The following is a 57671-nucleotide window of genomic DNA, read 5'->3' on the forward strand; positions in this document are numbered from 1 at the left end:
GTGACCGCGGACGAGCGCCTGGTGCGCTCGTGCACCGGGCTGCTGGCGGTGTGGGACGGTTCCCCCTCCAACGGCCGGGACGCCACGGCCCATCTGGTGGCCTACGCCCGCAGCCATGGTGTGGACGTGGAGGTGGTGTGGCCGAGCGGCGCCGAACACACGGCGCGGCGGCACGCGCGCGTGGACGGCTGATCTCCGCCGAACGGCCGCACCGCCCGGTGGCACCGGCCGCGCGTGCGTGCACGGCGCGGCTCCGCCGCGGAGGCCGAGGCGGACTCGGGTCCAACGGCCGCGCGCGGACGGCGGTCGCGGTGGCGGCCCGGCCCGGCGGCTCGGGCATCGGCACGCGCGCGTGGCGGACGCGGAGCAGCCGTGCACGCGCGCGAAGCACCGCGGGGACGGTCGGAAACGGTCGGGGACGAGGGCGGCTGTGCCCTTGTGCCTGCGGCTACCCGGGATGCACCCGTCACGGTGCCTCAGGAGCTTGCGTGCGTCGTAGAGCGGGTGACGGAGGCGCCTCGGCCGGGGGCTTGCGCCCGCTCACCGGGTCAGCGTGTCCCGCGCCCGTTGTGCCGCGTTGGCCCAGTCGAAGGCGGCGCTCGCCGAGAGCGTGACCCGGTCCAGGGGGTCGGCGGCGGGCACCCGCGGAGAGGTCGTCGCGGCCTTCCGGACCGGCACGACCGCCGGCGCGCGCACCGGTTCGTCCGGCGGCTCGGGGGCCGGGCCGCCGGTGAGCCCCAGCCGCCGCAGCCAGTCGCCCGCCCGCGCCCGCAGGGCCTGCTCCCGGCCGTGCAGCAGGCCGAGGACGATCGCCGCGCCGACGGCGACCAGGTGTTCCCGGCCGGCGAGATTCGGCTTGGCCACGGCCTCGACGATCATCGAGCCGCCGGTGAGGACGAACACGACCGGGGCCCGCCGGATGACCGAGATGTACGTGAACAGCCCGACGACGGCCGCCGACGGGCCCGTGTCCAGCACCTGCCCGGCCTCAGGGGGCAGCCCGAAGCCCCACCAGCCCGGTCCCACCGCCATCATCAGGCGTGCGGTGAACGTGCCGGCGAGCGTGGTGGCGTAGGCGACGAAGAGGGTGCGACGGCGGCCGATGGCGGTCTCGGCCAGCGCGAAGGCGAGGAAGAGCTGGGTGAGTCCGGCCCAGACGGGGAGGTCCAGCGCGGGAACGTACAAGGACACGGGGGTGCGCAGCAGCGCCAGCCACAGGGGCAGGTCGCCGCGGACCCCGCCGGTGACGCGGACCACGGTGGCGCCGGTGGGATGCTGGGCGATGGCGTGGAAGAAGATCACGCCCGCGCAGGCGACGGCCGCGAGCAGCAGGGCGGACGGGCCACGCCGGAAGAGTTCCCGGACCGGCTCGACGAAGATGCCCCGCCACTCGCCGAGCACCGTACGCCCGGCCGCACGGGCCATCCGGGAGAACACGGCCCATGCCCGGGCGCTCCCGGACGGCCACCGCTTCTCTGGACGCACAGGGCCCCCTACTCGCTCACCGCTGACTGGTCGTGACGATCGATTGTCGGCCCTGCGCGGGCGGTATCGACCACAGGCACTCCGGCAGACGTGAAAGCCATCGGGAGGGTTGCCCCGTGCCCGGGTCCTGTGACCGACGTCGCGGGCGGCAGGGTGCGGCCCGCCTCCCCGGGTGGGGCGGGTGCGCGTGACACAGAGTTCACTGCGCGTAGCGGTGGGTGGGATAACCTCACCGGCGTGGATCACATAGCCGACAGGAACGACAGGATGACCGCCGCGGCCGCGTTAGGACCGGGGGCCGCCGTATGACGGGCCCGACCTGTGCGACCGCCACGTCGACGGCCGGTCCCGCCCCCTCCGTGCTGGCCGACGGCCTGCTCTGCGAGCGCCTCGCCCTCTCCGTCCCGCAGGGCACCCGTGCGGTGGTCGCCCGCTACGACATCCCCCCGGGCGACACCCTGCCCTGGCACTACCACGAGGGGCGCGTCATCGCCGTGGTCACGTCGGGCACCCTCACCCGGACCCTGGCCGACGGCTCGGAGTGCGTGACGCCGGCCGGGGGATGCATCGTGGAGCCCGTGGGCCCCCGGGGCGTGCACAAGGCCGAGAACCGCGGTGACGAGATCCTCACCCTGCACGCCGTCTTCTTCGTGCCCCAGGGCAGCCCCCTCTCCACCGGCGCCCCGCCCCCGGACGGCCTGACGTGACCCTGGGCGGGGACAGGACGCGGGGCCCCGGGGCGCCCGGGGTGTGTGCAGGTGGTACCGGGCGCTCGGCTAGAGTTCGCCGCTCAAGTCGAGAGGAGACGTGCGGTGTGGTGCGGGGCGGGGAACGCGGTCCGGGGTCTGGCCGCGGCGGCATGCGCGGCGGGACTGCTGACGGGCTGTGGGCAAGGCGGGGGTGAGGGCGAGGCGCGGGCGTCCGGGACACCGTCGGCGTCGGCGTCGGCGTCGGGTGAGAAGGCCGCCCGGGCCGTCGGCAGCGTCGGCGGCGCCGGTTCGGCGTGCGAACTTCCGGTCACCTTCGCGCTGGCCGAGCGGTGGCATCCGGACGCCGTCTCCCTCGGGGCGGACGCCGACCCCCCGCTCGACGAGGAAGTGGCCGAGGAGGTGGCCGCACTCGCCCGGCAGGGCTACGTGACCCTGGCCTGCGAACTCGACGCCAAGCCGGCGGGCCACATCGGCTTCCTGCGCGTGTACACCGGCGAGCCGGGGGACGCGGACGCACGGCAGGTCCTGGAGGCGTTCCTGCGCGCGGAGGACGGTGTCGAGGAGGCCGAGTACCGCTCCTTCCGGTCGGGCCCCCTGTCCGGCACGGAAGTGCAGTACCGGCACACGGTGGAAGTCCTGGACGAGACCAGGACCGAGCGCGCCCTCGCCGTCGTCGCGCCCGACGGTCCGGTCGTCCTGCAGCTCGGCGGCCTGGACGACGAGGAACACCGCGACATGCTCCCGGCGTACGAGCTGGCCAAGCAGACCCTGCGGGTGACCGCCCGGCGGTAGCGGCCCCGCGGCGCCCGGCACACGCAGGTCGGCGCTCCCGCGGATGCACAGCGGGTGCCGGGTGGCGCATTCTTGCTGTGTCGCCCACCCGGCGGCGTACGGACGAGGTGGGGCGGATGACTGGGAGCGCCGAGGTGGAACAGCGGCCGCCCGGGCGGCTGGCCGCGCTGCTGACCGGGACCGCCACGGACGCGCTGCGCGCGGCCGGCGGCCTGGGCGCGGGTGTCTACCTACGCTCCCCCGCGCCCGCGGTGTTGCGGCTGGCGGTGCTCACCGGCCTTCCGGGGCCGCTCTTCCGGCACTGGTGGCAGGTGCACGTGGACCGGCCGTTCCCGGTGACCGACGCACACCGCTCGGGCCTGCCGGTGGTGCTGGCCGATGCGACCGAGACGATGCGCCGGTACCCGCAGTTCGCGGCCGGGCTGCCGTTCCAGTTCGGCACCCTGGTGGTGCCGGTCGTGGCTGACGGGCGGGCGTACGGCGTGCTGATCGTGCTACGGCCGGCCACCGACGACGCCGCCGACCTGGTGACCGAACGGGACCGGCTGACCGGGCTGGCCGGGGACCTGGGGGCGGCGCTGGCCCGGCTGGAGGCCGGCGGTCCGCCCGTGGTCTGGGACGACGAGCCGCTGTGCGTGCGTCCGCCGGCCGCCGGACCGGAGCAGGCGCGCGTCGGCCACTTCGTGTGGGACCCGGCGACGGACAGCGTGTCCGCCGACTCTTCGGCCCACACGCTGCTGGGTCTGCCCGCGGGCACCTTCCCGGCGCCGTCGGACGCGCTGACCCGCGCGATGTCCGCCACGGACACCCCGCCGGTCGGCGTCCTCCTGCGGGCGGCCGCCGGCGGCCGCCCACCGCCGCAGCCGGTGCGGGTGCGCACGGCCGACGGGGCGGTGCGGCTGCTGGACCTGTGTGCGCCGCCCGCCCCCGCGGCCACCCCGCCCGCGTCGCCGCTGGTCACCGGGATCCTGCTGGACGCGGCGCCGACCGCCCTCGGGGACGCGGCGGCCGACCTGCTGCCGCAGGGGGTGTTCTGTCTCGACCGGCTCGGCGTCATCGTCTACGCCAACCCGCGCGCCGCCGAGCTGCTGGGCGTACCCCGCTCCCGGCTGCTCGGGCGCCCGCTGTGGGAGGCCGTGCCGTGGTGGCGGGAGACGGCCGGGGAGGACCATCTGCGGGCCGCCCTGCTGGCACCGGAGCCGGTGCACTTCCATGTCCGGCGGTCCGCGCCGGGGCCCTACGAGGGTGACTGGCTGAGCGTGTCCGTGCACCCGGGGCCGGACATCCTCACCTGCACGGCCGTCCCGGCGAACCGCATGGCGCAGGAGTCGGCGCCGGAGGGGACGGCGGTGGTGTCCGACGCGACCGCGCCGGTGCAGCGGCCCATCGGGCTGGCGATCGCGCTGACGGAGGCGGTGACCGCGCGCCAGGTGTCGGCGGTGGTGATGCAGGAGGTGCTGCCCGCCTTCGGCGGTCGCCGGCTGGCGATCTACCTGCTGCAGGAGCGGCACCTGTACCTCGCCTGGGAGGCAGGGTTCCCGGAGGGCTTCCTCGCCCCGTTCGAGGGGGTCGGGCTGGACGCGCGGCTGCCGGGCGTGGAGACGCTGACCACCGGCCGCCCGCTGTTCTTCGACTCGATGCGGCAGCTCGAGGACGCCTACCCGGGCATCGCGCTGGACGCCACGGTGGGCGCGCGCGCCTTCCTGCCGCTGATCGCCTCCGGCCGTCCCGTCGGCTCCTGCATCCTCGGCTTCGACCGCGAGCGCAGTTTCAGCTCCGAGGAGCGCACGGTCCTCACCGCGCTCGCCGGGCTGATCGCGCACGCCATGGAGAAGGCGCACCGTTACGAGACGGAGGCGGCTCTCGCGCGCGGACTGCAGCGGGCGCTGCTGCCGCGGCGGCTGTCCAGCCACCCGGGCGTGGAGACCGCCGGGCGGTACCTGCCGGGCACCGAGGGCATGGACGTGGGCGGCGACTGGTACGACGTGGTGGAGGCCGGGGACGGGCTGGCGCTGGTCATCGGGGACGTCCAGGGACACGGGGTGCAGGCGGCGGCCACGATGGGGCAGCTGCGCAGCGCCGTACGGGCGTTCGCGCTGGGCGACCGGCCTCCGGAGGAGGTCATGGGCGGCACCAACCTGCTGCTGATCGACCTGGACCCGGGGCAGTTCGCGAGCTGCTGCTACGTACGGCTGGACCCGGCCACCGGGCTGGCCCGGGTGGTGCGCGCCGGGCACCCGCCGCCGCTGGTGCGCGACCCCGACGGCCGGACCCGGGTGGTGGAGCTGCCCGGCGGGATGGTGCTGGGCGTGGACCCGCGCGCCCACTATCCGGTGGCGGAACTGCGGCTGGCGCCCGGCGCGATCCTGGCGCTGTACACGGACGGGCTGGTGGAGCGGCCCGGCGCCGACATCGACGACGGGATCACCGCGCTGCGGCGGGCGCTCGCGAAGGTCGGCGACCTGGACGCGCGGCCGCTGGCGGAGGTCGCCGACCGGCTCACCGCGACGGCCCGGCAGGCCGTCGACCGGCCCGACGACATAGCGCTGCTCCTGGCCACCCGGGACGGCTCCGGCGCGGGCGGGGGTGCGCGGTGATCGCCGGCGGGTTCCGTGGCGCCCCTCGCCTCTCCGGGCCGGGCAGTGTAGACATGGGCACATGGCCCGACTTCCGGAGCGATCGGAGATCCGGTCGGCCCGCAGCCCCCGAGAACCGCGCACCCGGCGCCCGCCCGTGCGTGCCCGGCCCGGAACCGAGGACCGGGTGACCTCCCGGCAGCGCCCCTCCGCCGGCACCGCGTCCGAGCCGCGGCGGCCCGCCAAGGGCCGCGCGGCGCTGCGCGGCCGCAGCCTGGCGGGACAGGTGTTCGTGTTCCAGGTGGCCATCGTGGTGCTGCTCGTCGTGGCGGCGGTGGTGGCGCTGGTGCTGCAGGTCCGGCACGACATCACGAGGGAGGCCCGTAACCGCTCCCTGGCGGTGGCCCAGACCTTCGCGAACTCCCCCGGAATCGTCGAGGCGTTGCGCTCCCCCGATCCGACGGCGGTGCTGCAACCGCGGGCGGAGGCCGCCCGGGCCGCCACCGACGTGGACTTCATCGTGGTGACGGACCCCGACGGCACCCGCTACACCCACCCCAAGCCGGACCGCATCGGCAAGCAGTTCGTCGGCAACATCGCCCCGGCGCAGGCCGGGGGGATCGTGGTGGAGGAGATCGACGGCACCATCGGGCGGCTGGTGCAGGCGGTGGTGCCGGTGAAGGACGCCGACGGGCGGGTCGTCGGTCTGGTGTCGTCCGGCATCACCACCGAGCACGTGGGCGGGACCGTCAACCAGCAGTTGCCGCTGCTGCTCTTCGCCGCCGCCGTCGCGCTCGCCCTGGCGACGGCGGGCACCGCGCTGGTCAGCAGACGGCTGCTGCGCCAGACGCATGGGCTGGGCCCGCACGAGATGACCCGGATGTACGAGCATCACGACGCGGTGCTGCACACGGTGCGCGAGGGCGTGATCATCGTGGGCGGCGACGGCCGGCTGATGCTGGCCAACGACGAGGCGCACCGCCTGCTCGACCTGCCCCAGGACGCCGAGCGGCGCCCCGTGCTGGACCTGGGCCTCGATCCGGACACGGCCGACCTGCTCGCGTCGGGCCGGGTGGCCACGGACGAGGTGCACCTGGTCGGGGACCGGCTGCTGGCGATCAACCAGCGGCCCACCGACGTGGCGGGCGGTCCGGCGGGGAGCGTGGCGACCCTGCGCGACTCCACGGAGCTGCGCGCACTGTCGGGTCGCGCGGAGGCGGCCCGTGAGCGGCTGGACCTGCTGTACGCGGCCGGGGTGGGCATCGGCACCAGTCTGGACGTGACGCGGACGGCTCAGGAGCTGACGGAGCTCGCGGTGCCCCGGTTCGCGGACTTCGCCACGGTCGACCTGTACGACGCGGTGCTCGCCGGGGAGGAACCGCGGCCGGAGAGCGCGCTGCGGCGGACGGCGCTCGGCGCGCGCCGCCCCGGGGCGCCGCTGTACGCGGTGGGTGAGCAGATACGGTTCATCGGCTCTTCCCCGCAGGGCCGCAGCCTGGCGGAGAGCCGGGCGGTGCTGGAGGCCAGGCTCGCCGAGGCTCCGGGCTGGCGAGCCCAGGACCTGGAACGTTCGGAGCAGGTCCTGGGGTTCGGCATCCACTCGCTGATCACGGTGCCGGTGCGGGCGGGTGCGCTGGTCCTGGGCGTGGTCAGCTTCTGGCGGTCCGAGCGGCCGGAACCGTTCGACGCGGAGGAGGTGGCCCTGGCGGAGGAGCTGGTGGCGCGGGCGGCGGTGTCCATCGACAACGCGCGCCGCTTCACCCGCGAGCACGGGCTGGCGGTCACCCTGCAGCGCAGCCTGCTGCCGCGCACACTGCCGGAGCAGAACGCCCTGGACATCGCCTACCGCTATCTGCCGGCGCAGGCCGGCGTGGGCGGCGACTGGTTCGACGTGCTCCCGCTGTCGGGCGCCCGGGTGGCGCTGGTGGTCGGCGATGTCGTCGGGCACGGGCTGCACGCGGCGGCCACGATGGGCCGGCTGCGCACCGCGGTGCACAACTTCTCCGCGCTGGACCTGTCGCCGGAGGAACTGCTCGGCCTGCTGGACGAGCTGGTGGCACGCATCGACCAGGACGAGACCGCGGAGGGGGCGGTGGGCCCCGTCTCCGGCGCGACCTGTCTGTACGCGATCTACGACCCGGCGGCCCGGCGCTGCACGGTGGCACGGGCCGGTCATCCTCCGCCCGCGCTGGTCCACCCGGACGGCCGGGTGGAGTACCCGGAGGTGCCGGTGGGTCAGCCCCTGGGGCTGGGCGGGATGCCGTTCGAGTCCGCCGAGCTGGAGCTGGCCGAGGAGAGCCGGCTGGTGCTGTACACGGACGGGCTGATCGAGGACCGGGAGCGGGACATCGACGCGGGCCTGGAGCTGCTGCGCGCCGCCCTGGAGCGGGCCGACGGCTCACCGGAGGGGACGTGCCAGGTGGTGCTGGAGTCGATGCTGCCGCCCCGTCCGAGCGACGACATCGCGCTGCTGGTGGCCCGCACCCGGGCGCTGGGCGCGGACCGGGTCGCCGAGTGGGAGGTGCGCATGGACCCGGCGGCGGTCGGGGAGGTACGGGCGGCGGTCACCCGGCAGCTGGACCGCTGGGGGCTGGTGGAGCTGACCTTCACCACGGAGCTGATCCTGAGCGAGCTGGTCACCAACGCCATCCGCTACGGCAGTGCCCCGGTGCGGGTACGGCTGCTCCGTGACCGCTCGCTGATCTGCGAGGTCTTCGACGGCAGCAGCACCTCGCCGCACCTGCGGTACGCGGCGATGACGGACGAGGGCGGGCGCGGGCTGTTCCTGGTGGCGCAGCTGGCCGAGCGGTGGGGCACGCGGTACACGGCGACCGGGAAGATCATCTGGGCCGAGCAGCCGCTATCATGAGTTCTTGGGGGACTCATAAAAGAGCCTTATGAGCTCATAGGTCGGACCCGCGTACCGACTTAGGCTTGCCTTAGTTTAGGCTTCCTTCGAGTCGATCTTCCACCGCTCGAAGGGACCTGATCATGCCCCGCCCCCTGCGGGTAGCCATCGTCGGAGCCGGCCCGGCCGGGATCTACGCCGCCGACGCGCTGCTGAAGTCCGAAGTGGCCGCCGACCCCGGCGTGTCCATCGACCTCTTCGAGCGCATGCCGGCCCCGTTCGGCCTCATCCGCTACGGCGTGGCCCCGGACCACCCCCGTATCAAGGGCATCGTCACCGCCCTGCACCAGGTGCTCGACAAGCCGCAGGTCCGCCTCTTCGGCAACGTCACCTACGGAGCCGACATCCACCTCGACGACCTGCGCGCGTTCTACGACGCGGTGGTCTTCTCCACCGGCGCCATGGCCGACCGCGAGCTGCGGATCCCCGGCGTCGACCTGGACGGTTCCTACGGCGCCGCCGACTTCGCGTCCTGGTACGACGGCCACCCGGACGTGCCGCGCACCTGGCCTCTGGACGCGGAGAAGGTCGCCGTCCTGGGCGTCGGCAACGTGGCGCTCGACATCTCCCGGATCCTCGCGAAGACCGCGGACGAGCTGCTGCCGACCGAGATCCCGCCGAACGTCCACGAGGGCCTGAAGGCCAACAAGGCCGTGGAGATCCACGTCTTCGGCCGAAGGGGCCCGGCGCAGGCCAAGTTCAGCCCGATGGAGCTGCGCGAGCTGGACCACTCCCCCACCATCGAGGTCATCGTCAACCCCGAGGACATCGACTACGACGAGGGCTCCATCGCCGAGCGGCGGGGCAACAAGCAGGTCGACATGGTCGCCAAGACCCTGGAGAACTGGGCGATCCGCGACGTCGGCGACCGCCCGCACAAGCTGTACCTGCACTTCTTCGAGTCGCCGGTGGAGATCCTGGGCGAGGACGGCAAGGTCGTCGGCCTGCGCACCGAGCGCACGGAACTGGACGGTACAGGCAACGTCAAGGGCACCGGTCAGTTCACCGACTGGGACGTCGACGCGGTGTACCGCGCGGTCGGCTACCTCTCGGACAAGCTGCCCAAGCTGCCCTGGGACATCGAGTCGGGCACGGTCCCCGACCGGGGCGGCCGGGTGCTCCAGGAGTCCGGCGAGCACCTCCGGTCCACGTACGTCACCGGCTGGATCCGGCGTGGCCCGGTCGGCCTGATCGGCCACACCAAGGGCGACGCCAACGAGACGGTGGCCAACCTGCTGGACGACCACGCGAACGGCAGGCTGCACACGCCGGACTCTCCGGCGCCCGAGGCGGTCGAGGCGTTCCTCGCCGAGCGCGAGGTCCGCTACACCACCTGGGAGGGCTGGTACAAGCTGGACGCCGCCGAGAAGGCGCTGGGCGAGCCCCAGGGCCGCGAGCGCGTGAAGATCGTCGAGCGCGAGGACATGCTCCGCGCGAGCGGCGCCTGACCCGGGCGGAGGGGCCCGCGGGTGAGGACCACGACGCTGTCGGACCGGCGTCGTGCGGACCACCCGCGGGCCCCTCCGCATCCCGGGCTCGCCGGCCCCTCCACGTCCCGGGGCCCTCGGGCTCTCCGCGTACCGGGAACCGTGAGGCCCTCCGCGTCCCGGTGATCGGGCAAAACCACGGGCCCGATGATCGACATCCTGTTACGTTCCCCCGGTGTTCTCTCTCCACGAACCTCCGCTGTTCACCCGGCTGCGCGACGCCCGCCGGGTGCTGATCGCCGGCGCGGGCGGCGGCTTCGACGTGTACGCGGGGCTCCCGCTGGCCCTCGCCCTGCGCTCGGCGGGCAAGGACGTCCACCTGGCCAACCTGTCCTTCGTGGACCTGTACGGTCTGCCGGCCGAGGTGTTCGAGGCGCCCGACCTCGCGGCCGTACGGCCGGACACCCCCGGCCACCACGGCTACTTCCCGGAGCGCACGCTGGCTCGCTGGCTGGACGGCCAGGGCCTCCCCGCCACGGTGTACGCCTTCTCCCGCACCGGGGTCGCCCCGCTGACCGACGCCTACCGCGCGCTGCTGGACCGGCTGGGCGGGGTGGACGCGATCGTGCTGGTGGACGGCGGGACCGACATCCTCATGCGGGGCGACGAGCACGGGCTCGGCACGCCGGAGGAGGACATGGCCAGCCTGGCCGCGGTGCATGCGCTGACGGACGTGGCCCAACGGCTCGTCGTCTGCCTGGGCTTCGGCGTCGACGCGTATCACGGCGTCAACCACGCCCTCGTGCTGGAGAACCTGGCGGCGCTGGACCGTGAGGGCGCCTATCTCGGTGCCTTCTCGGTGCCCCGTGACAGCGCCGAGGGCGCCGCGTACCTCGACGCGGTGGCCCACGCGCAGACGTGTACACCGGACCGCCCGAGCATCGTCAACGGCTCGGTCGCCGCGGCCGTCCGCGGGGAATTCGGCGATGTGCGCTTCACCGAGCGCACCAGGGGCGGCGAGTTGTTCGTCAATCCGCTCATGGCCCTGTACTTCTGTGTCGACGCGGACGGTCTGGCCCGGCGCAACCTGTATCTGGACCGGCTCTCGGACACCGTCCTGATGCGTCAGATCAGCTCCCGGATCGAGGAGTTCCGCGACGAGGTGCCCCGGCCGCGCCGCCCGCGCGCGTTCCCGCACTGACCGCTCGCGGTCCCAGCAGACCGCCGGGCCACGAGAACTGCCGCTCCGCGCCGCGGCACAGGGCCGGCCCGGCCGCCCCGGCGCCCTCTCGACCACGGCCCCGGCCACCTGGCGCGGGACGGCGTGCGGTGGGAGGGCACGGGCCATGCCGGCCCGCCCCTGGACCGCACGTGTGCCGTCGATGCGCCGACACGCCGGACGATAACGCGTCGGATGCTGTGAAACGCGCCCTCACCGGGTAGATCTCCCTCAGCGCACCTGCGCGCCGCCCTCTCGACGACAAAAGGACACATGGCCTTGGCTCTCGCGTACCCCGACGCCCCATCAACTCGCCGCCCGGGTCGGTCGTGGACGATCCGGGTGACGGGACACCGCGACCGCAGCGCTTCCGTCAGCTGCTCCTCGGGCTGCCGTATGCCCGCCCGTTCCCGGGACATCGCGGCCCTGCGCCGTTTCGCCGACGCCCACGCGGCCGCCCACGCCCGGGCCGCGACCGTACGGCCGGACGCCTCCTGCGGCTGCCGGCTGCACAAGTGCTCCGCCCATGAGGGCGCGCGCGTGACCTGCGCCGGGGCCGTGGTGCTGGTGCTGCGGCACGACCCGTCGGTGGGCCAGGTGTGGACGCTCACCGAGGTCTGCTCGGCGTGCGCCCCGCTGATGAGCCACACACGAGTGGTCGCCCGGGCCGCCCCGCCCGCCCGCCGGCCCGCCGAGGCACCCGCCGACGGCAGCCCTTCCGAGGCGCCGGCGCACCGGACCCGTGCTCCGGACACGCCGCGCGCCCCCGAGACGCGCGCCGTACCCGGCGGCTTCAGCGCTCCCGCACCGGGGCCCGCACCGGACGGCGCCCGGGTCGGCGGCCAGCGGCGCCGCCGGGGCCGTACCGGGGACGGCCGCCGGGTGTGAGACGCCGGGACGTGCCGCGGATGGCGGGCAGGGCCCGCCCCGACGCGGATGGTGGGCGGTCCCTGCCCGCCCCGTCGATTGTCGGGCTCCGCCCACGGCCAGGACACGGGTGTGCACCGGCCGGCTGGTGCGCGCCGTACGCGCCCCGAGCGCGCGGCGCGCGCCCCGTGGATTCGGTGGTGCGACGCGGCGCGTAGGGGCGCGGTGCCGCGGGCACACCCCCATGTGATCGACTTCGCCGGACGGCGGGCGATACTGGAACACGCACGCCGTCCCCCTCCCCCAGATGGACTCATGCCGACCTCCTCCACCGACCGTCCGCCGACCCCCTCCACGGTGTGGCTGGCCCGGGGCCGCCATACCGGTGCCGCACCGGCCGAGGAGGTGGTGCGGCAGCTGCGGCGACGCAAGAACGCGGGCGACGTCCTGGACTTCCTGGAGCTGTCCGACGCCGAGCGCCCCGCCGGCCGCCGGGTCTTCGAGGCCCGCTGGACCGTCCCCGGGGACGTGACCGTGCGCGCCCGGCTTGAGCTGGCGGACGCCGTTCCCGGCCGCGGGCCGGGCCAGGCGCGGGAGTGGATCCTGGTCGCGGAGGCCGAGGCCCCCTGGAGCCAGACGTGGCCGGCGCCCAGCGGCCGGTTCTGGCCCGAGCCGGAGCGCGCGCGGGAGCCCGGGGACGCGGAGGGCGGCTGGGACCACGCCGCCCTGCCGGGGCTGCGGCTGGGGGCCGCCAACCGGCTGCCCGAGGACGACAAGGATCTCCGGCGGGTGCTGCGGGCCGCGCTGCGGGACGACTGGAGCGTCCATCTGGTGGTGCACGAGGCGATGACGACGGACGAGCGGGGCAGCGCGTCCCTGGTGCGCTTCCTTCCGGCGGGCCTGCGCGACCGGGTCGTCGAACACCGGGCCGCGCCTCACCAGTTGCGTGCCGTCAACTGGGCGCTGCGCGATTCGGGAGCGCAGGTGCCGCGCGGCGGGGCCGTGCTGCTGCCGGGCGGGCCTGGCTCACGGCCCGACGACGGCGACTGGTCCTTCGCCGTGCGGACCGTCTTCCTCGACGGGTCCGAGCCGTCGGAGCTCATCGACGCGGTGACCCGGTACACCGCCGTTCCCGGTCCGCTGCCGTCCGGTGCCGAGGAGGTCCTCACCGCGCTGCGCGAGCAGTGGCACGTGCTGACGCCCGAGGAGGAGCTGGCCCGGCAGAAGCAGCTGGTCGCCATGTACGCGGAGGCGCTGGAGTCGATGACGCGCTCCCGCGACCTGTACCGGGAGGCCGCCGAGCGGGCGCACGAGGCGCTGGCCGTACTGCGGGAGAACGCCGCCGACGCGCCGGCGGCCGGCCTCCCGGAGTCGCAGCCGGCCGCGCGTCCCACGGGCTCCCCGTTCCAGCAGCTGACCCGGACGCTGGAGCGCCTGAAGCTGCCCGGCAAGTCAGCAAGGCCGCCCCACTCCCCCACCGATCCCGGTGCTGCGCCGGGTGTCCTGCCCGGGCAGCGCGGCGAGGAGGAGTCTTCGGGCCCGGGGCGGTGAGGGCCGGCTGAACACGGGAGGCGGGCGGGCGGGGTCGGGCCGAGCACCGTCCGCTCGTGGGCGGTGGGCGGAGCCCGTCCGGTGCCGCCCGGGGGTGTGCACGGCGGTCCCGTCCACCGGCACCGGCCGGCCGAGCGGACCGTCCGCGGTGGCGCGCACCGCGGTCAGGCCTTCACCTGCCGGTGACGGGACGTCCGCCAGACGGGTGATCGGGTCGGCGGCCGTCGGCATGTGCCTGGAGGCAGGTCACGCAGCCGTTCGAAGGGGGGAACACGCTCGTACCCACCCGGCCGAGGCGGCGTCCGCCGGCCGCGCCGATGGACGCCGTCACGGGGCCGTGGCGCCTGGCCGGCCCCCGCCACGGAAGGGCGGGGGCCGGACACGCCCGTGTCAGCCCGTCCCGACGGGTGTCTCGGGCGCGGGCTCGGCCGGTGCGGGGCGGCTCGTGGGCTGCAGCGCCGGCAGCAGGGCCGTCAGTGCGACAACCGCCGTGCACACGGCGACCGCGCCGGCCTGCCAGGGGGGCGCCGCCATCGCCTCCAGCACCCGGGTCAGCCGCTCAGGACCGAAGCGGTCCGCGAACACCGCCCAGTCGGCCAGGGCGGCCGGTACCACCACGGCGGCCACGAGCAGCACGACGGCGGGCCGCAGGAAGAGCACCAGGGCCGGCATGACGCACAGCGCGGAGACGCCGACGAGCGTCCCGAACCCCTGCGCGGAGAGGCCCGTGGTGGTGAGCGGCGCGTGGGCCGCCCCGCAGGCCGGCAGGAGCACGGCGGCGAGCCGGGCGGGCCACGGCGGCGGCCCGGGCACCCGCCCGGGAGCCGCCTCGCGACGGCCACCGGTCACCGCACGGGTCCGGCTGCTGACCGTCACCCAGGGGAGACCGTCCTCCTCCGGTTGCCGACCGCCCTCGGCGGCGGGCTGCGGGTCGTCGGCGCCGGACGGGGGCGGCGTGAGTTCCACCACACCCAGCCGCCCTATCAGGTCGACGAGTTCCTCTATCGGCCGCCGGGTGGCGGCGGTGCGCATGGCCTCCTGTTCGCAGTGGGGTTCGAGCGCGGTGCGGTGCAGCAGCGCCATCAGCTGGCTGACTTCCTCCACCGGTCTGCGCTCGGTGGCGGCGCGGATCAGTTCGTCGGCGCTGTCCGCGGGCCGCGGCGGCTGGGTCAGCAGGATGACCAGCCGGGCGACGTCCTCCACGGAACGGCCGACTCCGGCGGAGCGCAACGCGTCACCGGCGGCCCGCGCGTCATCGGGCGACCGCTGCAGCAGGGTGATGAGCTGGGCGACCTCCTCCAGTGGCCGGTCGGCCACGGCGGCCCGGACCAGTTCGTCCACCACGCCGGTGCGCGGCGCTTCGGCCGGAGGCTCCGGTGGCGGCGCCGAGGTGGCGGCCGGCAGCTCGCTCACGGGGATCGCGGTGGGATTCGAAGGGACTGAGGGAGACCGGGTGGTCATGGTGTGCCCCATGCAAGGGAGGCGGCCGCTCCATGCGCCCCCGAGGCGCGGCGCGCGACTACGTTGCCCATTAGGAGCCACCTGGACGGCGCCGCGCCACTCGGGTGAGCCACAAGGAGGAGAAACGGGTACTCCGTGAGAGGGGGCCCGCGTCCGGCGTGCCCCGGACTCCGGGGAGGACCCGTGGACACGACCACGACTGTGATCGTCGTCACCTCGCTCCTCGCGGCCGCCACGCTCGCCGTCGCCGCGGGGCTGGCCGTACGACTGGTACGGACCCGACGCGACCTGCGCCGGGCCGGGCTGCCGACCGGACCGCGCTGGGTGTTCTGGGGCGCGGTCCTCTACCTGTTCCTGCCCACCGACCTGCTGCCCGACCCCGTGTACCTGGACGACATCGGGGTGCTCCTGCTCGCCCTGCGCTCGCTGCGCGCGCCGCTCGCCGGGCGGGAGCGCGGGGCCGGCGGGGAATCCTCTGACGACGAGTCAACCTTTCGGCGTCCCGCGACCGTCTCAGGTCCGGGACGTCGAACGCGCCGCGCTCACGGAGCGTAAGGAAACCAACCACTCGTTCGATTCGTATAAGTAAGAGGAAGCCCAGAAGATCGATGGGCGAAGCGACGACGCGGCAGATCACGGCTCGGTCGGCGCAGCACCGAAGAGGGAGAGACGATGCAACCGTTCGCGCTCAACTACGCTCGCCCGGTGGCGGAGTTGGAGGTTTCCACTCCGTACGCCTACGACTCCGGACTGCAGTTGAACGTACTCCTCGACGGGCGGATCGCCGCCTCGGACCACTCACTGCTCAGAGAGCTGGGAACCACCACGTCCACCGCGGGCTCGAAGACCCACTTCGACGACTGAACGCGGATTCACGACGATGACGGTGCTGATCCTGACCAGTGAACAGGACGTGACGGCGGACATGGTGGTGGTCCACCTCCACGCGTCCGGGGTTCCCGTGGTCCGGTTCGACCCCGCCGACCTCACGGGCGGGGTGTCCCTGTCCGGGGAATACGTGCACGGCGCCTTCCGCGGGCATCTGTGGGCCGGCGGCCGGCTGGTCGGCATGGACGGGCTGCGGTCCGTCTGGGTACGCCGGCCCGGGGTGCCCGCCTCCCGGGTCGCGGAGCCCTCGGCCTGGCTGACCGAGGAGTCCGCGCAGGCGCTGTACGGGATGCTGCGGGGCACGCAGGCGCGCTGGATGAACCATCCGGACGCGGCTCGCCGGGCCCGGCACAAGCCCTGGCAGCTCCGGCTGGCGCAGCGCTGCGGGCTGCCCGTGCCGGCCACGCTGATCACCACCTTCCCGCAGGCGGCCCGGGAGTTCGCCGAGCGGTTCCCGGACCTGGTGGTCAAGCCGGTGTCCGGGGCGCATCCGCAGGAACCGCCGCGTGCGGTGCCGACCAGCAGGGTGGCGCCGGACACCGACTTCTCGGCGGTGGCGTTCGGGCCGACGCTGCTGCAGCGGCGGGTGGTCAAGCAGGCGGACATCCGGCTCACCGCGGTGGGCGAGCGGATGCTCGCGGCCCGCAAGGCGACCTCGCCGGACGCCGACCCCGACGAGGTCGACGTGCGCTTCGCCTCGGCGGCCACACCGTGGCTGCCGGTGGAGGTGCCGCCCCGGGTGGCCGCCGGGGTCCGCGCGTATCTGAGAGGGGCGGAACTGGCCTACGGAGCCTTCGACTTCGCGGAGGACTCGGACGGCACGTGGTGGTTCCTGGAGTGCAACCAGTCCGGCCAGTTCGGCTTCGTCGAGGTGGAGACGGGGCAGCCGATCGCCCGGACGATCGCGGAGTGGCTGTCCACTCCGGCGCCGGTGCCGGCGGCCGGCGAGCGGGCGCCCTGCGGAGGGGGTGCGAGCAGCATGCTGAGCTGAGCCCACCGCTCCGCCGGGCCCCCCGCGTACCGGGCGGGGAAGCCCGCCCGGAGCTCCCGTCGGGCGCGCCGGTCAGGCCGCCTGCCCCCGGTGCAGGGCGGTGTACCCGTAGAGCAGGCGGACGTACAGCAGGTGCAGGGGGTAGTTGACCACCAGGATCACCATGATGACGCCGGTGGCGGTCCACAACCGGGAGACCGGCTGGTGCTGTACGACGGTGTCGATGATGTGGGCGGTGATCAGCGGCAGCAGCCAGACGGGGCTGTGCTTGACGGTGAACACGACGACGGCGCACGCCAGTTGTCAGCGGTCGGCACGCAGGAGGTAGGCGAGGGTGCGGACGGGATGTTCGTCCCGGTAGCGGTGGTCGAGCGGTCGTTCGTGCGACGACGCCATCTGGGGTGGTCCTTCAGGAAGCCGGGTGGGTGCAACCGCTTCCTATCCCACGCGGGCCCGCAGGTCCAACGCGTTCCGGCGAACGCATTCAGCAGGGCCGTCGCTCAATGGGCCGGGCGCTCGGCCCGCCCGCACCCCGTGCCGGTCCGGCCCGCGTCGAGGTGACGCGGGCCGGACTCCGGTCGGTCAGGAGCGGCCGGCGAGGTATTCCTCGACGCCCGGCGCCTGGTGGGCCTCCTCCACGTCGACCAGGCCACCGGCGGCCTGCGCGTCGGGCTTGAGGACGTAGTTCTTCAGGCTGGCCGGGCGGGCGGCGTCGGAGAAGTCCTGCGGGGTGCCGAGGCCGGTGTCGGCGTTGGTCTGCGAGCGGTGTGCCTTGACCACGTCCTCACGGGCGAGGCTGCCCGCGGCGCACGCCTTCTTCAGGTCGGCGCCCATCAGTTGGGCGGCGTTGTAGCCGGACAGCACGCCCGAGTCGACCTGCGCGCCCGGGTACTTCTTCTGGTAGGCCGCGACCATCTTCTGGACGCCCGGCAGGTCCGAGCTCACGGCGGGCGCCGCGCTGATGACGCTGAGCATGGCGGTCAGGGCGGGCGCGGCCGGCGTCTTCATCAGCTGCGGTGCGAAGCCCGGGGCGTTGCTGACCACCGGGACGCGCAGGCCCCGGGAGGCGGCGACGCCGACCAGCGACGCCGTCTGGGCGGGCCCGGCGCTGATCAGGATCGCCTTCACGCCCTCCTTGCGCAGCGCGGACACCTGCGCGGACAGGTCCGTGTCGGTCGCCTTGATCTTCTGCCCGGCGACCTTCATGCCGGCGCGTTCGGCCGCCCAGGTCGAGCCTTCGAGGGCGTTGCTGCCGTAGTCGCCCTCGAAGTAGACGTGGCCGATGGTGTCGCCCTTCTTCAGGCCCTTGGTGCGCACGAGGTAGTCGACGGCGGCGATCATGTCGACGTCGTAGGTGGTGCCGATGACCTGGACGGCGTCCTTGTCCAGCAGGGAGGCGGCCCACGCCTGGGGGAAGGTCAGCAGTTGGTCGCGCCCGATGTCGTCGAGCAGCGCGGCGACCACCGGGGAACCGATGACCTGCGGCAGCGCGACGACGTCCGGGGCGATGTCGGCGTAGGCGGTGACCGCCTTCTGCACGTCGTAGCCGTGGTCCTTGACGACGATCTCCACCTTGCGACCGCAGATGCCGCCGGCGGCGTTGGTCTCGTCGGCCCACATCTGCTGGGCCTGCACGATGCTCTTGCCGAGGGTGGCGTAGGGGCCGGTGAGGTCGGTGAGGGCGCCGAGGCGGACGGTGTCGGCGCTCACCCCGGGCCCCGCCTTGACGCCGTCGGCGCCGTCGTCGGTGCTCTTGTCGCCGGCCTTGGAGCTGCAGCCGGTGGCCGCGATCAGCAGTGCGGCCAGGGCGGAGGCGAGGGCGATGCGGGGGGTGCGGTGCGTGGCGTTCACGGGGTGTGCTCCTTGGTTCGTGCGGCGGAGGCGGGAGGGTGGTCGGCGGGCTCGCGGTCCGGGTCGGGGCCGGGGGCCGGCCCGGTGCCCGGGGGGCGCGTCCGGCCGCGCAGCCGGGCGACCGCCCGGCGGGTCAGACCGTGCAGGCCGTCGGGCGCGTACAGGAGGATCACGACGATGGCCGCGCCGTACAGGTAGCGGGCCGCCTCCGTGGGACCCACACCGCCGTCCCCGGCGCCGGGCGTGGTGACCAGCGGCAACTGGTCGGCGTACCGCGTCATCAGCAGCGGCAGGGCGGTGACGAAGACCGCTCCGGCGGTGGCGCCGGCCACCGAGCCGAGTCCGCCGATGACGATCATCGCCAGGTAGTCCACGGAGAGCGCGAGGCCGAAGTAGTCGGGCACCACGCGGCGGAAGGCGAGGGCGAGGAACACCCCGGCCAGACCCGCGTACATGGAGGACACCACGAAGGCGGCCGAGCGGTGCCGGGCGATGTTCACGCCCATCACCGCCGCGGCGGTCTCGCTGTCGCGCAACGCGGCCAGGGCCCGGCCGGGGCGTCCCCGCAGCAGGCCGCGTGCGGTGAACCAGGTGAGCGCGAACAGGGCGAGCCCGAGGAACCACAGCCGTTCCTCCGCACCGAACGGCACGCCGAGGACGACGAGTTCGGAAGCGGAGTCGAAGGCGACCCCACCGATGCGGAACACCGGCACCGAGCTGCCGTTGAAGCCTCCGGTGACGGAGTCCGCGGTCAGCAGCAGGTGGTGGCCGAGGAAGACCAGGGCGAGCGTGGCGACGCCCAGGTAGATGCCCCGCACCCGCCCGGCGACCGGGCTGAACAACCCGCCCGCCGCTCCGGACAGCAACACCGCCAGCACCAGCGCGAGGACGGGCGGCAGTCCCGGTCCCCGGTCGCCGTCGGCGAACCAGGTGTAGCCGTAGGCGCCGACGGCCAGGAAGAAGGCGTGGCCGAGGGAGAGTTGCCCGGCGGTGCCGCTGAGCAGGCCGAGACCGATCGCGCCGATGGCGGCGGCCATGGCGAACAGTCCGATGCGCAGCCAGAAGGCGTCCAGGTAGAACGGCGGTACGCACAGCAAAAGCGCGACGACGAGGATGCGCGCCCGGCGCGCCATCAGGTCAGACACGGGCCGCTTCCTTTCCGCCGAAGAGCCCGGTGGGCCGGATCAGCAGGACGACCACCATCACGGCGTAGGGTGCGACGTCGCCGAAGCCCTCGCCGAGGACGTGCAGGTCGGACTGGTAACCCGCGACGAGTGCCTCGGTCAGGCCGATGACCAGGCTGCCCGCGAGGGCGCCGGCCGGGGAGGCCATGCCGCCGAGGATCGCGGCGGGGAACGCCTTCAGGGCGATCTGTCCGGTGGTGCGCTCCAGCCCCGGCGCGGGGAACGCCGCCAGGAAGACGGCGGCCAGGGCGGCGAGCGCACCGGCCAGGCACCAGGCGTACGTGCGCACCCGGTTCAGCCGTACGCCCATCAGCGCGGCCGCCTCCACGTCCTCGGCCGCCGCGCGCAGCGACAGGCCCCAGGGGGTGAACCGGAAGAGGGCGAAGACACCGGCGATGACGACGGCGGACACCGCGATGGCGGCGAGCCGGCTGTCGGCGACGGTGACCTGTCCGAGCCGGGCGACGCCGTCGCCCCACGGGTCGCCGAGGGAGAGCAGGTCGCCGCCGATGCGCCGGGCCAGCTCGGTGGCGAGGACGATGTCGACGCCGATGGTGACGATCGTCTGGACGTGGGCGGCCGCCGGATCGGGGTCGCCGCGGCGCAGCAGCAGCCGGTCCAGGGCGCCCGACACGGCGGCGGTCACCAGCACACCCACCGCGAGGGCCCCGGCGAAGCCGAGGTCGTCGTGGAGGACGGCGACGAGGTAGCCGCCGAGCAGGAGCAGGGAGCCCTGGGCGAAGTTGATGACGCCGCTGGCCTTGAAGACGACGACGAAGCCGAGGGCCACGAGGGCGTAGACCGCGCCGAGGGCGAGGCCGTTGAGCAGGTTGTCCAGGAGCCCGGTCATGCGGCGTCCTCTCCTTCCGCGCCGGTGCCGAGGTAGGCGCGCAGCACCTCCGGGTGGCGGCGGATCTCGTCGGGGGTGCCGTGGGCGATCGGCCGGCCGAAGTCGAGGACGGTGACCTCGTCGGCGAGCCGCATCACCAGGCCCATGTCGTGCTCCACCAGCAGCACGGACAGGCCGAGTTCGGCGCGGACGGCGTGCACCACCTCGACGGTCCGGGCGCGTTCGGCACCGTTCATGCCGGCCACGGGCTCGTCGAGGAGCAGGACACGCGGCTCCAGGCAGAGGGCGCGGGCCAGTTCGACGCGCTTGCGGTCGCCGTACGACAGGAGGGCCACGGGGGTGTCGAAGTGCTGCCCCAGGCCGGTCAGTTCGGCGATCTCGCGGGCGCGGGCCAGATGCTCGCGCTGCTCGCGCACCGCCGCGGGCAGTCGCAGGGCGCTGGCCAGGAAGCCGGCCCGGGACAGGGCGTGGCGGCCCAGCATCAGGTTGTCGGCGACGGTGCCGGCGGTGGTGACGATGTTCTGGAAGGTGCGGGCGACGCCCAGCGCGGCGATCCGGTGGGGTGCCAGGCCGGTGAGGTCGGTGTCGCCGAGCAGTACCTGGCCGGCCGCCGGGCGGTACAGGCCGGACAGCACGTTGAAGCAGGTGGACTTGCCCGCCCCGTTGGGGCCGATGATCGCGTGCACCGAGCCCGGGGCGACCGTGAAGGACACCTCGTCGAGTGCGGTCAGGCCCGCGAAGCGCACGGTGACGTCCCGGACGGCGAGCGTCGGGGGTGGTGCGGTGGTGCGGTCGTTCACGCGGCCCCCTGGTCGCCGGTCGTCACGTCGGTGGTGGTGTTCTCGGTGCCGGCCGTCTCGCCGAGGTACAGCCGGCGTACGGCGTCGGTGCGGGCGAGTTCGGCGGCGGGGCCGGACAGGCGGACCTCCCCGACCTCCAGCACGTGGGCGTGGTCGGCCAGGGACAGGGCCATGCCCGCGTTCTGCTCGACCAGCAGGACGGCGGTGCCCTGGGCATTGATCTCGCGGATCACCTCGGCGATCCGGTCGACCATGCGCGGGGCGAGGCCGAGGGAGGGCTCGTCGAGCAGCAGCAGGCGCGGGGCGGCCATCAGCGCGCGGCCGATGGCCAGCATCTGCTGTTCGCCCCCGGAGAGCAGACCGGCGTGCTGGCGGCCCCGCTCGGCGAGGACGGGGAAGAGGGTGAACACCCGGTCGCGGGCCTCCCGCACCAGGGCCGGGGCGCGTCGGCCGAGCCCGAGCCCGCCACTGCGCAGGTTCTCCTCGACGGTGAGACCGGCGAAGACGCGCCGGCCCTCCGGGACCTGGACGACTCCGGCCCGGACCGCGCGCACCGGGTCCCGGCCGTCCAGCGCGGTGTCGCCGTAGCGGATCCGGCCGGCGGTCAGGGTGCCGCGGTGCAGGCGCAGCGTCCCGGACACCGCCCGCAGCAGGGTGGTCTTGCCCGCGCCGTTGGCGCCGAGCAGGGTCACCACGCCGCCGTGCGGCACGGTCAGCGAGACGGAGCGCAGAGCGGACACCGCGCGTCCGTACATCACGTCGATCCCCTCGACGCTGAGTGCGGGCGGTTCGAGCGGTGGTCCCGCGGACCGTTGTCTCGGTGGTGCTTCGGGCATCGCGGCTCCTCGGTCCGTGCCGCGCGGGCACGGCGCTTCGGCGGTTCCTGGCAGGGCAGCCCACGACAACACGGCGACGGGATGCGGTACAGGCACCGGGAACTGGGTCGCTGCGCGGGCCCAGCGGGGGGTGGGGGAGGTTGTGCGGGGGCACAGGGGGGCGGCGCGGCGCGGACGGCGTGAGCCGGGCCGAGGGCTCACCGGACGGGAGGCCAAGGCGGACGGAGACCGGGGCATACGGCAGACCGGAGCGGACGGGAGGCCAGGGCGGACGGCAGACCGGAGGGACGGGAGACGGGAGCGGACGGTGGCGCGCCGGCCCGGGGTCGACTGGGAAGGTCGGCCGGCGGGGCTGCGGCACGGGCTGGGGCTGGACTGGATCAGCCGGTGACCGGGCCGGGCGAGGAGCCGGGCCAGAGGAAGGCGCGCCGACCCAGCGCGGCAAGGTCCGTGGCCCGGCCGGGAAACGTCGGCGGCAGGAAGGGGCACGTCGATGGCGCGGCGGGGCGTCCGTCGCCCGGCATTCGAAGGCGGGGGCGAGCCCGCAGGGTGGTGGCGGCCGGGGTCAGTGTGTGCGCAGGCCCCGGGCCGTCAGGGCGAGGCTGATCTCCACCATGTCGGTGGGACGGGAGAGAGAGCGGCCGGTGAGCTGCTCGTAGCGGCGCAGGCGGTTGAGGACCGTGTTGCGGTGGCAGTAGAGCCGCTCACCGGCCCGCTGCGCCGAGCCGTCGCAGGCCAGCCAGGCGGCGAGGGTGTCCAGCAGGACCTCCGCGTCGGCGGGATCCAGCGCGGCCAGCGGGCCGAGGACCCGGTCGGCGAGGGCCTGCCCGAGTTCGGGTGCCGCCAGGACCAGGGCGGCCGGGAGCCGGTCGGTGAGCCGGACCGTGCCGCCGGCGGGCGGGCACATGCGCAGGGCCGTGTCCGCGAGACGACGGGCGTCTCCGACGGCGGCCAGTCCCGACACGGCCGTGCTGACACCGACGCGCACGCCGGGTGCCGGCCCGCCGGGAACGGCGAGGTCGGCCGGAACGGCCGGCAGCGGTGCCGCGGGGTCTTCCGGGAGCAGGACGATGCCGTAGTCGGCGTCCTGCCCGGTGTGCCAGTGGGCCCGGGTGCCCTCCCCCAGGACGGCGCGCGCCGCGGCGCCGACCGCCGCCGTGCCGCCGGCCGCCGCGACGACGGCGTACCGGCCGTGCTCGGGCAGGTTCAGTGCCTGGGCGGTCTCCGGGAGGTCGGCGATGCGGATGCTGCCGTCGAGGAGGGCCCCGGTCAGCACCCGCAGCCGGTTCTCGCGCCGCCAGGCCAGCTGCCGCTCGGCCTGGCGGTAGGCGTCGGCCACGAGGGTGCAGTGCTCGTCGACGAAGTGCCACACGTCGGCGGCGACGTGCACCAGGAGCCGGACGTCCTCGGGCGCGGTCCGCGAGGTCTCCTCGACCAGGGACTGCCACACCAGGGACCCGCCGAGGCGGAAGGCGTGCAGCAGCGCGTCCAGCGGCAGTCCCTGTTCGGCGCGGGTGGTGCCGATGCGCCAGGTGCAGCGGTGGGCCGCGTCGCGGTTGCCGCGCGGGTCGAGCAGGGAGGCCACGCTGTGCCGCAGCGAGCGGTTCACCTCCTGCCAGGTGGTGCCGGCGTCCTGGTCCATGCAGAGGCGGTAGGCCGGTTCCTGGTCCTGCAGCGCCGCCAGGAGCCGGTCGGTCAGCTCCGGCAGGTCGTCCAGCAGGACACGGGCCGCGCGGTGCAGGACGTGCAGGGCGTCGGCGTCGATCAGCGACCGGACCCGCCGGGCGCGCGAGCGCGGAGCCGGCGCGGCCGGCGCGGGGCGCAGCGCTGCACGGGGCCGTACGGCGTGCTGCATGACGGTCCTCCCCAGGGTCGGTGTCCGGGCTGGTGCGTCCTGACCCGCAGGATGACATACCGTCCGGTCGGTCCCTAGGGGTGTGCGGCGGTCTTTTCACTCGGTCCGGCGCGTCCGGCCTGTTCGGTCAGCTCCACGAGCCGGGCGAGTTCCACCCGGGAGCGGACACCGAGGGCGGCGAAGACCTTGCGCAGGTGGTAGTCGACGGTGCGGGTGCTGACGGTCAGGGCCTGGGCGACCTCCCGGTTGGTGGCGCCGCGGGCGACGTGGCGGACGATGCGCAGTTGCTGCGGGGTGAGCGCCGTGAGGTCACCGGCCCCGGCGCCGCCCGCCGAGACGCCGTTGGCCCGCAGTTCGGCCCGGGCCTGCTCGGCCCATGCGCGGGCGCCGCAGCGTTCGAAGCCGACCAGGGCGGCACCGAGGTGTTCCCTGGCCTCGCGCAGCCGACGCCGGCGGCGCAGCCACTGGCCGTGCAGGAGCTCGGTACGAGCCCGCTCGAAGTCGCCGCCCGCCCGTTCGTGCAGGTCGAGAGCGCGGCGGTAGAGGAGGTCGGCGCGGTCGGGCGGGGCCAGCAGGGCGCGGCAGCGCAGCAGCTGGGCGGGGGCCTGCGGGTCGGCCCCGAAGCGGGCCCAGAGGGCGAACTCGTCGACCAGAGCGGCCAGGCCGTCGCGTCGGCCGGCGCGTACGGCCGCCTCGACCGCGCAGGGGACGGCCAGCATCCAGACCGCGAAGTGCCCACGCCGCGGGCCCGGCCGCACCAGCGGGGCCAGCCGGTCGGCGGCCTCGGAGGGGCGCCCGGCGCCCAGGTCGGCGCGGGCCGCGGCCCACTCGGTGAGCGTGGCGGTCTGGGTGAGCCCGTGGCTCAGCGCGATCCGCAGCGCCGCCGACACATGCCGGCCGAGCGCTTCGCGGTCCCCGTCGATGGAGGCGGCCAGGGCCAGCACCGCGTGGTGGTGGGCGGCGATGTTGCGCTGGCCCGCCCGGTGCGCGGCACGCAGCCCCTCCTCGGCGTGGGTACGCGCCACCGCGTGCCGTCCGGCGCGCAGTTCGGCGTAGGCGAGGTACTCCAGGGCAGGCGCCACCGCGTGGACCGTGCCGTGGGCGCGGGCGGCAACCAGGGCGTCGGCGGCGTTGTGCCGGGCCGCGGCGAGGTCGCCCATCAGCAGGGCCGCCGCCGCGCCGCGCAACGCGCCCTCCGGATCGCCGCCGGTTCCCCCGGCCTCGACCACACGCCGCAGCGACTCCACCGCCGCGCCGAACCGGTGCTCGAGCAGCGCCCGGAGACCGAGCCGGTGGTGGGTGAGCGCCTCGCCCACGCCGCTGGAGGGCACTCCCGCCGCGCCGCGCGCACGGCCCGCCCCCGCATCCCCCGCGGCCTCACACCGCGCCCCGCCCCCCGGCTCGCCCTCGCCGCCCGCGTCCTCCCCACGGGCACCCGCGGCACCCGGAGCGGCCCCGCCCGTCGCGTCAGGGCGGGAACCGCCCAACGCGGTGCCCGGCCCGCTGGTCGCCCGCGCACCGGTCGCGGCCCCGTGACGCGCCTCGCCGGTGGCAGCTCGGGGCGGGTCGCCCGACGGCTCGTCCGGGGAGAGGCCGGCCCGCGGAGTCCTCTCCCCTGCCGCACCGCACGGGGACCGGCCACCGGGCACGGCCCCGTAGCCCCGGCCGGGCGGGTCCGGGAGCGGTCGGCGACCGCCCACCGCTCCTCGCCCTCCCTCCCCGGCGCCGGGGGTTGCGCCGTCCGCTCCCGTGGCGCCGAGCGCACGGAGACAGCCGGTCGTGTCGCCCGCCGCCCAGGCCGCGTCGACGGCGGCGAGGGCGGCCGCGTGGGCACGGTCGGGGGCGTGCGGGTGCAGGAGCCCGGCGGCGAGCAGGAGCGCGGCGTGTGCCTCACCGACCGGGCCGTCGTGCAGGAGCGCGGTGCCGCGCAGGAGGTGGGCGAGGCCGTGGACGGCGGTGGGACCCGTGGTGACCGGGGCCGTGGCCAACAGGCGGAGCGCCCGGCCGGGGCGCCCGGCGAGCAGGGCCTGTTCGGCGGCGGCGAGGCCGTACCGGGCGCGGTCCGAGTCGTTCTCGGCCAGTTCGGCGGCGCGGGCCAGTGCCGCGTACCGCAGCCGGTGCGGGGCGGGGCCCGCCGGGTCGGTGGCGGCCTCCACGAGCCGCGCCGCCGTCTCCGGCTCGGGCACCGTCCGGGACCACGAGCGGTGCAGCAGCGCCGCGAGCCCGTGCTCCTCCCCCGCCAGTGCCCGGTGAACGGCCCGTCGACGCCCGCCGTCCGCCCCGGCGTACACCGCTCTGCGCAGCAGGCCGCTCCGGAACCGCAGCCGGCCGTCCACCAGGGTCAGCGGCCCGGGCGGCGGATCGAGGCCGGGCACCGTGTAGTCGCCCGCGAGCCCGGCGAGCGCCCTCAGCACGACGCCCACGGCCGCCCCGCCGTCGGCCGAGGCGCGTACGGCGGCGGCGACGGTCAGCAGGACATCCCGCTGCGCCCTCGGCAGATCGCCCAGGCGCCCGTCGGCCGGCCCCGCCGACAGCCCGGTGTCGGTCACGGGGTGCGGCAGCGGGCGGTGACCGAGCAGTTGCGCCGGGGACAGCGAACGGGCCAGGGCCAGCAGCAGCCCGGGATTGCCCTCGGCCTCGTCCACGAGCACATCGCGGACCGCCGGGTCGACGGCTCCCTCGGTCACCGCGTCCAGCAACGCGGCCGCGTCCACGGGGGCCAGTGGGTCCAGTCGCAGCACGGGCAGTCCGGCGAACTCCGGCCCGACCGCCACGTGCCCGGCGACGGCGACGAGCAGGCGTACGCCCTCGGCCCCGCAGCCGGCCGTCGGCACACCCCGCAACCCACCCTCGGCACAGTGACCGGCCGTCGGCACACCCCACGACCCGCCTCCGGCACCCTGACCAGCCGTCGGCACACCCCACGACCCGCCCTCCGCCCGGGGGCCCGCCGTCCGCGCACCCCGCGACCCGCTCAAGGGCCCGCACGCGGTCACCGGCGTGCCCCGCGGCCCGCCCGTGCCCCCGCCGCCGACCCCGACCACCCCCCGCGGCACAACCGCGCAACCGCCGCCGGCCCCGGGCACCCCCACCGGCATCGTGGGCGCGCCCCCGGCCCCCGCCCGCCCCGGCGGCACCACGCCGGCTGCCGGGCAACCCTCGGCGGCCGCCTGGAGCAGCCGGGCCGTCTCGCCGAGCGCGGCGCGGGACTGCGGGTCCCACAGGTCGGCATCGTCGGCGCAGACCAGCACCGGCGCGCGGGCGGCCGCGGCGCGCAGCGCCTGGAACAGGGCCGTCCTGGCCGAGTCGAGGGAGCCGACCTCGGCGGGCGCCCGCCCGATCAGGTGCCCCAGGGCGCGCAGCAGGATGCGCAGGTCGCCGTAGGGCACGGCGGGGCGCGCGGGGTCGGCGGTGAGGTGCACCACCGGGCCCGCCGTGAAGGATCGGGCAGCCTCGTGCAGGTACCGGGTGCGCCCGCAGCCGGGCTCCCCGGTCACGACGCGCACGGTCGTGTCTCCGGTCATTCCCGCGACGTTACGCGCGGGTAACGCCCGTCGGAAGCCGCGCGTCCGTGCTCTCGGGAGCCGTCATCCCGTGTGCCACCTGTGCGTTCACGGGTGCCGGGCGCGGTGTGGACTGTGCCGGCGCCCAACACCGGGCGGGCCGCGCCGTGCGCCGGCACAACACGCGGCGGCGGCCGCGCGGGAAGCGCGACCGCCGCCGGGCGGACCGTGGGTGACAGTCCGTCAGGAGGTGTGCGGGCAGTTGCCCCGGTACTCCTCGATCGTGAAGCTGGGCCGCGGCAGCGGGCACAGGAACTGCTCGTAGCGGGTGTCGTCGTCGATGAAGCGCTTCAGCCAGGACACGCTGTACTTGGCGATGGTGGTGTTCGACGTGTTCGGGCTGAAGTGCGTGGCGTTGTTGAGTTCGAGGTACGCCCGGTCCAGCGAGGACGGCAGGCTGGTGTAGAAGGGCTGCGCGTGGGTGGCGACAGGCGCGATGATGTCGCCGTCGGCGCCGAAGATCAGGGTGGGGGTGCTGATCTCGGGCCAGGTCTTGTCGAGGTTCCACGGGGTCAGCGGGATCGCCGCCTGCAGGGAGGGCCGGGACTTGGCGGCCTCCAGGCTGCCGCCGCCGCCCATGGAGTGGCCCATGACGCCGAGGCGTGAGCTGTCGACCCGGGAGCGCACGCTGCTGCGCTGGGTGAGGTAGTCCAGCGCGGCGAGCAGTTGGCGGCCCCGGGAGTCGGGCTGGTCGAGGGTGGTGATGGTGTCGATGGTGAAGACGACGAAGCCCTGGGAGGCCAGGCGCGGGCCCAGCCAGGCGATGGACGACTGGGTGCCGGTGTAGCCGGGCGAGACGGCCACGGCTCCGAAGGTGCCGTCGCTGGTCGTGGTCGGGTAGTAGATGGTGCCGCCGCCGAAGCCGGTGACGAAGAACGAGGGGACCGTCGTCTCGGAGACGGCGTACGGACCGCGCAGGGCCTCGATGCTCGCGGTGGTCGGCGCGGGGCCGCGCTCGTAGGGGTTGTCGGCGGCGTGGGCGCCGGGCCCGCTGAGGGTGGTGAGACCGATCACGGCGGCCAGCGCGGCGGCCGCGCCGGTCAGGCGTCCGGCGCGGCGCCGGGTGGGGCGGTGGGGGGCGCCGGTGCGGGTGGGGAGTTGCACGACGAGTCGTCCTCTCGGTCGGGGGGTGCCGCCCGGCCGGAGCGAGGCCGTGGCACCGCCGTCGGGTGATGGCGGTGCCACTGTCGGGGCTGGGTCGTGCCCCGGGGACCGGCGAAGTCACCGGTCTCGTGGGGACGGGGACGTGGACGGGGGCGCGCGGAGGGCGACGTCCGTGCCGGCCGTCCCCTTGGTCAGCCGGGCGGGCTCGGATCACGGGCCGCCGGGCCCCGAGGCGTCGAAGTGCGCCCGTTCCCAGGCAGGTCACGGGGTTACACACGGGCGCCGCACGGTACCCCTGAGTGGCGGAGGGACCGGGTCCGGACGGTCTCCGACCGCTTCGGGATGCACGGTGGGCTTCCGCGATGAATGGTGATAGTGGGCCCGGTGACCGCACCGGGGCCGAAGCAGTCCCCCGGACGCGAGGAGCAGAGAAATGTCGACGTCACAGCCGGGAGAGTCCCGACCCTCCCAGAACCGCATCACTCCGGACCGTCTGCTCCACGCGCGCACCGGCACCGACGTGTCGCCGGAGGACGTGGTCCTCGCCGCCGGCCGGGACCTCACGCCGCACAACCTCGAATGGGCCCGGCGGAAGCTGGAGAAGGAGGGCACCAGTGTGATCGAGAAGCTGCTGCCCTAGCCGGGCTCCCCCGGCCCCAGCGGCCCTCGTTCCCGCCCCTGTCCCGGCTCCCGTGCCGTGTCGGCGCAGAGCACGGCGACCCGTTGGACCGCGTTGTTGGCGAAGCCGCCGCGATTCCAGGGCGGGCTCGGGGGCTGCGTGCGTCCCTCGGCGTCGGTGGCGCGGGCGCACAGGACGTGGTCGCCGGGGGTGGCGGGCCAGGTCAGGTGCCAGCGCCGCCAGGCCCAGGGGTGACCCTCGTCCGGGGCGAGGGCGGCTTCGCGCCAGGTGTCCCCGCCGTCGGAGCTGACCTCGACCCGGGTGACCGGGGCGTGCCCGGACCACGCGCGGCCCTCCAGCGGCACCGGGCCCGGGCGCACGATCCGGGTGCGGGACATGAAGTCGGGGAAGCCGGGGGGCACCAGGAGTGCGCGGGGGGCGATCCGGGTGACCGGCTCGCCCTCGTCGTCGGGGCGTTGGCGCAGCCGGTAGGCGACGGTGTGCTGGAAGCCGGTGAAGGGAGCGTCGACGACGGTGATGTCACGCAGCCACTTCACGTGGGCCATGCCGTACCAGCCGGGCACCACCAGGCGCAGCGGGTGGCCGTGCTGCGGGGGCAGCGCGGTGCCGTTCATGGCGTACGCGACGAGCACCTCGGGGTCGGTGCCGGTGGCCGCGGCCAGGGGAAGGGCGCGCCGGTAGTCCTGCTCGACGCCGCGTTCCACGCCGTGGTCGGCACCGGTGAAGACCACGTCGACGGCGGACGGGTCGGCTCCCGCCTCGGCGAGCAGCAGCCGCAGCGGTACGCCGGTCCACTCGGCCGTACCGACGGCCTCGACGAGCCAGGGCTGGCTGACCGGCCGCGGCGAGAGCAGGGCGCGCCCGTTGCCCGCGCATTCGAGGGTGACGCGGGTGGTGACGGAGGGCAGCGCGCGCAGGTCGTCGGGGGTGAGGCTGAGCGGGCGGGTGACGCGGCCGCCGAGCGTCAGCCGCCACACGGTGGCGTCGGTGACCCAGGGGATGTCGTAGTGAGTGAGGACGTAGTGCAGGCCCGGCGGGGTGAGGTCGTACCGCAGGGCCTCCAGGGGGAGGCCGTGGTTGCGGGCGGCCAGCGCCAGCTCGTCCCGGCCGATGCCCTCGTCGGGGGCGGCCAGCCGGGCGGGAGTGCTGGCCCCGCCGATTCCGTTTTCCTGGCCCACGTTCCGATTGTCGCGCCGCGGGGCCGCGCGCTCATCCCGGGGCCGCGCTCATCCCCGGGCCGCGCGCTCACGTCGTGGCCACGCTCCGCCCTCGCGGGCCGCGTTCCGTCCTCGCGTGTCCGCGCTCCCCCGGCCCGTCACTCCTCGATGACGTGGACCGCCGCCTCCTCGGCGCTCGCGGCGCCGCCGTCCACGCCCTTGTCCTCGGCGATCTCCTCCTTGGTGGTGTCGGGGTGGGCGCCCTGGTCGGGGGCGACCAGCCGGCCGGCCCGCTCCTCGCCCGCCTCGGGGTCCACGGGTTCGCCCTCGCCACCGGGCAGGTCGCCGACGCCGTCCCCGACGGGCTCACCGACGTCCGGGACCTCCTGGCCCAAGCGCTCGTCGAGGGTCTCGCCGTCGTGCTGTTCGGCGGCGGTGACGCCGTGCTTGGTGACGCCCAGCGGCTTCTCCGGCGGTGAGTAGCCCTCGTCGAGCATGTCGTCGTAGGTGCGTTCGTCGACGGCGTCCTGAAGGTCCAGCGGCGCCGCGTCCTGCTGTTCCTCGTTGCTTCCGGTGGGCTGGTAGGCGTCGTCGCCCATCGCCTGGGGCTCGCTGCCCATGGGTGCCTCCTTCGCTCGCCGGGTGTGCGGTGTCGCGGTACCCGTTTCCCGGTTCGCGTTTCCCGGCTGAGGTCCCCCAATCCCGGCATGTGCCGGGCGCACGGTCCGGACGGAGAATTCCGCTCCGCCAATCTTGAAAGATCAAAGGCTGGCACTATCATCACTCGCACACTCCGTGTGACCGTCCGCCGACGCACCGTGTGACGGTCGCCGCCACGCCCCGCTCCGCCGGCACCCCGAGGCCACCCCTCGCGGTGCGCGGCGGTCGCTCGACCCCCCACCCCCCGACGCCGCTCGGACGCTGGTGTCCGCGAGGCGTGCACGACGGAAAGCAGCGCACCATGAGCTACAGCAGCGGCCGCGGCCTGCGGGCCGATGCCCTGGGCACGTCCGACACGGTGGTGATGGCGGTGGCGGGCAGTGCGCCCGCCTACTCCATCGCCGCCGGCACCGCCGTCCTGGCCGGAGCGGTGGGCCTGGCGAGCCCGGCGGCGCTGCTGTACTGCGCGATACCGATGGCCGGCATCGCGCTGGCGTTCAGCCGGCTCGGCCGCATCGACGTGAACGCGGGCGCCAGTTACTCCTGGGTGGGGCGCACGCTCCACCCGTTCCTCGGGTTCCTGAGCGGCTGGGCGCTGGTGGTGTCGGCCACGATCTTCATGGTGGCGGGGTCGCTGCCCGCCGGTTCGATGACGCTGGCGCTGTTCGACGCGGACCTGGCCGACGACACGGCGCTGTCGACGGTCGTCGGAGCCGCCTGGTTCCTGGTGATGCTCGGGGTGGTGCTGGGCGGGGCTCGGCTGACCGTGCGGGCGCAACTGCTGATGACCGGCGTGGAGTCGGCGATCCTGGTCCTGTTCGCACTGCTGGCCTTCCTGCACCAGGACACGGCGCGCTCGTTCGACCCGTCGTGGCTGGGTCCGGGCCACTTCGACGGGGTCTCCGGGTTCGCGTCGGGGGCGCTGGTCGCCGCGTTCTTCTACTGGGGCTGGGACGTCACCGGCAACCTCAGTGAGGAGACCCGCGACAGCCGCCGCACCTGCGGGCTCGCGGGGCTGATCGGCCTCGGCGCCGTCTTCGTGCTGTTCGAGGTGTTCACCGTCGCGGCGAACGTCATCCTGACGTCGGACCAGGTCCAGCACAGCGGCGCCGGTGTGCTGGCGGTGCTGGGCGAGGAGATCTGGCCGGGCTGGGGCGGCCGGCTGCTGACGGTCGCGGTGATGCTGTCCACCATCGCCACGCTGGAGACCACCCTGGTGCAGGTGACCCGCTCGCTGTTCGCGATGGGCCGGGACCGTACGATGCCGGCCGCGCTGGGCCGGGTGCACGCGCGGTGGAACACGCCGTGGGTGGCGTGCGCGGTGGTCGGCACGGTGGCGCTGGCACTGTTCGTGGCGTCCAACGCGCTGGGCACGGTGGGCGACATCCTCGGCGACGCGATCTCGGCGATGGGCCTGCAGATCGCCGTGTACTACGGCCTGGCGGGTCTGGCGGCGGTGGTCGCCTACCGCAGGACGCTGCTGTCGTCGCCGGCCGCGTTCCTGCTGGGCGGGGTGTGGCCGCTGTCGGGGTCGCTGTTCATGTTCTGGGTGTTCGCCGAGTCGCTGGGCGAGCTGAGCCCGTCCGCCGTGGCGATCGGTCTGGGCGGCCTGGCGGCGGGTGTGGTGCCGATGCTCTGGTTCTGGCGGCGGGGCAGCGAGTACTACCGGCCCGCCCGGCTGGACGCCTCGCGTACGGTGGAGGCGCGGTCCGTGCCGGGACTCTCCCCGGCCGCGCGCTCGGCGTCGTACGAGGGCCTTCCCACCGACTTCTGAGGGGGTCCGATGGCGCGCGACCGCTTCGCCCTCGACTTCGACCCCGACTGCGGGGACCGGGCCGTCTCCGCCGCCCGGCACGACATCGTCATCGGCCGCTGGCAGGGCCTGCGGGAGCTGCTGCGGGCCACCGGGCCCGACTGGACGGTGCGCGGCTTCCGGGTGCGGCAGCTGGCGCAGGCCTGCGCGGGCACGTCCACGGTGGAGACCTGGCTGGCCGCCGAGCCGCGCAGCGCGGACGCGCTGGTGCTGTGGGCTGCCACGGAGACCACCCGGGCCTTCCACCTGGCCATCGCCGCGGGACGCGGGGTGCCGATCGACCAGGAACGCGTGGACGCCGCGGTGCGGGCGTGCCTGGCGGCGACCGAGGCGTACCCGGCGGACCCGACGCCGTGGATCTCGCTGATCTCGGTGGCGCGGCTGTACCCGGCCGGGGTGCGGCGGCAGGAACTGGCCCGCTGGTGGGACGAGTTGCACCGGCGTGACCGGTACAGCATGGAGGGCCACCTGCAGGTGCTGCACTATTACGCGGCCCGCTGGCACGGCACGCACGGGCTGATGTACGACTTCGCCCGCGACGCGGCCGGGGTGGCGCCGCCCGGCTGCCCGCTGCCGGTGCTGGTGCAGTACGCGCGCGTGGAGGAGTACCGGTACGCGCGGGACATGCCGGGCGGCCGGGCGCCCGGGCTGCTCTCTTGCCAGCACTGGAAGCACGACGGCGCCGTGAGCGACGTACGGCGCACCTGGGACCGCTGGATCGCCGTCCGGCCCGGCGGCGCGGTCGCGCCCGCGGAGCTGCGCGACCTGAACTGTCTGGCCCACGCGGCCTGTTGGGCGGGGGCGGACGACATCGCGGGCGCGCTGCTGCGGATGCTGGGCCGACGGGTCACCCGTACGCCCTGGTCGTGCACGGGCGACCCCGCCCAGCAGATCATGCGGCGACGCAGGGAGTTGGCGGTGCCGGCGTAGGGCAGCCGGCCGCGGCTCTCCGCAGGGGCGCTCGAAGCCCACCCTCCCGTTGCTCGCCGGAGCCACGGGGTGGATGCGGCGGTGGCGTCCGGGCAGCCGGTGGCGGAGTCGGCGGCCCCCGCTGCGCGGCCTGCGGCGCCCCGGGGCGGCGCGCCGTCCCGGGCCATCACGGCTTCCCCACTCCCGCAGGCCCACGGAGTCCGGAGCCCTCCGCGTGGAAGCGGCGCTTCTCGTACAGGGCGCACGCCCCCGCACCCGTCACAGTGCCCGGCGTCGGACGAGCACCCCCAGCACCAGCAGGCCCGGGACCAGCGGCAGCCATACCGTCAGCAGCCGGTATCCGAGCACCGTCGAGGCCGCCGTCGCGCCCGGTGCCCCGGCGGCGGCGAGGGCGAGGACGAGGGCCGCGTCCAGGGAGCCCAGACCGCCGGGTGTCGGCAGCAGGGCGGCGGCCGTGCTCGCGGCGACGTACAGCAGCGCCACCCGAGCCGGGGGCAGCGGCAGTTCGACGGACCGGGCGACGGCGACCAGCACCAGCGCGTGCAGGGCGGCGAAGGCGAGCGAGCCGCCCCACAGCGCGGCGGCCCGGCCCGGGCGGGCGTGCACGGCCCGCAGATCGCCGCCGACCGCCGCCAGGGCGCGCCGGCAGCGGGGCCGCAGCGGGCCGCACAGCAGCAGGACGAGCCCGGCCGCGGTGGCGGCGACGACGGCGGCGCCGGTCGGGGAGACCCCGGGGAGCCGCACGACTCCGGGGCAGGCCGGAGCGAGTACGGCGATCAGGGCGACGCGGACCAGGGCGGCGGCGGCCGCCTTCACGGCCAGCGCGCTCGCCGAGCGGGCCGCCGGGAGGCCGCAGCGCATCAGGAACCGCAGGTTGACCGCGCTCGCGCCGACCCCGGCGGGCAGCACGTGGTTGGCGGCGGAGGCGGCGAACTGGGCGGCCACCAGCCGGGCGCCGGGCAGCCGCCGGGGCACGGCGCCCTGCTGGGCGAGGGCCGCCGAGGCCCAGGTGGCGAGGGTGGCGGTGGCGCCGAGCAACAGCCAGCCCTGGTCGGCGGCGGCGAGCCGGCCGGCGCCGCCGCGCAGCAGCGGCCAGTGGCTGTGGGCCAGCCAGACGGCCGCGCACAGCACCGCGACGGACAGCGGCGTGTGCCAGGCAACGCCCCGCCGGACGGGTGCGGCGACGCACGGCTCGGTCGTCATGCGGCGCTGCCCCTCTCGACGGTCGGCTCGCGGCGGCCAGCATCCGGCGTCCCTGCGGAGTGCGCGGATCACGGTCAAATTAACCCGGTCTTCCGCGGGCCGTCCCGTCCGGTGCGCCCGTGCGGAGGACGCGCGGGGCGTGGTGACTCAGCCGGAGCCCGTCAGTTCCGCGAGGTCCCGGACGACGATGTCCGCGCCGTGCGCGTAGAGGGCGTCGGCCTGACCGACGCGGTCGACGCCCACCACGTACCCGAAGCGGCCGGAGCGGCCGGCGTCCATGCCGGCCAGGGCGTCCTCGAAGACGGCCGCGTGGGACGGCTCGACGCCCAGGTCCGCGGCGGCGGCGAGGAAGGTGTCGGGGCGCGGCTTGCCGGGCAGCCGCCGCTCGGCGGCCACCACGCCGTCGATCCGCACGTCGAAGAGCCTCTCCGCGTCGAGGGAGCGCAGCACGGCCAGGGTGTTGGCGCTGGAGGAGACGATCGCGGTGCGCAGGCCGTGCGCGCGGGCGGTCTCGATGTAGCGCAGGGTGCTCTCGTAGGGTTCGACGCCCTGGCTGCGGATCCTGTCCAGCAGCAGGGCGTTCTTGCGGTTGCCGAGGCCGTGGACGGTCCGGGCGTCGGGCGGGTCGTCGGTGGTTCCCTCGGGCAGTTCGATGCCCCGGGAGGCGAGGAAGGTGCGCACGCCGTCGGCGCGGGGCAGGCCGTCGACGTACTCGTCGTAGTCGTGGGAGGCGTCGAAGGGGCGGAAGGAGCCGCCGTCGCGCTCCCGCAGGAACGCGTCGAAGGTCTCCTTCCAGGCCGCGGCGTGCACCAGGGCGGTGCGGGTCACCACGCCGTCGAGATCGAACAGGCAGGCCTGGATCGTGTCGGGCAGTCCGAGCGAGGTCGTCGATTCGGTCGTCATGAGGACACCGTTCCCCTCCGGGGGCCGATCGTGCGTCCGGCACCCTTGCCGCATGGCTCCGCGGTGCGTCGGCCGGGCCTCAGTCGTGCGGGAAGGAGTGGTGTTCGTGGGCGATCAGCCAGCGGTCGCGCTCCTTGCGCAGCCCGAACGTCAGCCGCAGCCGCAGCCCGGGGTGCGCGGCCAGCTCCTCCGGGCTGCCGCAGCGCAGCAGCGCGTGCGCGTAGGCGACGTACGCGCCGGCGGTGATGTCCAGGGTGTCTATCTCGAAGCGCGCGCCGGTGGCCTGCCAGGCGAAGAACGGCGGCCACAGCGCCCGGTAGGCGGCCAGGCCCCGCAGGCCCTCGGGGGGCGGCGGCACGTTGTACATGACGAGGTCCTCGGCGTGGCCGGCCAGCACGCCGTCGAGGTCGCCCCGGTGGACGGCGTCGGCCCAGCGGGTGATCAGGGTGCGGATCTGCGTCTCGTCGTCGGGCACGGTCCTCCTCCTTCCTCCGGGTGACACACTGCGGGTGTGTCTGTTCTGTTCGACGATCTGGTCCTGCGTGCCCGTTCCCTCGTGCGGGACGGGCGGCGGGCGCTCCTCGGCATCACGGGTGCCCCGGGCGCGGGGAAGACGACGCTCGCCGAGCGGCTGGTGGCCGCGCTGAACGGCGCCGGCCGGCCATGGGCGGCGCACGTCCCGATGGACGGCTTCCACCTCTCCGACACCGAACTGGACCGGCTGGGCCGCCGTGACCGCAAGGGGGCGCCGGACACGTTCGACGCCGCCGGGTACGCGGCGCTGCTGCGGCGCCTGCGGGACGACACCGAGGACGTGGTCTACGCGCCCGGCTTCGAACGGGTCCTGGAGCAGCCGATCGCCGGGGCCCTCCCGGTGGCGCCGGCCGCGCGGCTGGTGGTGACGGAGGGCAACTACCTGTTGCTGGAGACGGGCGCGTGGGCGCGGGTGCGGCCCCTCCTGGACGAGGTGTGGTTCTGCGAGGCCGACGAGGAGTCGCGGCTGCGCGGGCTGATCGCCCGGCACGAGGAGTTCGGCAAGAGCCACGAGGACGCGGTGGCCTGGGTCATGCGCTCGGACCAGCGCAACGCCGAGCTGGTGGCGGCGACCCGGGAGCACGCGGACCTGGTGGTGCGGGGCGTCGTGGGCCGGCCGGGACGGGAGCGGACCGCGCCGTAGCGGTGCCGCACCGGGGGAAGCCGGAGCGGACCGCCGTGGGTGAGCGGCGGTCCGACCGCTCGCCGTCTCGGGGCGCGTCAGGTCACGGTGCCGCGCGCAGCGTCAGTTCCGGTTCCCCCCGGGCGTCGCCCGCCGGGTCGCCGAGTACGGCGGTGAACGCGTCGGTGCGTACGGTCAGACCCGCCTCCGCGTGCTCGACGGACACCCGGAGGGGTTCCGCACTGCCGTAGCGGACCGCGAAGACGGTGAGGTCCTCGGGGTCGCCGGGCAGCGGGTCCGCCTCCAGGGCCGTCGAGGAGACCAGGTGCCGCCACCCCTCGTCCGGGTCGCCATAGCCGCGCGGGTCGGCCGCCAGGGCGAAGGCCGCCTGTTCCTGGGTGAGTTCGGCGCGGGCGTCGAAGTGCTCGGGCCCCGACGACGCGGGGTGCGTGAGGCGCAGGGCGCCGGCCGCGCCCACGGCCGCCTCGGCGGTGCGGCGCACACGGTCGCCGTCGTCGGCGGCGTACGGCATCCCGGCGAGCAGGTACGGCGTGCCGTCCAGCCGCTCGACGGCCACGGTGACCCACAGGAGGGTGCCGTCGGTGACGTACAGGGACCGCACGTGGCGCAGGACGTGGTCGCGGCCGACGACCGGTTTGGTGACCAGTTTGGCCGTGAGGCCGCCCGCGCGGGCGTCGCGGACGCGCACCTCGCCCATGGGGCGGCACAGCAGGAAGCCGTCGGCGACCGGTCCGTGGCCGTGCTGGCGGTTCACGGCGGCCGGCAGGCAGTAGGTGCCGCCGGCCTCGACGACCGCCGGGGTCATCCGGTCGTCGAAGGCCACCGACACCGTGCCCGAGCGCAGTTGATGGCGGGAGAAGCCGTTCGACGGGGTGCGGTGCCAGCGGGTGGGGTCCTGGATCTGCCAGACCAGCATCCACGCGAAGTGGCCGTCGACGCCGCCGTCGGCCTTCACCGCGTGCCGTCCCCAGCGGGTGTCGCCCCGGTAGCGGCCCAGGTCGGCGCCGACGCGGGCGCCGAAGTAGCGCAGTCCGAGCATCGCTTCGAAACCGGAGTGCTGCTCGCTGTAGCGGGGGCCGCCGTTGTCGAAGCCGCCGCCGGTGAGGCGGGCGTCGATGTAGCGGGCGAGGGTGTCGCCGTCCTCGGCGAACACCTCCTCGCCGCTGACGATGTGGGCCTGGGCGAGGAAGGACAGGGAGATCGGGCCGTAGTTGTTGTCGTAGGCGCCGCCGTGCTCGGGGGGCAGCAGCGCGCCCCGGTCGCGGACCCGGTGGGCGCGGATCTCCTCGCGGTACAGCTCCAGCGCCCGGGAGCGCACCGCCGTGCCCTCGTGGCCGGGGAGGTGGCGGGCCAGCATCAGCCCGCCGACCACGCAGCCGATCGCCTGGTTGCCGGCCTCCTGCGGGTTGAAGAACGTCGCCTCGGTCAGCCAGCGCCAGTAGCCGCGCGCCACGTCCAGCAGTGCGGCGCGCTGCTCGTCGGGCACCAGCCCGTCCGCGAGGTCGAGGACGTCGACGGCCTGGAGCAGCGCCCACACCGTGCTCGGCCAGTCGCCGATGGGGTGGGCACCGGGTCGAAGGACGTAGCGGGCGTAGGGCAGACCGGAGTCGCGCACCCTCAGGTTGGGGTAGCCGGGGTTGTCGTCCCGGTACACCCGTCGCTCCAGATGGAAGGCGAGGCTGCGGCGCACGGCCTCGGGCAGCCGGGGGTCCTTGCCGCGCTGCCAGGCCAGGGCCAGCAGGGAGGTGATGCCGAGGGAGGTGTCGCCGACGTCGTCGGTGCAGTCCGGGTGTTCCAGCCCGCCCTCGGGGGTGAGGCGGGCCAGCGCCTGCTCGGTGACGTCGGCGAGAACGGCGTCGTAGGCCTCGGGGGTGTCGGGCAGGTCGTGCAGCGGGCCGCGCTGGCGGGGGAGGTGCATGTCGCGTCAGCCCTTCATTCCGGAGGTCGCCAGGCCTTCCACCAGCCTCTTCTGGAAGACGAGGAAGCAGATGAGGGTGGGCAGGAGGGCGAGGGTCGACATGGCGAACATGGCGCCGTACGACGAGCCGCTGGTCTTGTCCAGGAAGAGGGTCAGGCCCAGCGGGACGGTGAAGCGGTCGTTCTGCTGGAGGTAGACGAGCTGGTGGAGGAAGTCGTCGTAGGTCCAGATGAAGGTGAAGATCGTGGTGGTGACCAGGGCCGGCTTCATCAGCGGCAGGATGATCTTCCAGTAGATCTGCAAGGGGTTGGCGCCGTCCATCATGGCCGCCTGGTCCAGCTCGCGCGGGATGGAGCGGATGAACTGGACCATCAGGAAGATGAAGAAGGCGTCCACCGCGAGGAACTTGGGCACGATCAGCGGCAGGAAGGTGTTGATCCAGGTCAGGTTGTAGAAGATCGTGTACTGCGGGATCAGCACGGCCTGGGTGGGCAGCATCAGCGTGCCGAGCATCAGCCCGAACCAGACCTTCTTGCCGCGGAACTCGAAGCGCGCGAAGGCGTAGGCCGCCAGTGAGCAGGAGATGACGTTGCCGATGACCGCGCCGATGGTGACGATCAGCGAGTTGGTGATGTAGAGGGAGAAGGAGTTGCCGGAGCCGCTCCAGCCCTCGGAGTAGTTCTCGGGGCGGATCTCGCCCGGGATGAGCCCGGGGTGGGTGAAGATCTCGCCGTCGGGCTTGACGGAGCTGCTGAGCATCCACAGCAGCGGGTAGAGCATCACGACGGCGACACCGACGAGCAGCGTGTGGATCAGGATGCGCCGGGGCCCGGGCAGCGAGCGGAACTTCTGCAGCGGCGTCGGGGAGGGGGTGATGGCGGACATGGGAGGTGGTTCCTCTTCCTCGCTCAGGCGTCAGTCGTCGTAATGGACCCAGTAGCGGCTGGCGATGAAGTTGACCGCCGTGAAGAGGGCGATGACCAGGAAGAGCACCCAGGCCAGCGCCGAGGCGTAGCCCATCTCCAGGTCGGTGAAGCCCTTCTTGTACAGGTAGAGGGAGTAGAGCATCGTCGAGTTGAGGGGGCCGCCGGAGCCGTTGCTGATGACGAAGGCGGGGGTGAAGGTCTTGAACGCGTCGATGATCTGCAGGACGACGTTGAAGAAGACGATCGGGGTGAGCAGCGGCAGGGTGATGCGGAAGAACCGGGTGACGGGTGTCGCGCCGTCGATGGCGGCGGCCTCGTAGACGTCCTTCGGCAGCTGCTTCAGGCCGGCGAGGAAGATGACCATCGGGGTGCCGAACTGCCAGACGGCCAGCAGGACCAGGGTGTAGAGGGCGCTGTCGGGGCTGGAGATCCAGTCCTGGCCCTCGATGCCGAACCAGGCGAGGAAGTCGTTGAAGAGGCCGTCGCCGCCGAAGACCTGGCGCCAGACGATGGCGACGGCGACGGCGCCGCCCAGCAGTGAGGGCAGGTAGAAGGCGGCCCGGTACAGGCCGATGCCCTTCAGGTCGCGGTTGAGGAGCATCGCCACCCCCAGTGCGAGGGCGAGTTTGAGGGGCACGGAGACGACGACGTAGATGAGGGTGGCGTGCACCGAGTCCCAGAAGACCGGGTCGTCGCCGAACATCCGCGAGTAGTTGTCCGCGCCGACCCACCGCGCGGGGGTGAGCAGGTCGAAGTCGGTGAAGGACAGGTACAGCGAGTCGAGCATCGGGTAGATCGTGAGGCCGAACAGCCCGACGAACCAGGGGGCCAGGAAGAGGTACGGCCACCATCCGCCACCCCGCCGTCTGGCGAGGCGGCGACGCTGGCGCTCGCGTTCCCGCAGGTCGGACGGGGTGGTCGGAGCCGCCGGCTCCGTCACGACCGCGTCGGTCTTCACGGTGGTCATACTCATCTCCCTGGCCCTCTCCCGGTGTTTCAGACGTACGGCGCGGCCTACTTGGCCAGGATTCCGGCCGCCTGGTCGAAGAACGCGCCCAGTTGTGCCTTGATCGACTTCTTGCCGAAGGCGATGGCGAGGTTGGACTGGAACAGCAGGTCCCAGACCTGGTCGGCGCCCTGCGGCGGCGGCACGGGTGCGGGGAGCGCGTTGCCGGCCTTGGAGACGCGCTGGGAGATGTAGTCGGCGTTGGCCATGTTCAGCTTGTCCGTCTCGGTCAGGCCGGAGGCGATGAGGTCGCGGGCCTTCTCGGTCGGCGGGATGCCGCGCAGCAGCTGCATGTCCTTGATGGCGGTGTCGTCCTGCGCGAAGAACGACATGATCTTGACGGAGTCGTCGATCTTCTTGCTCTTCTTCGTGGCGCTGAGCAGCACGCCGCCGTTGACGAAGTTGCCCTCGCGGGCGCCGGACCAGTCGCCCTGCGGGGTGGGCAGGAAGTCCAGCTGGGCGTCGGTGATGGAGCCGCCCGCGCCGTAGACGCCGGAGTCGAAGGTGAACAGGGCCTTGCCGATGACGACGGCGTTCTTGGTGAGGTCGTTGTGCGCGGCGGAGGTGATCGCGGCGGGGCCGCAGGCGTTGGTGGCGCGCATCTCCGCCCAGTACTCCCACCACTCCTGGAGGGTGTCCGGGGTGAAGCCGAGCTTCTTGCCGTCGTCGGTGAAGAAGGTCTCGCCCTTCTCGCGGGCGAAGATCTCGAAGCACTGGAGGGTGGAGCCGCCGCCGTCGTCGACGCCGTAGGTCTTGCCGCCGCTCTTCTTGTGGACGTCCTGGGAGATCTTCTTCAGGTCGGTCCAGGTCCACTCGCGGTCCGGCAGCTTCAGGCCGAGGGCCTCCAGGCCGCTGCGGTTGACGGTGAGCTGGTTGACGCCGATGCCCGACGGGACGCCGTACAGCTTGCCGTCGACGGTGCCGGCGGCGAGGAGCGTCTTGGAGAAGCCGGTGAGGTCCAGGGTCTTGCCGACGTAGGAGTCCAGCGGGGCGAGGACACCCTTGCGGGCGTACTGGGCGACCAGCGCGGTGTCCATCTGCATCAGGTCGGGCGCGCTGCCGCCGGCGACGTTGGTGTTGAACTTGTCGAAGTACCCGTCGTAGCCGGAGTAGGTCTCCTGGACCTCGATCTTCGGGTTCTTCTTCTGGAAGGTGGCGAGCGCCTTCTTGTACGCCGCGTGGCGCTGGTCGCTGCCCCACCAGATCATGGTGAGCTTGTCGCTGCTGGAGCCCGCGCCGGTGCCGCCGGCGCAGGCGCTGAGCGAACCGCCCAGTGCAGCCGCGACGGTGACGCCGCTCGCGGCGCGGAACAGGCTTCTGCGCGAGATGTGGTGACCCACCGGGTCCTCCCTGGATGTGCGTGACGGATCGTCCGGCCGGTCGATACGGCTCGGGTCCTTTGCGGAAGGCGCTTTCTGTGCGCGACCTCGCCCGGTCGCGCCATCCTGACGGGTACCGGCCCCCGGCGCCATGGCCGTCGTCACGCGAGCACGCCCTCGCGCGGCTGCCGTACCTCGGGTACGGGCGGGACACTCCCCTCAAGTCGGCGTCCCGGCCGACTTAGAAAGCGCTTGTCCGGACATTGGCAGACCGGGCGGGAGGGCGTCAATCCTCCACCCGCGCTCCCCGGGTCACGGTTTGGACTCCCCGGGCGACGGCGAGGCGGGCGGCCCCGACGACGGTACCCAGATCGCCCACGGTGCTGCTGACCACCTCGGTGGGCCAGCTGAGCCGCGCCAGCTCGGCACGCACCCCGGGCAGCAGCCGGTGGTCCGCGCCGGTGCTGCCGCCCAGCACGATGAGCCCCGGGTCCAGCACGGCCGTCACGGCCGCGGCGAGCCGGCCCACGTCCACGGCGTGGCGGTCGACGACGGCCCGCGCGGCCGGCCGGCCCGCGCCGGCGAGGGCGAAGAGCCGTTCGGTGGTGCGGGGGCACGGGCCGTCCGTGTCCGGCCAGGTGTCGCGGGCGCGCCGCAGCAGGGAGCGGGCGCCCAGGTACTGCTCCAGGGCCTCATGGCGGGGTACGCGGTCGTCGTCCCACGGGTAGGGCAGCCGGGCGAGTTCACCGGCGGCACCGTTCGCCCCGCGCAGCACCCGGCCGCCGACCACGATGCCGAGGCCGACGCCGACGCCGACCCGGAGGTAGCCGAAGGTGTGGCGGCCCCGGGCGGCGCCCTCGTGCAGCTCCGCCAGGGCCGCGCAGTTGACGTTGTTCTCCAGGTGCACCGGGACGCCCGGGGGCAGGGCGACGGCCACGGCGTCGAAGACCGGCCCGGCCTTGGCCGTCGCGGGACGCATCCCGGCGCCCGTGCCCTCGGGCCGGGTGACATCGCCGACGGCCATGACGATGGCGCGCAGCGGGGCGTCGGCGGGCAGCGCGAGCAGCACGTCACGCACCACGTCGACGGCGTCGGCCCGGGAGCCGTCGGCCTCGGTGAGCAGGGCGCCGTCCAGGGAGCAGGCCCGGACCCGGGTGAGCGCGGGTCCGAGGTCCACGGCGAGGACGGCCCCCGCCGCCGGGCCGAGGCGGTAGACGGCGGCCGAGCGGCCGGTACCGCTGGAGGCGGTGCCGGAGTGGGCGGCGAGGCGGACGCCCTCCAGTTCGGCCACGGCGGCGGACACGGTCGGCTTGGACAGCCCCGCCAGGCTCGCCAGCTGCGGCCGGGTCGCGCTGCCCGCCTGAGCCAGCACGGTGAACACGGTGTTCGCGCTCTCGGTCAGACGGGGAGCGCTCGTCACTACGTGTTCCACGGTTCTCCCACAGGTCGTCGGCGGTGCGGTGTGTGTGTGGGGGGTTCAAGGACCCTTGACGCCCCGTACTTCGTTAGTTAATTTCCTAACGAATCCCACGGTACTCGCCTGCCGTGGTCCGCCGGAAGCCCGTCCCGGGGCTTCCCCGACCCTCTGCTCCAGCTCCAGGCACGGCTCGCCCGCCGTCGCGGCCCAGCGCACATGACGCTGTGCGCATACGACGAAAGAGGATCCGTGCACGACGCCCTGTCCTCGTCCCCGCTCGTGGTCGGCATCGACGTGGGCGGCACCAAGACGCACCTGCGCGCGCTCGCGGGGGACGCCGTGGTCGCCGACCACGTCCGGCCGAGCACCGGCTGGCGCCCGCACGACGCGCCGGCCGCCGCCCGCCGGTTGGCCGAGACGGTCCGCGAGGCGCTGCCCGCGGGGAGCACGCCCGCGGCCGTCGCCGTGGGCGCGCACGCCTGCGAGACCCACCGTCAGTGCGCGCGGCTCCGTGCCGCCGTGGCCGAACTCCTGGGGGTGCCCGCGCGGGTCGTGGGCGACGCCGAACTCCTGGTCCCCGCCGCCGGTCTGGACCAGGGTGTCGGCCTGGTGGCCGGCACCGGCTCCGTCGCGGTGGGCCGGCTGCCCGACGGCACGTCCGTGCAGGTGGGCGGCTGGGGCGCGGTCCTCGGAGACGAGGGCGGCGCGGCCGGGCTGGTCCGGCAGGCCGCCCGTGCGGTGTGGGCCGCACACGATCGCGGCGAGCCGCCCGACCCGCTCACGCTCGCCCTGACCGGGGCGTTCGGCGTGGTGGAGGTCCCGGCCCTCGGCGCGGCCCTGGAGAGCGCCACCGACGTCTCCGCCGAGTGGGGCCGGCACGCCCCGGTCGTCTTCGCCGCCGCCGAGGCGGGTTCCCCGCTCGCCCGTTCCGTGATCGCCGAGGGCGGCCGGGCGCTGGCCGCCCTCGTCGCCGGGCTCGCCGCGCGCGGGGTGCCGGTCGACGACGTGGTGGTGGCGGGCGGCACCGTACTCGGACGGCCGGCACTGTACGGCGCCTTCACCGCGGCGCTCGCCGAGGCGGTGCCCGGCGCCCGCGCCAGGCCGCTGGCGGTGGCGCCGGTCGAGGGCGCGGTGGCGCTGGCCCGTTCGATCCTGTGACCCCCGAACGTCCCGTTCACCCCCGGGACACGCACCGGCCGCCCGGTGATCCGGAAGGCGACACGCCCCGGCCGTAGATCTTCGCGCAGAGGCGGCGACCGGCTCGTCGAGCCGTCACGACCGCTCAGGACCGCACTCGTTCGCACGACCTCAGCCCCCGGCCGCAGGGCCGGTCCACTCTCCAGAGAGGCACACGCATGCCGTCGTCCCGCGCCGGGCTCCAGCCCTCCGCGTCCGTGAACAGAAGGCGCTTGCTGAAGGCGTCCGTCGGTGGTTCGGCCGCGCTCGTCGCCGCGCCGACCCTGGTGTCCTGGCTGGCCGCCGCGGACGCCAAGGCCGCCGACGGCGCCGCGCTCGCCGACTTCGTCGACGACTACAGATCCAACGTCATCGCCCACCAGACGGCCGAGACGAACGCCGTGGTGCGGATACTGGGCGGGTTCGCCCGGGTGTGGAAGACGGGGGACACCTGGAACACGGGCAGTCCCCTGCGGCCGGAGGTGCTGCGCGCGAACATGCGCTACTGCGCCCGCGTGACCGCCGGGCGTACCGAGGAGCAGGCGAAGGAGTCGTTCGTCTACGACCGCCAGCACCAGAGCTACGCCGTGATCGCCGCTCTGGGCCCGCTGGCCGGCCTGTACCGGGAGGGCGCCCGGGCGGTCACCTCGATCACCGGGGCGCCGGACGGCACCCCCGCGGGCAAGGTCCACGACGAGGTGCCGGCCGATGCCCCGGCGGGCTCCGCACTCGGCGCGGGGGCGCACGACTCGGCCCTGGGCAGGGTGGCCGAACTGGTGGACACGGTCCGCGGGCCGTTCGCCTCCGGCAACCCGGCCAAGTACGCCCACCAGTACCCGCGCCCCTGGCGCATGAACGAGGACAGCGAGGTCGTCGACACCGGCCGGACCGACGACCTCGGCTACCCGGTGTACGACTCGCGGGTGGTCGTGGCGCCGCAACTGCTGCGCCAGCGCAGCACCTCACCGGCGGACGACGGAGGCTTCCCCAGCGGCCACACCAACGCCTACCACCTGGCCTGCCTGGCGTTCGCCTACGCGGTACCGGAGCGCTTCCAGGAACTGGTCACCCGCGCCTTCGAGTTGTCACACACCCGGATCGTGGCCGGCATGCACTCCCCCGTCGACGTCGTCGGCGGCCGGGTCATGGCCACCGCCCTCGCCGCGGCCACCCTGGCCGACCCGGCCAACGCCGAGCTGAAGGCGGCCGCCCGGGCGCAGGCGCTGGCCTACTTCACCGAGCGCACCGGGACGGACCCCGACACGCTGTTCGCGTACGCGCACCCGGGCGCCGACGACCCGTACGCCGACCGGGCGGCCAACGCACGCGTGGTGCGGCCCAAGCTGACGTACGTCCTCACCCGGCACGGCCGCGAGCGGCCGCTCACGGTGCCGAAGGGCGCCGAGGTGCTGCTGGAGACGCGACTGCCGTACCTGAGCGCGGCCCAGCGCCGCGAGGTGCTGCGCACCACCGCTCTGCCGTCGGGCTACGTACTGCTGGACGGTCCCGAACAGTGGGGCCGGCTGGACCTGTTCACGGCCGCCGACGGCTACGGCGCGTTCGACTCCGACGTGACGGTCACCCTGGACGCGGCACGCGGCGGTTTCCACGCGGCCGACGTCTGGCGCAACGACATCGCGGGTGAGGGCGGGTTGACCAAGGGCGGCTCCGGAACGCTCACTCTGACCGGGCACAACCGCTACCACGGCTCCACCGTCGTGACGGCGGGCACGCTCGTCGCCGGGCACGCGAACGCCCTCGGCCAGGGCGACGTGCTGCTGCGCGGCGGCACCCTGCGCGCGGACCGTCCGGTGCGGGTGCGCGGCGCATGGCTCCAGGAGTGCGGCGGGACGCTCGACCTGGCTCTGCGCAGGGACCACGGCCCGGTGCTCGGCGTCTCCGGGCGGGCGCGTCTGGACCGCGGCAGCGCGCTCACGCTGCGGCTGGACGCGGAGCGCCCCCCGCGGGCCGGCACCACCGTCCCGGTACTGCGGGCCGGGGGACTGCGCGGCCAGTTCGACCGGATCGACGTGTGCTCCGAGACCCTGCGCGCCGAGCCCGTGTACACCGCCCACGGCGTCTCGGTCCGCCTCCTGAACCGCTGATCCGCCCCGGCGGCGGGCACCGGTGCGGGCGCCCCCACACGCCCCACCGGTCCGCCCCGGCCACGGCTGCCCCGGGCCGAGCCGCCGGGGGCGGCTCCCGCCTCGACCGGGAGGTGACGGGGCAGCCGGGCAGGAGGCCGAGGTCGCCTCCCGGCCCTGCTCTGTCGCAGGTGAGGGGGGTACGAACCGGTGCCCGGGGAGGTCCGGGGCCCCTGGGTGACCACGCTGCGTGAGCTATGTTGAGTGGTCGTGGGAGACAAAGGAAGCACCCCCGTGCCATCGCCGCAGCAGGCACGCGCGCAGGCGTCAGCGATCACCTCGGGCAGGACGGCTCCGGAGGAGGGTGGCTCCCCGACGTCACGGCTCCGGGCGCTCTTCGACGGGCCCCACCTGTCCCCGGGGCAGCGACGCATCGCCCAGTACCTGATCGAGAACATCACCGAGGCCGCGTTCCTGTCGATCACCGACCTCGCCGAGCGGGTCGGCGTCAGCCAGCCGTCGGTGACCCGCTTCGCGGGGGCCGTCGGCTTCAGCGGCTACCCGGCGCTGCGGGAGAGGCTGCAGTCGATCGCGCTCGGCACCCTCGCGAGCGGCGGCGCCGCGGCCGAGGTGAACCGCAGCAACGAACTCCAGGCGGCGGTCGACGCGGAGCTCGAGAACCTGGAGAACCTGCGCCGGGACTTCGCCGACCCCGACCAGGTGATCGAGATCGGCCGCAGCCTGTCCCGGTCCGCGCCGCTGACCGTGCTGGGCCTGCGCATCTCCGCCTCGCTCGCCGAGTACTTCGCCTACGCGGCCCGCCGTATCCACCCCGACGTTCGGCTGGTGACCCGGGGCGGCACCGTCGCGTACGACGCGTTGCTGCAGTCCCGGGAGGCCGGCGGCAGCTGGGTGCTGGCGTTCTCGATGCCCCGGCACGCCCAGGAGACCCTGACGGCGGTGCGGGTCGCCCGGGGCGCCGGACTGAAGGTCGCGCTGATCACCGACCTGGCGCTCGGGGCGATCGCCGACGAGGCGGACGTCACGTTCGCCACCGGGACCGGTTCCCGGCTGGTGTTCGACTCCTATGCGGCGCCCGGCCTCATGGCCGCCGCGCTGCTGCAGGCGATGACCGACGCCGGCCCCGAGCGGACCCAGGCGCGCCTGGAGGAGTACGAGCAGATCGCCGAGCAGCACCAGTTCTTCCTGCGGGAGTGAGCTCCGCTCCCCCGCCCCCACCGCACCCCGGCCGCGCCTTCACTCACTGCGACTATTCACAACAGATCACGCATGAATGTTTTCATACGTCTTGCAAAGGAGACGGCATATATAAATACTGCTCACGTCCGCACCGCCCGATAAGGGCACCTGAACGGGCACCCGGAGCCGCCGTCCCCTACCCACGACGGTCCCAGGGTGTTCGGGGCATCGCCTGCGCGAGCGCCCGTGGCGGTCCCGGCCATCCCCTAGGCCGGGGCCGCCCCGAACCCGTCGGACCACCCGATCCGACGTCGTACACCGGAAGCGATGAACATGGCCCTCACGACGACGCGCATCAGCCCGGACTGGCCCTGCCAGGTCAAGACCCCCGGTAGCTACGACTGGGAGCGGTCGGCGGCCAAGTGGCTGCGCGAGCTGGTGCCCGCGCGCTACGCCAGCTACCCCGCGCTGCTGCGCCACCCGGTGCTGCTCGCCCGCCACGCGCAGATCCAGGTGCAGCAGGAGATCCGGGTCGCCCGCACCGCCCTGCAGACCGCCCGCGCCGACCTGCCCCGGCTCGGTATGCCCGAGTCCGTCATCGAGCACACCATCAAGCTCTACGCGGCCGAGATCATGCAGCTGCAGCACATCGCCCGCAGTGTCCGCGCGGTCACCGACGCCCTCGTGGACCGCGCCGCCGGGCGCTGACGGCGCCGCCGGCCCCGGCCGCCGGACCGGGTGCTCCGGGCCGGTGCCCGCCAGGACCTCATCGGATCCCCCGCTGTGTGCGATGCTCAAGACGTGACGAGGGAACCCGCGGTGCCGGGTGAGCCGGGCGACGTGTCGGAGCTCGCCGCGCTGACCCGTGAGGTCGCGCGCCAGCGCGCCGAGATGGACCGGCTGCAGGAGATCGCGGCCACCGCCGCCGTGGTGGAACGGGCCAAGGGCGCCGTCATGGCGCAGACGGGCTGTTCGCCGGACGCCACCGACGAGATTCTGCGACAGCGGGCGAAGGCGGCCCGCCGCACCCTGCTGGAAGAGTGCTGGATCGTCCTGGGGAATCTCACGCCGGCCCCCCGCCCGGACCGCTCGCCGCTCGGGGACGAGCTGGTGGACCCGGAGGCGGATCCGGTGCCCGCCCTCGCCGACGACGTTTCCGACGCCCTCGGCCGGCTCGGCCGGGCCCTGGTCCGGGTCGGCACCCCGCAGGCCCTGGCCCACTGCCTGCTCGGCCATCTCGGCCCCGGCCTGGGCACCGACGCGGTCATGCTGTTCGCACTGCTGCCCGGCGGCGGCCTGGAGCTGGTGGGATACGCCGGGATCGACGACGCGCTGGCCCGCCAGTGGCACCAGGTGCCCCCGCTGCCCGGCATACCCGCTCTGGACGCCCTCCGCAGCGGGCAGCCCCGCTGGCTGGACGGCACCGGAACCGAGCACGCCGGATACCCCCTGCTCGGGGGCGCCCCGGGACAGTGGCGCTCCCAGGCCTGGGTGCCGGTGTGGGTCGGGGAGCACGCGGACGTCGTCATCGGGGTGCTGCGGGGTGCGGGGAGCGCGTTCACCTCGCGGGACCGCCGGCATCTGGTGGCCGTCGCCCGGCTCTGCGCCGGTCCGCTGCGCATGTTCGGGACCCGAAGGGAGTCCCCCGTCGGCCCGGCCGTGGACGCCCTGCAGGCGGTGTTCGAGCGGCTGCCGGTCGTCGCGTTCCTGCTGACGCCGCTGCGCGCGGCGTCGGGCCGGGTGGAAGACTTCCGGATCGACGCGGCCACCGCGGAGGCCTTCGACGGCCTCGGCCGACAGGGTCGCGAACTGCTCGGGCTGCGACTGCTGGAGTGCTGGCCGACCGTGGCCGACGAGCCGCTGTGGCAGGGCTTCCTGAACACGCTCGCCGACGGACGGCCGTACCGGAGCGACCCCTTCACCCGACAGCGGGCGGTGGCCGGCGGCACTGAGCTGTCCACCTTCTCGGCACGGGTGGAGCGGCTGGGCGACCAACTGGTGGTCAGCTGGTTCCGGGACGGCCTCACGGGCCGCCGGGAACACCGGCCGGCCGACGACCAGCGGCTCGGCAACCTCGGCTGGGCCAGCTGGAACCTGGCCGCCCGGGAGGCCACCTGGTCCGCCCAGCTCTACGCCCTCTTCGACCGGGACCCGGCGCAGGGCCCGGTGCCGCTGACCGGACTGGCCGAGCTGGCCCTGCCGGAGGACGCGGCCGCCCTCGCCCGGGCCGTCGACGAGCTGGTGCACGCGGGACGGCCGTGTGACCTGCAGTTCAGGATCGCCACCCGCAGCGGCATACGGCATCTGCGGGCGGTCGCCGAGGCGGCGGCCGGCGCGGACGGCGCAACCGTGGAGGTGCACGCCTGCGTGCAGGACCTCACCGCACAGCGCAGCGCCGAACTCGCGCTGGTCGCCAGTGAGCGCGCGATGCTGACCCAGCACCATGTACTGCAGGCCGAGCGGACCGTGGCGGCGCGGCTGCAGCACGCGCTGCTGCCGCTGTCGCGCCGGGCGGTGCGGCTGGCCGGGCTGCGCGTCGAAGTGTCCTATCTGCCAGCGCAGTCGGGACTGAGCGTCGGCGGGGACTGGTTCAGCGCCATCGAACTACCCGACGGGGACGCCCTGCTGGTGGTCGGTGACGTCGCCGGACACGGCATGGACGCGGTGGCCACGATGGCGCAACTGCGGTTCACAGCCAAGGGCATGGTGATCACCGGCTCCACCCTGACCGGCGCGCTGGCCCGGCTCAACACCCTGCTGCTGCACTCCCGGGGGCCGCACGGCTCGGCCACCATGGTGCTGGCCCGCTACCGCGCCGCCGAACGGCGGCTGGTGTGGGCGCAGGCCGGCCACCTGCCGCCGCTGCTGGTGCGCGGCGGCCGGGCCCGCTGCCTGGACCGGCCGGCCGGCGTGCTGCTGGGGGCTTGCGACACCCCGCTCTACGAGGAGGCGGAGTGCCGGCTCGAAGCCGGGGACCGGGTCGTGCTGTACACCGACGGACTGGTCGAGCGGCCCGGTGAGAGCATCGACCAGGGGCTGGAGCGGCTCATGGGCGCGCTCGAGGCGCAGGCCCGGGGCGGCCACGCCTCGTTGGACCGGCTGCTCGGTACGGTGCTGGAGGGCGAGCAGCGCGACGACCTCTGCGTGCTGGACCTGCGGGTCCCGCAGCCCGGTGAGGCCGCCACCGCCTGACGGCGGGTCCGAGGGGTCACTCGCCGCGGTGCCGCCAGTACCAGAACACTCCGACGAGCAGGGCCACGAGGAACACGACGGGCAGCAGCAGACCGGGGATGCGGGAGACGTCCATGCAGAGGGCTTTCGGTTCGGTGGGCCGAGGTGCCGAACGCCCGTCGACCCGGCCCTCATTGTGACACGCGCCACACCTCTCCCGGCCGGGCCGACCGGCCCCGCCCCGGTCCGGTGGTCCCCTACGTCCGCGCCTCCAGTTCGCGGCGCGTGTCGTCGCCGTACACACCGGTCTCGTCGCCGCGGACGCCGTACCAGAGCTGGAAACGGGCGACGGCCTCGGTGAGGGCGCTGTCGTAGCGGCCGTCGGCGGCGCGCGCGTCGTAGACGTCCGGGATGCGTCCGAGGCGCCGCTGCAGCTCGCTCACCTCCGGCCCGATGTCACCCTCCCGGAGGATGCCGGTCCGGTCCGAGGTCACCGGGGCGGACGGGCCGGCCGGCGTCGACGGCGGCGGAGTCGCCGTCGCGTCCCCCCGGTCCGGAAGCAGCAGCGCACTGCCGAACCCGGCCAGGGCGGCGGCGAGGATCCCGCCGGCGACCGCGGCGCGCCGGCGGCCCGGGAGCACGGCGGGGACGGTGGCGGCCGGCGCCGCGCCGGCCGCCACGGCGGCGCGCCGCCTCCGCGTCGCGGGCCCCGGTCGCGGCGGCCCGGCGTCCCGGACGGACGGAGCGCGAGGCGTGGCCGGGGCGGCGGCGGGCGGGTCCTCGGTGAGTTCGCGGAAGAGTTCCGCGAGGGCGTCGGTGCTCCGGTGCCGTATCACCCGGATCGGTTCGAGGACTTCTCGCTGCCGGGACTCCCCCGGTTCGGGCGGTGTGGGCACCCTTGTCTCCTTCGCTGCCGTGGCTCCCCGGGGAGTGATACGGGTGCGGCCCGGGGAGGGTTCAGCGCGCGAGGAAGCGGTACAGGGAGGCCGTCAGCGCGGCCACGAAGGCGTCCCGCCCCCGGTCGTCGAGGGTGTCGAGGGACAGGTACGGGTTGAGGTCCTCCAGTTCCACGAGGAGCAGTCCGCCCTCGGGCGCACGGCAGGCGTCGACGCGCTGCACGCCGTGCGCGAGCCCGTTCCACTCGATGAAGCGGCGCGCGAACTCCAGGTCCGCCGGGGACGCCTCGTAGGGGGCCAGCTCCCAGCGCCGGCGAGGGTCGGGGGTGTACAGCGCGTACTGGAAGGCGTGGTCGACGAAGTAGAAGGAGACCTCGTAGGAGAAGTCGACGCGCGGCTGGACGAGAACCTTGCCGTCGGCGAGGCCGGGCAGTTCCTCGCCCGGCACGATCCGCAGGCCTATGGAGTCGGCGCCCAGCTTCGGCTTGACGACATAACGGTCCGCGGGGGGCAGCAGCCCGAGGTCCTCGGGCCGGTCGACGGTGGGGATGACGGGGAACCCGGCGGTGGTCAGGTCGAGGAGGTACTGCTTGCCGGCCATGTCCGCCCGCCCGGTGAGCGGGTTGTAGACCGGGGTTCCCTCGCGCAGCGCGCGCTCCCGGAAGGCGTCGTACTCCCGCCGGTACGCGAGGACCGGGCCGCTGTTGCGGACGACGACGGCGTCGAAGGCGTCCATCAGGGCGGCCGCGTCGCACGGGTGGCACAGTGCGAGGTCGAAGTCGGCGCGCAGCCGGGAGGTCAGGAAGATGTCCTCGTCGCAGTAGCGGCGCCCGCGCGCGGGGTACGCCAGATCGGTGACGTAGAGGAGGCGGGGGCGGGCGACGGCCATGCGGTTCTCCGGATCGGGCTCGGGGTGGTCTCCTGCGGACGGCCAGGGTATGCCGGGGCCCTGGGCCCGGCCCGCGCCCGGTCCGGGAGGTACTCAGTTCCCTGCGCCGAGGGAACTGAGTGCCATGGCGTGCTACGTTCCCACCATGATCTCCAGTGACAAGGCGGAGGCCAGGCCGCCGATGCGGGACGCCCTCGTCGCGGCGGCCTTCCGGCTGTTCCTGGAGCGGGGGTACGAACAGACGACGGTCGACGACATCGTCGCGCTGGCCGGTGTCGGGCGGCGGTCGTTCTTCCGCTACTTCCCCTCGAAGGAGGACGTGGTCTTCCCCGACCACGAGCGGTGCCTGGCCGACATGACCGCGTTCCTCGCCGCGGGCGACGACGCGGCGGACCCGGTGCGCCGGGTGTGCGACGCGGCCCGGCTGGTGCTGCGGATGTACGCCGAGAACCCCTCCTTCTCGGTGCAGCGCTACCGGCTCACCAAGCAGGTGCCGGGACTGCGGGCCTACGAACTGAGCGTGGTGTGGCGCTACGAGCGCGCGCTCGCGGAGTATCTGCGCGGGCGGTTCACCGGACGGCGCGACGGCACACTGCAGGCAGACGTGATCGCGGCGGCGGTGGTCGCCTCGCACAACAACGCGCTGCGCTCCTGGCTGCGCTCGGACGGGCGGGGGGACGCGACGGCCACCGTCGACCACGCGCTGGCGTACGTGCAGTCGGCGTTCGGCGCCTCCCCCGTGCCGCCGGCCGACGAGCGGCCCGAGGACGTCGTGGTGGTCGTCTCCCGGCGCGACGCCCCGCTGTGGCGGGTGGTGCAGGAGATCGAGACGACCCTCGGTCGAAGCTGAGCACCGGCCCGGCTCCCGCAGATTCGGGGTACGCAGTGCCTTTACGGGTGGCACTCAGTGCCATACGCTGAGGCCGTGCACGGTGGCACGGTGAACCGCGCACCCGCGTGCGTGTCGCGTCCCGCGCGCGGTCCCAGGGCGAGCGCAGGGAGTTGACCAGCGTGTACCACCACTCGACAAGCGCCGTGTCGCAGCAGGCCGGAACCACGGCGGGCGTGCTCGACCGCGGCCGCGGCGACGGCGAGACCATCGTGTTCCAGCGCTGCACCTGGTGCGGCACCGCCATGTACCACCGGGTGCTGTGTCCGGTGTGCCGGGGCAGTGAACTGCGCACCGAGCGCAGTGAGGGGGTGGGCACCGTGCGCCACTCGACGGTGGTGCACCGCAACACGCCGGCCGCGCGCAACGTCTCGCTGATCGAGATGGCCGAGGGGTTCGTGCTGCGCGGCCGGGTGATGGGCCCGCCGATCGGCATCCACAGCGGCGACCGGGTACGGCTGTCCACCGCCCAGGACCCGGTCCGGGGCGAGCCGGTCTTCCAGCTGATCGACGAGCCCTACCGCGCCTGGACCTGACCGGCCCTCGGCCGGCCGCCGGTCGAGCGGGTCGCCGACCGCCCCCGTGCGGACCGCCGGCCCCGGTGTCCGGATCCTTGCGCACGCCGGGCCGCGCCCGCGCGCACAGGCAACCCACAGATCGTCCTCCGCATCCTCCGGGGCGTGCGGGGCTCCCGAGACCGACGGGCCGCCCGCGCACCTCGTGTGGAGAGGGGACGACCATTGATCCGTGCCCGGCGAATAGGTGTGACCGCCGTCGCGGCGCTCGCGGCGCTGGCGGCATCACCGGGGCTGGCACAGGCCCAGCAACCGCCCGGAAGCGCACCGCTGACCACGGTGTCCGGCACTGAACTGCCGCCAGGCTGGCAGATGTCCGGCGAACAGCTGATCTGGCGCTCGCCGTCGCCCGTGCCCATGGGCGACGCACGCGTGGAGTTCCACGCGAACGACCGGCTCCTCGGCGTCCCGGCGCCCGGCGAGGACGGCCGGACCTTCCGGCTCAGCCTGGACGACGCCGCCACCACCGACCTCCAGGACCTCGGAGACCTCCAAGTCATCGCTGCGGGGCGGCGGTTGGACACGCCCGACGGGCCGCCGCGGGACGCCCGCGGCGGCCGTCGCTCCCCCGCGGCCGCCCCACCGGCGGCGGGCGCCCGGAAGGCGCCCGCGGGCGCGGTGGACCCCGGTTCACCGGGCCCGTACGGCACGCAGCGCGCCGCGTACGACCTCGACCCGGTGCGGCTGCCCGGCTTCCCCGAGCCCGTGGAGATGCGCGCCGAGGTGGTGGCGCCGGCCGGGGCGGTCGGCAGGCGGCCGCTCGCACTGTTCCTGCACGGCCGCCACGCCACCTGCTACAAGCCGGGCACCGAGGACGACGTCACCGGCGACTGGCCCTGCGCCGACGGCTACCGGCCGATCCCCAGCCACAGGGGCTACCTGCGGGACCAGCAACTGCTGGCATCCCAGGGATATCTGACGGTGTCGATCTCCGCGAACGGCATCAACGGCCAGGACTGGCAGGCCGAGGACGGCGGCGCCCAGGCCCGCTCCTCGCTAGTGCGCCGGCACCTGGACCGCTGGGCCGACTGGTCCGCCCACCCGGCGAAGGCCCCGGCCGCCCTGCGCGGGCTCACCCGGGCCGATCTGCGCCGGGTTCTGCTGGTGGGCCACTCCAGAGGCGGCGAGGGCGTCAACCGGGCCGCGATGGACAGCCTCTACCCGCCGCCCGCCGACCAGGACGGCTACCGGGGCAGGGTGCGCTGGACGGTGCGCGGCACCGTCCTCATCGGACCGACGATCTTCGGCCAGAACCCGGTCGCCGACGTGCCCTCCACGACCATCCTGCCGGGGTGCGACGGCGATGTGTCCGACCTGCAGGGCGAGGTGTTCGTGGACGGCACGCGAGGGGTGAGCCGCGGCACCGCGCTGCACAGCGCGGTCTACGTGGTGGGCGCCAACCACAACTTCTTCAACACCGAGTGGACGCCGGGCCAGGCCGAGGCGCCCGCCACGGACGACTTCTGGAGCGACCCGGAGCAGCCGGACCCGGTCTGCTCGGCGAACGCGCCGACCCGGCTGACCGCCGACCAGCAGCACCGGGCGGGCGCCACCTACATCGCCGCCGCGGCGCGGCTGTTCGTCGCCGGTGACGACCGGGCGCGTCCGCTGCTCGACGGCACCGGACTGCGCGCGCCGTCCGCCGATCCCGCCCGGGTGCTCACGCACGCCGTGGGTGCGGCACGCGGCGCCGGGTTCCTGCCCGACGGTCCGGTGCGGGTGACCGGCGGCCGGCTCTGCGCGGCTGTCGACCCCGACCCCGCGGCCGCCTGCCTCGATCCGGAGGGCCAGGGCCGCTCGCCGCACTTCGCGCGCTGGGACACCGACCGGGAGACCGACCGCCGGGCCGTGGCGCTGGGGTGGTCGGCGCCCGGCGCCACCACCACCGTCCGCCCGCCCGAGCCGCTGTCGCTGGCCGGGTCCCACAGCCTCGCGCTGCGGGTCTTCGTGCCGCCGAACACCACCGGCACCCGGCTGGACGTGGCCGTCACCGACACCTCCGGACGCCGGGCCGCACTCGGCCGGATCACCGTCGACGGTCTGCCCGGCAGCGAGTCGACTGCCTCCTACTGGGCCCGGGAGCTGCGCGTCCCGCTCACCGCCGCCGCCCGCGCCGGACTCGACCTGCGGCACGTCCGCTCCCTCGAGCTGACGCCGCGCTCACCGTCGGGGCAGGCCTGGCTGATGGACGCCTGGGGCTGGCGCCCGGGTACCCCGTCGGTGCGGCCGACCGCTCTGTCACGCGTCGACGTCGGCCGTACGGTGGTCAAGGAGGGCGACGAGGGCGTGCGCACCTACCGGATGCCCGTCCGGGTGTCGGGTCGCGGCAGCGGCCAGGTCCGCGTCTACACCGTCGACCCGGTGACCGGTGAGACCCGGGACAAGCTGGTGACCGTCCGGCCCGGCGGCCAGGACATCGACGTGTCGGTGGAGGTGCGGGGCAACACCCGCTACTCCGAGGACGTCCGGCACGACATCCTCGTCAAGGCAGTGCGGGGCACCGTGGTGGGCTCCTACCGGGGTGGGGTCCTGGTCGAGAACGACGACGCGATGCCCACCGTGACGATCACGCCCGTGGCCGACCGGGTGACAGAGGGCCAGGCCCTCGCCTGGCGGTTGACGCTCTCGGAGGCCGCCGACACCGAGATCTGGAAGCTGTTCCGGACCCAGCCGGTCGCCGACGAGCTGTCCACCAAGGACGTGGACGCGAACTGGCTGCGGGAGCAGACCGGTTCGGAGCCCGACCCCGAGCGGCCGCTGTCCCAGGCGGACCTGTGGGTGGGGCTGTCCGTTCCCGCGGGCAG

46 protein-coding genes and 1 pseudogene (2 of these 47 cut by a window edge) are annotated in these 57671 nt (G+C 74.6%); 24 read left to right on the forward strand and 23 right to left on the reverse strand.

Annotated features, from left to right (window positions below; translation table 11 throughout):
- A protein-coding gene (locus AC3ET3_RS15365) for a hypothetical protein (RefSeq protein ID WP_432136487.1) crosses the window boundary here: on the forward strand, nucleotides 1–192 show its 3' portion. Its footprint begins 312 nt before the window's first position; 192 of the gene's 504 nt are visible here — the last part of the coding sequence; the start codon falls outside the window, past its left edge; the stop codon is at nucleotides 190–192.
- 348 nt (nucleotides 193–540) lie between these two features.
- On the opposite strand, the gene AC3ET3_RS15370 is transcribed toward AC3ET3_RS15365, so the two are convergent.
- Nucleotides 541–1485: a hypothetical protein gene (locus AC3ET3_RS15370; protein ID WP_435612316.1), complete on the reverse strand. Its 945-nt coding sequence runs from the start codon at nucleotides 1483–1485 to the stop codon at nucleotides 541–543.
- Nucleotides 1486–1790: 305 nt separating this feature from the next.
- Between AC3ET3_RS15370 and AC3ET3_RS15375 the strand changes: the two genes are divergently transcribed.
- The 8 genes from AC3ET3_RS15375 (at nucleotide 1791) to AC3ET3_RS15410 (ending at nucleotide 13535) form a co-directional block, all read left to right on the forward strand.
- Complete coding sequence (locus tag AC3ET3_RS15375) at nucleotides 1791–2192, forward strand: cupin domain-containing protein (RefSeq protein WP_432157643.1); 402 nt, start codon at nucleotides 1791–1793, stop codon at nucleotides 2190–2192.
- Nucleotides 2193–2297: 105 nt separating this feature from the next.
- A complete protein-coding gene (locus AC3ET3_RS15380) occupies nucleotides 2298–2987 on the forward strand; it encodes a lipoprotein (RefSeq protein WP_432157642.1) in 690 nt (229 codons plus the stop codon).
- Between the two features lie 116 nt (nucleotides 2988–3103).
- Nucleotides 3104–5584, forward strand: coding sequence for a SpoIIE family protein phosphatase (locus AC3ET3_RS15385; protein ID WP_435612317.1), 2481 nt, complete (start codon nucleotides 3104–3106; stop codon nucleotides 5582–5584).
- Between the two features lie 61 nt (nucleotides 5585–5645).
- The gene (locus tag AC3ET3_RS15390) at nucleotides 5646–8432 is read left to right on the forward strand and encodes a SpoIIE family protein phosphatase (RefSeq protein WP_432136482.1); all 2787 of its coding nucleotides are present in this window, start codon (nucleotides 5646–5648) and stop codon (nucleotides 8430–8432) included.
- 122 nt (nucleotides 8433–8554) lie between these two features.
- The gene (locus tag AC3ET3_RS15395) at nucleotides 8555–9919 is read left to right on the forward strand and encodes an FAD-dependent oxidoreductase (RefSeq protein ID WP_432136481.1); all 1365 of its coding nucleotides are present in this window, start codon (nucleotides 8555–8557) and stop codon (nucleotides 9917–9919) included.
- Between the two features lie 214 nt (nucleotides 9920–10133).
- Entirely contained in the window at nucleotides 10134–11099 is a 966-nt protein-coding gene (locus AC3ET3_RS15400) for a DUF1152 domain-containing protein (protein ID WP_432136480.1), read from the forward strand.
- A 414-nt stretch (nucleotides 11100–11513) separates the two neighbouring features.
- Nucleotides 11514–12005, forward strand: coding sequence for a hypothetical protein (locus AC3ET3_RS15405; RefSeq protein ID WP_432136479.1), 492 nt, complete (start codon nucleotides 11514–11516; stop codon nucleotides 12003–12005).
- A 294-nt stretch (nucleotides 12006–12299) separates the two neighbouring features.
- On the forward strand, nucleotides 12300–13535 hold the full coding sequence (locus AC3ET3_RS15410) for a DEAD/DEAH box helicase (RefSeq protein WP_432136478.1): 1236 nt from the start codon (nucleotides 12300–12302) through the stop codon (nucleotides 13533–13535).
- Nucleotides 13536–13925: 390 nt separating this feature from the next.
- On the opposite strand, the gene AC3ET3_RS15415 is transcribed toward AC3ET3_RS15410, so the two are convergent.
- Nucleotides 13926–14948 carry a hypothetical protein gene (locus tag AC3ET3_RS15415; RefSeq protein WP_435612318.1) on the reverse strand — a complete coding sequence of 341 codons (1023 nt, stop codon included), beginning with the start codon at nucleotides 14946–14948 and terminating at the stop codon, nucleotides 13926–13928.
- Between the two features lie 231 nt (nucleotides 14949–15179).
- Between AC3ET3_RS15415 and AC3ET3_RS15420 the strand changes: the two genes are divergently transcribed.
- The 3 genes from AC3ET3_RS15420 to tgmB all read left to right on the forward strand — a co-directional run bounded on the left by AC3ET3_RS15420 (nucleotide 15180) and on the right by tgmB (nucleotide 16875).
- A complete protein-coding gene (locus tag AC3ET3_RS15420) occupies nucleotides 15180–15551 on the forward strand; it encodes a YkvA family protein (protein ID WP_432136476.1) in 372 nt (123 codons plus the stop codon).
- Between the two features lie 117 nt (nucleotides 15552–15668).
- Complete coding sequence (gene tgmA, locus AC3ET3_RS15425) at nucleotides 15669–15860, forward strand: putative ATP-grasp-modified RiPP (RefSeq protein ID WP_435612319.1); 192 nt, start codon at nucleotides 15669–15671, stop codon at nucleotides 15858–15860.
- Between the two features lie 16 nt (nucleotides 15861–15876).
- Nucleotides 15877–16875 (forward strand): ATP-grasp ribosomal peptide maturase, encoded by a 999-nt coding sequence (tgmB, locus tag AC3ET3_RS15430; RefSeq protein WP_435612320.1) that lies wholly within the window; start codon nucleotides 15877–15879, stop codon nucleotides 16873–16875.
- A gap of 105 nt (nucleotides 16876–16980) precedes the next feature.
- Here the strand turns inward: tgmB and AC3ET3_RS15435 are convergent.
- The 9 genes and pseudogenes from AC3ET3_RS15435 to bdeA all read right to left on the reverse strand — a co-directional run.
- A pseudogene (locus AC3ET3_RS15435) lies at nucleotides 16981–17271 on the reverse strand (ABC transporter ATP-binding protein); the annotation flags it as partial.
- A 186-nt stretch (nucleotides 17272–17457) separates the two neighbouring features.
- Nucleotides 17458–18726, reverse strand: a complete 1269-nt coding sequence (locus AC3ET3_RS15440) for an ABC transporter substrate-binding protein (protein ID WP_432136473.1) — start codon at nucleotides 18724–18726, stop codon at nucleotides 17458–17460.
- Nucleotides 18723–19859, reverse strand: coding sequence for a branched-chain amino acid ABC transporter permease (locus AC3ET3_RS15445; RefSeq protein WP_432155360.1), 1137 nt, complete (start codon nucleotides 19857–19859; stop codon nucleotides 18723–18725). Before AC3ET3_RS15445 ends, AC3ET3_RS15440 begins: the two co-directional genes overlap by 4 nt.
- Before the next feature lie 4 nt (nucleotides 19860–19863).
- Nucleotides 19864–20760: a branched-chain amino acid ABC transporter permease gene (locus tag AC3ET3_RS15450; RefSeq protein ID WP_432155216.1), complete on the reverse strand. Its 897-nt coding sequence runs from the start codon at nucleotides 20758–20760 to the stop codon at nucleotides 19864–19866.
- The gene (locus AC3ET3_RS15455; RefSeq protein ID WP_432136471.1) at nucleotides 20757–21560 is read right to left on the reverse strand and encodes an ABC transporter ATP-binding protein; all 804 of its coding nucleotides are present in this window, start codon (nucleotides 21558–21560) and stop codon (nucleotides 20757–20759) included. Before AC3ET3_RS15455 ends, AC3ET3_RS15450 begins: the two co-directional genes overlap by 4 nt.
- Complete coding sequence (locus tag AC3ET3_RS15460) at nucleotides 21557–22396, reverse strand: ABC transporter ATP-binding protein (RefSeq protein WP_432136470.1); 840 nt, start codon at nucleotides 22394–22396, stop codon at nucleotides 21557–21559. The genes AC3ET3_RS15455 and AC3ET3_RS15460 overlap by 4 nt, the downstream gene beginning before the upstream one ends.
- Before the next feature lie 565 nt (nucleotides 22397–22961).
- Entirely contained in the window at nucleotides 22962–24251 is a 1290-nt protein-coding gene (locus AC3ET3_RS15465) for a PucR family transcriptional regulator (RefSeq protein ID WP_432155217.1), read from the reverse strand.
- A gap of 74 nt (nucleotides 24252–24325) precedes the next feature.
- Complete coding sequence (locus AC3ET3_RS15470; RefSeq protein ID WP_435612321.1) at nucleotides 24326–27775, reverse strand: LuxR C-terminal-related transcriptional regulator; 3450 nt, start codon at nucleotides 27773–27775, stop codon at nucleotides 24326–24328.
- Nucleotides 27776–27997: 222 nt separating this feature from the next.
- Nucleotides 27998–28918, reverse strand: coding sequence for a bis(hydroxyethyl) terephthalate hydrolase (gene bdeA / locus AC3ET3_RS15475; RefSeq protein WP_432136467.1), 921 nt, complete (start codon nucleotides 28916–28918; stop codon nucleotides 27998–28000).
- 433 nt (nucleotides 28919–29351) lie between these two features.
- Between bdeA and AC3ET3_RS15480 the strand changes: the two genes are divergently transcribed.
- Nucleotides 29352–29558 carry a hypothetical protein gene (locus AC3ET3_RS15480; RefSeq protein WP_432136466.1) on the forward strand — a complete coding sequence of 69 codons (207 nt, stop codon included), beginning with the start codon at nucleotides 29352–29354 and terminating at the stop codon, nucleotides 29556–29558.
- Here AC3ET3_RS15480 and AC3ET3_RS15485 read toward each other — a convergent pair.
- Together AC3ET3_RS15485 and AC3ET3_RS15490 are read right to left on the reverse strand one after the other, a co-directional pair.
- Nucleotides 29555–30736: a sulfite oxidase gene (locus AC3ET3_RS15485; RefSeq protein ID WP_432136465.1), complete on the reverse strand. Its 1182-nt coding sequence runs from the start codon at nucleotides 30734–30736 to the stop codon at nucleotides 29555–29557. The two genes, AC3ET3_RS15480 and AC3ET3_RS15485, sit on opposite strands and share 4 nt — an antisense overlap.
- A 137-nt stretch (nucleotides 30737–30873) precedes the next feature.
- A complete protein-coding gene (locus AC3ET3_RS15490) occupies nucleotides 30874–31335 on the reverse strand; it encodes a DUF5709 domain-containing protein (RefSeq protein WP_432136464.1) in 462 nt (153 codons plus the stop codon).
- Between the two features lie 341 nt (nucleotides 31336–31676).
- Between AC3ET3_RS15490 and AC3ET3_RS15495 the strand changes: the two genes are divergently transcribed.
- Nucleotides 31677–33149 (forward strand): APC family permease, encoded by a 1473-nt coding sequence (locus AC3ET3_RS15495; protein WP_435612322.1) that lies wholly within the window; start codon nucleotides 31677–31679, stop codon nucleotides 33147–33149.
- A 9-nt stretch (nucleotides 33150–33158) separates the two neighbouring features.
- Nucleotides 33159–34118 (forward strand): hypothetical protein, encoded by a 960-nt coding sequence (locus AC3ET3_RS15500; protein WP_432136462.1) that lies wholly within the window; start codon nucleotides 33159–33161, stop codon nucleotides 34116–34118.
- A 258-nt stretch (nucleotides 34119–34376) separates the two neighbouring features.
- On the opposite strand, the gene AC3ET3_RS15505 is transcribed toward AC3ET3_RS15500, so the two are convergent.
- The 3 genes from AC3ET3_RS15505 to AC3ET3_RS15515 form a co-directional block, all read right to left on the reverse strand.
- Entirely contained in the window at nucleotides 34377–35321 is a 945-nt protein-coding gene (locus AC3ET3_RS15505; protein ID WP_435612323.1) for a lysylphosphatidylglycerol synthase domain-containing protein, read from the reverse strand.
- A 147-nt stretch (nucleotides 35322–35468) separates the two neighbouring features.
- A complete protein-coding gene (locus AC3ET3_RS15510) occupies nucleotides 35469–36224 on the reverse strand; it encodes an HAD family hydrolase (protein WP_432155221.1) in 756 nt (251 codons plus the stop codon).
- A gap of 79 nt (nucleotides 36225–36303) precedes the next feature.
- Entirely contained in the window at nucleotides 36304–36699 is a 396-nt protein-coding gene (locus AC3ET3_RS15515) for a YybH family protein (protein ID WP_435612324.1), read from the reverse strand.
- 36 nt (nucleotides 36700–36735) lie between these two features.
- Here AC3ET3_RS15515 and AC3ET3_RS15520 point away from each other — a divergent pair, with 36 nt between their 5' ends.
- Nucleotides 36736–37401, forward strand: coding sequence for a nucleoside/nucleotide kinase family protein (locus tag AC3ET3_RS15520; protein ID WP_435612325.1), 666 nt, complete (start codon nucleotides 36736–36738; stop codon nucleotides 37399–37401).
- Nucleotides 37402–37483: 82 nt separating this feature from the next.
- Here the strand turns inward: AC3ET3_RS15520 and AC3ET3_RS15525 are convergent, their stop codons facing one another.
- From AC3ET3_RS15525 to AC3ET3_RS15545, 5 genes are all read right to left on the reverse strand, one after another.
- The gene (locus tag AC3ET3_RS15525; RefSeq protein ID WP_435612326.1) at nucleotides 37484–39319 is read right to left on the reverse strand and encodes a hypothetical protein; all 1836 of its coding nucleotides are present in this window, start codon (nucleotides 39317–39319) and stop codon (nucleotides 37484–37486) included.
- Nucleotides 39320–39325: 6 nt separating this feature from the next.
- Nucleotides 39326–40204, reverse strand: coding sequence for a carbohydrate ABC transporter permease (locus AC3ET3_RS15530; RefSeq protein ID WP_432136456.1), 879 nt, complete (start codon nucleotides 40202–40204; stop codon nucleotides 39326–39328).
- Nucleotides 40205–40234: 30 nt separating this feature from the next.
- On the reverse strand, nucleotides 40235–41212 hold the full coding sequence (locus AC3ET3_RS15535) for a carbohydrate ABC transporter permease (protein ID WP_432136455.1): 978 nt from the start codon (nucleotides 41210–41212) through the stop codon (nucleotides 40235–40237).
- 47 nt (nucleotides 41213–41259) lie between these two features.
- Nucleotides 41260–42591, reverse strand: a complete 1332-nt coding sequence (locus AC3ET3_RS15540; protein ID WP_432136454.1) for an ABC transporter substrate-binding protein — start codon at nucleotides 42589–42591, stop codon at nucleotides 41260–41262.
- A 265-nt stretch (nucleotides 42592–42856) separates the two neighbouring features.
- Nucleotides 42857–43990: an ROK family protein gene (locus AC3ET3_RS15545; RefSeq protein WP_432136453.1), complete on the reverse strand. Its 1134-nt coding sequence runs from the start codon at nucleotides 43988–43990 to the stop codon at nucleotides 42857–42859.
- 213 nt (nucleotides 43991–44203) lie between these two features.
- On the opposite strand from AC3ET3_RS15545, the gene AC3ET3_RS15550 reads away from it, so the two are divergent.
- The 5 genes from AC3ET3_RS15550 to AC3ET3_RS15570 all read left to right on the forward strand — a co-directional run bounded on the left by AC3ET3_RS15550 (nucleotide 44204) and on the right by AC3ET3_RS15570 (nucleotide 51639).
- Entirely contained in the window at nucleotides 44204–45145 is a 942-nt protein-coding gene (locus tag AC3ET3_RS15550) for an N-acetylglucosamine kinase (protein ID WP_435612327.1), read from the forward strand.
- Between the two features lie 197 nt (nucleotides 45146–45342).
- Nucleotides 45343–47268 (forward strand): phosphatase PAP2 family protein, encoded by a 1926-nt coding sequence (locus tag AC3ET3_RS15555; protein ID WP_435612328.1) that lies wholly within the window; start codon nucleotides 45343–45345, stop codon nucleotides 47266–47268.
- 273 nt (nucleotides 47269–47541) lie between these two features.
- Nucleotides 47542–48465, forward strand: coding sequence for a MurR/RpiR family transcriptional regulator (locus AC3ET3_RS15560; protein WP_432136450.1), 924 nt, complete (start codon nucleotides 47542–47544; stop codon nucleotides 48463–48465).
- A 309-nt stretch (nucleotides 48466–48774) separates the two neighbouring features.
- On the forward strand, nucleotides 48775–49155 hold the full coding sequence (locus AC3ET3_RS15565) for a hypothetical protein (RefSeq protein WP_432136449.1): 381 nt from the start codon (nucleotides 48775–48777) through the stop codon (nucleotides 49153–49155).
- A 93-nt stretch (nucleotides 49156–49248) separates the two neighbouring features.
- Nucleotides 49249–51639, forward strand: coding sequence for a SpoIIE family protein phosphatase (locus AC3ET3_RS15570; protein ID WP_435612329.1), 2391 nt, complete (start codon nucleotides 49249–49251; stop codon nucleotides 51637–51639).
- Between the two features lie 236 nt (nucleotides 51640–51875).
- Here AC3ET3_RS15570 and AC3ET3_RS15575 read toward each other — a convergent pair whose 3' ends face one another.
- Both AC3ET3_RS15575 and AC3ET3_RS15580 read right to left on the reverse strand, forming a co-directional pair.
- Nucleotides 51876–52514, reverse strand: coding sequence for a peptidoglycan-binding domain-containing protein (locus tag AC3ET3_RS15575; RefSeq protein ID WP_435612330.1), 639 nt, complete (start codon nucleotides 52512–52514; stop codon nucleotides 51876–51878).
- A gap of 61 nt (nucleotides 52515–52575) precedes the next feature.
- A complete protein-coding gene (locus AC3ET3_RS15580) occupies nucleotides 52576–53403 on the reverse strand; it encodes an ATP-grasp domain-containing protein (protein ID WP_435612331.1) in 828 nt (275 codons plus the stop codon).
- Between the two features lie 181 nt (nucleotides 53404–53584).
- Between AC3ET3_RS15580 and AC3ET3_RS15585 the strand changes: the two genes are divergently transcribed.
- From AC3ET3_RS15585 to AC3ET3_RS15595, 3 genes are all read left to right on the forward strand, one after another.
- Entirely contained in the window at nucleotides 53585–54253 is a 669-nt protein-coding gene (locus AC3ET3_RS15585; protein ID WP_432136536.1) for a TetR family transcriptional regulator, read from the forward strand.
- A 161-nt stretch (nucleotides 54254–54414) separates the two neighbouring features.
- Entirely contained in the window at nucleotides 54415–54828 is a 414-nt protein-coding gene (locus tag AC3ET3_RS15590; RefSeq protein ID WP_432136445.1) for a Zn-ribbon domain-containing OB-fold protein, read from the forward strand.
- A gap of 204 nt (nucleotides 54829–55032) precedes the next feature.
- Nucleotides 55033–57671 carry the 5' portion of an alpha/beta hydrolase gene (locus AC3ET3_RS15595; RefSeq protein ID WP_435612332.1) on the forward strand. 148 nt of this gene lie beyond the right edge of the window, so only the first 2639 of its 2787 coding nucleotides appear in the window; its start codon is at nucleotides 55033–55035; its stop codon lies off the right edge, out of view.

The sequence above is a fragment of the Streptomyces sp. bgisy159 genome, assembly GCF_057707805.1.

Excerpts from the sequence above, each read along its gene's own strand:
- AC3ET3_RS15375 (WP_432157643.1), top strand. The coding sequence starts at position 1,791 with ATGACGGGCCCGACCTGTGCGACCGCCACGTCGACGGCCGGTCCCGCC.
- AC3ET3_RS15385 (WP_435612317.1), top strand. The coding sequence starts at position 3,104 with ATGACTGGGAGCGCCGAGGTGGAACAGCGGCCGCCCGGGCGGCTGGCC.
- AC3ET3_RS15390 (WP_432136482.1), top strand. The coding sequence starts at position 5,646 with ATGGCCCGACTTCCGGAGCGATCGGAGATCCGGTCGGCCCGCAGCCCC.
- AC3ET3_RS15395 (WP_432136481.1), top strand. The coding sequence starts at position 8,555 with ATGCCCCGCCCCCTGCGGGTAGCCATCGTCGGAGCCGGCCCGGCCGGG.
- AC3ET3_RS15405 (WP_432136479.1), top strand. The coding sequence starts at position 11,514 with ATGCCCGCCCGTTCCCGGGACATCGCGGCCCTGCGCCGTTTCGCCGAC.
- AC3ET3_RS15410 (WP_432136478.1), top strand. The coding sequence starts at position 12,300 with ATGCCGACCTCCTCCACCGACCGTCCGCCGACCCCCTCCACGGTGTGG.
- tgmA (WP_435612319.1), top strand. The coding sequence starts at position 15,669 with ATGCAACCGTTCGCGCTCAACTACGCTCGCCCGGTGGCGGAGTTGGAG.
- tgmB (WP_435612320.1), top strand. The coding sequence starts at position 15,877 with ATGACGGTGCTGATCCTGACCAGTGAACAGGACGTGACGGCGGACATG.
- AC3ET3_RS15445 (WP_432155360.1), bottom strand. The coding sequence starts at position 19,859 with ATGGCGCGCCGGGCGCGCATCCTCGTCGTCGCGCTTTTGCTGTGCGTA.
- AC3ET3_RS15450 (WP_432155216.1), bottom strand. The coding sequence starts at position 20,760 with ATGACCGGGCTCCTGGACAACCTGCTCAACGGCCTCGCCCTCGGCGCG.
- AC3ET3_RS15460 (WP_432136470.1), bottom strand. The coding sequence starts at position 22,396 with ATGCCCGAAGCACCACCGAGACAACGGTCCGCGGGACCACCGCTCGAA.
- AC3ET3_RS15465 (WP_432155217.1), bottom strand. The coding sequence starts at position 24,251 with ATGCAGCACGCCGTACGGCCCCGTGCAGCGCTGCGCCCCGCGCCGGCC.
- AC3ET3_RS15470 (WP_435612321.1), bottom strand. The coding sequence starts at position 27,775 with ATGACCGGAGACACGACCGTGCGCGTCGTGACCGGGGAGCCCGGCTGC.
- AC3ET3_RS15480 (WP_432136466.1), top strand. The coding sequence starts at position 29,352 with ATGTCGACGTCACAGCCGGGAGAGTCCCGACCCTCCCAGAACCGCATC.
- AC3ET3_RS15490 (WP_432136464.1), bottom strand. The coding sequence starts at position 31,335 with ATGGGCAGCGAGCCCCAGGCGATGGGCGACGACGCCTACCAGCCCACC.
- AC3ET3_RS15495 (WP_435612322.1), top strand. The coding sequence starts at position 31,677 with ATGAGCTACAGCAGCGGCCGCGGCCTGCGGGCCGATGCCCTGGGCACG.
- AC3ET3_RS15500 (WP_432136462.1), top strand. The coding sequence starts at position 33,159 with ATGGCGCGCGACCGCTTCGCCCTCGACTTCGACCCCGACTGCGGGGAC.
- AC3ET3_RS15505 (WP_435612323.1), bottom strand. The coding sequence starts at position 35,321 with ATGACGACCGAGCCGTGCGTCGCCGCACCCGTCCGGCGGGGCGTTGCC.
- AC3ET3_RS15510 (WP_432155221.1), bottom strand. The coding sequence starts at position 36,224 with ATGACGACCGAATCGACGACCTCGCTCGGACTGCCCGACACGATCCAG.
- AC3ET3_RS15525 (WP_435612326.1), bottom strand. The coding sequence starts at position 39,319 with ATGCACCTCCCCCGCCAGCGCGGCCCGCTGCACGACCTGCCCGACACC.
- AC3ET3_RS15530 (WP_432136456.1), bottom strand. The coding sequence starts at position 40,204 with ATGTCCGCCATCACCCCCTCCCCGACGCCGCTGCAGAAGTTCCGCTCG.
- AC3ET3_RS15535 (WP_432136455.1), bottom strand. The coding sequence starts at position 41,212 with ATGACCACCGTGAAGACCGACGCGGTCGTGACGGAGCCGGCGGCTCCG.
- AC3ET3_RS15550 (WP_435612327.1), top strand. The coding sequence starts at position 44,204 with ATGACGCTGTGCGCATACGACGAAAGAGGATCCGTGCACGACGCCCTG.
- AC3ET3_RS15555 (WP_435612328.1), top strand. The coding sequence starts at position 45,343 with ATGCCGTCGTCCCGCGCCGGGCTCCAGCCCTCCGCGTCCGTGAACAGA.
- AC3ET3_RS15565 (WP_432136449.1), top strand. The coding sequence starts at position 48,775 with ATGAACATGGCCCTCACGACGACGCGCATCAGCCCGGACTGGCCCTGC.
- AC3ET3_RS15580 (WP_435612331.1), bottom strand. The coding sequence starts at position 53,403 with ATGGCCGTCGCCCGCCCCCGCCTCCTCTACGTCACCGATCTGGCGTAC.
- AC3ET3_RS15585 (WP_432136536.1), top strand. The coding sequence starts at position 53,585 with ATGCGGGACGCCCTCGTCGCGGCGGCCTTCCGGCTGTTCCTGGAGCGG.